The organism is Burkholderia sp. IO2 (assembly GCF_029522185.1).
GTDB lineage: Bacteria > Pseudomonadota > Gammaproteobacteria > Burkholderiales > Burkholderiaceae > Burkholderia > Burkholderia cenocepacia.
On the sequence record NZ_JAKWFH010000007.1, the window covers coordinates 111,745 to 166,805 of the forward strand.

The 55,061-nt window shown below is 69.5% G+C and carries 55 protein-coding genes (2 of these 55 only partly in view); 30 read left to right on the forward strand and 25 right to left on the reverse strand.

All coding sequences use genetic code 11. From position 1 onward, the window contains the following. Positions 1–62 carry the 3' portion of a citrate/2-methylcitrate synthase gene (locus MMB92_RS06465; RefSeq protein WP_043205384.1) on the forward strand. The gene continues 1,171 nt to the left of window position 1, outside the view, so 62 of the gene's 1,233 nt are visible here — the last part of the coding sequence; its start codon lies beyond the left edge, outside the window; it ends in the stop codon at positions 60–62. Here the strand turns inward: MMB92_RS06465 and MMB92_RS06470 are convergent. Then, the gene (locus MMB92_RS06470; RefSeq protein WP_006491803.1) at positions 35–358 is read right to left on the reverse strand and encodes a DUF2917 domain-containing protein; all 324 of its coding nucleotides are present in this window, start codon (positions 356–358) and stop codon (positions 35–37) included. The genes MMB92_RS06465 and MMB92_RS06470 overlap by 28 nt on opposite strands. Before the next feature lie 254 nt (positions 359–612). Here MMB92_RS06470 and mdtD point away from each other — a divergent pair, with 254 nt between their 5' ends. Both mdtD and MMB92_RS06480 read left to right on the forward strand, forming a co-directional pair. Continuing rightward, positions 613–2,049, forward strand: a complete 1,437-nt coding sequence (mdtD, locus tag MMB92_RS06475; RefSeq protein WP_006490788.1) for a multidrug transporter subunit MdtD — start codon at positions 613–615, stop codon at positions 2,047–2,049. Between the two features lie 166 nt (positions 2,050–2,215). Then, a complete protein-coding gene (locus MMB92_RS06480; protein ID WP_006496463.1) occupies positions 2,216–3,490 on the forward strand; it encodes an EAL domain-containing protein in 1,275 nt (424 codons plus the stop codon). A 19-nt stretch (positions 3,491–3,509) separates the two neighbouring features. On the opposite strand, the gene MMB92_RS06485 is transcribed toward MMB92_RS06480, so the two are convergent. The 3 genes from MMB92_RS06485 to MMB92_RS06495 all read right to left on the reverse strand — a co-directional run bounded on the left by MMB92_RS06485 (position 3,510) and on the right by MMB92_RS06495 (position 5,787). Continuing rightward, a complete protein-coding gene (locus MMB92_RS06485) occupies positions 3,510–4,115 on the reverse strand; it encodes a methyltransferase domain-containing protein (RefSeq protein WP_006496464.1) in 606 nt (201 codons plus the stop codon). A gap of 99 nt (positions 4,116–4,214) precedes the next feature. Further along, the gene (locus MMB92_RS06490; protein WP_124633741.1) at positions 4,215–5,270 is read right to left on the reverse strand and encodes a 2-dehydropantoate 2-reductase; all 1,056 of its coding nucleotides are present in this window, start codon (positions 5,268–5,270) and stop codon (positions 4,215–4,217) included. Beyond that, positions 5,263–5,787 (reverse strand): Mpo1-like protein, encoded by a 525-nt coding sequence (locus tag MMB92_RS06495; protein ID WP_006496466.1) that lies wholly within the window; start codon positions 5,785–5,787, stop codon positions 5,263–5,265. Before MMB92_RS06495 ends, MMB92_RS06490 begins: the two co-directional genes overlap by 8 nt. 81 nt (positions 5,788–5,868) lie before the next feature. Between MMB92_RS06495 and MMB92_RS06500 the strand changes: the two genes are divergently transcribed. Together MMB92_RS06500 and chrA are read left to right on the forward strand one after the other, a co-directional pair. Beyond that, complete coding sequence (locus tag MMB92_RS06500) at positions 5,869–6,576, forward strand: Crp/Fnr family transcriptional regulator (RefSeq protein ID WP_006491070.1); 708 nt, start codon at positions 5,869–5,871, stop codon at positions 6,574–6,576. A 97-nt stretch (positions 6,577–6,673) separates the two neighbouring features. Further along, positions 6,674–7,885 (forward strand): chromate efflux transporter, encoded by a 1,212-nt coding sequence (chrA, locus tag MMB92_RS06505; RefSeq protein ID WP_277562605.1) that lies wholly within the window; start codon positions 6,674–6,676, stop codon positions 7,883–7,885. Positions 7,886–7,991: 106 nt separating this feature from the next. On the opposite strand, the gene sodB is transcribed toward chrA, so the two are convergent. Together sodB and xseA are read right to left on the reverse strand one after the other, a co-directional pair. Further along, complete coding sequence (gene sodB / locus MMB92_RS06510; RefSeq protein ID WP_006489396.1) at positions 7,992–8,570, reverse strand: superoxide dismutase [Fe]; 579 nt, start codon at positions 8,568–8,570, stop codon at positions 7,992–7,994. Positions 8,571–8,799: 229 nt separating this feature from the next. Next, positions 8,800–10,182 (reverse strand): exodeoxyribonuclease VII large subunit, encoded by a 1,383-nt coding sequence (gene xseA / locus MMB92_RS06515; protein ID WP_058901755.1) that lies wholly within the window; start codon positions 10,180–10,182, stop codon positions 8,800–8,802. A gap of 449 nt (positions 10,183–10,631) precedes the next feature. Here xseA and lpxK point away from each other — a divergent pair, with 449 nt between their 5' ends. The 4 genes from lpxK to adk all read left to right on the forward strand — a co-directional run bounded on the left by lpxK (position 10,632) and on the right by adk (position 13,621). Next, positions 10,632–11,660, forward strand: coding sequence for a tetraacyldisaccharide 4'-kinase (lpxK, locus tag MMB92_RS06520; RefSeq protein WP_277562606.1), 1,029 nt, complete (start codon positions 10,632–10,634; stop codon positions 11,658–11,660). Then, complete coding sequence (locus MMB92_RS06525; protein WP_006482216.1) at positions 11,641–11,835, forward strand: Trm112 family protein; 195 nt, start codon at positions 11,641–11,643, stop codon at positions 11,833–11,835. Before lpxK ends, MMB92_RS06525 begins: the two co-directional genes overlap by 20 nt. A gap of 123 nt (positions 11,836–11,958) precedes the next feature. Next, positions 11,959–12,750, forward strand: coding sequence for a 3-deoxy-manno-octulosonate cytidylyltransferase (gene kdsB, locus MMB92_RS06530; RefSeq protein ID WP_006482208.1), 792 nt, complete (start codon positions 11,959–11,961; stop codon positions 12,748–12,750). 208 nt (positions 12,751–12,958) lie between these two features. Continuing rightward, complete coding sequence (adk, locus tag MMB92_RS06535; RefSeq protein WP_006482212.1) at positions 12,959–13,621, forward strand: adenylate kinase; 663 nt, start codon at positions 12,959–12,961, stop codon at positions 13,619–13,621. A gap of 252 nt (positions 13,622–13,873) precedes the next feature. Here adk and MMB92_RS06540 read toward each other — a convergent pair whose 3' ends face one another. Together MMB92_RS06540 and murJ are read right to left on the reverse strand one after the other, a co-directional pair. Beyond that, positions 13,874–14,716, reverse strand: coding sequence for a tetratricopeptide repeat protein (locus MMB92_RS06540; protein ID WP_012492832.1), 843 nt, complete (start codon positions 14,714–14,716; stop codon positions 13,874–13,876). A gap of 8 nt (positions 14,717–14,724) precedes the next feature. Continuing rightward, positions 14,725–16,275 (reverse strand): murein biosynthesis integral membrane protein MurJ, encoded by a 1,551-nt coding sequence (murJ, locus tag MMB92_RS06545; RefSeq protein WP_006482209.1) that lies wholly within the window; start codon positions 16,273–16,275, stop codon positions 14,725–14,727. 303 nt (positions 16,276–16,578) lie between these two features. On the opposite strand from murJ, the gene rpsT reads away from it, so the two are divergent. Beyond that, positions 16,579–16,851 (forward strand): 30S ribosomal protein S20, encoded by a 273-nt coding sequence (gene rpsT / locus MMB92_RS06550; protein ID WP_006482211.1) that lies wholly within the window; start codon positions 16,579–16,581, stop codon positions 16,849–16,851. Between the two features lie 146 nt (positions 16,852–16,997). Here rpsT and MMB92_RS06555 read toward each other — a convergent pair whose 3' ends face one another. Beyond that, positions 16,998–17,318 carry a DUF3579 domain-containing protein gene (locus tag MMB92_RS06555; protein WP_006482210.1) on the reverse strand — a complete coding sequence of 107 codons (321 nt, stop codon included), beginning with the start codon at positions 17,316–17,318 and terminating at the stop codon, positions 16,998–17,000. A gap of 412 nt (positions 17,319–17,730) precedes the next feature. Between MMB92_RS06555 and argF the strand changes: the two genes are divergently transcribed. Continuing rightward, positions 17,731–18,660: an ornithine carbamoyltransferase gene (gene argF / locus MMB92_RS06560; protein WP_006482207.1), complete on the forward strand. Its 930-nt coding sequence runs from the start codon at positions 17,731–17,733 to the stop codon at positions 18,658–18,660. A gap of 85 nt (positions 18,661–18,745) precedes the next feature. Here argF and murB read toward each other — a convergent pair whose 3' ends face one another. Continuing rightward, positions 18,746–19,795 carry a UDP-N-acetylmuramate dehydrogenase gene (gene murB, locus MMB92_RS06565; protein ID WP_060264791.1) on the reverse strand — a complete coding sequence of 350 codons (1,050 nt, stop codon included), beginning with the start codon at positions 19,793–19,795 and terminating at the stop codon, positions 18,746–18,748. A 136-nt stretch (positions 19,796–19,931) separates the two neighbouring features. Here murB and MMB92_RS06570 point away from each other — a divergent pair, with 136 nt between their 5' ends. Then, positions 19,932–20,417 (forward strand): YajQ family cyclic di-GMP-binding protein, encoded by a 486-nt coding sequence (locus MMB92_RS06570; RefSeq protein WP_006482217.1) that lies wholly within the window; start codon positions 19,932–19,934, stop codon positions 20,415–20,417. 79 nt (positions 20,418–20,496) lie between these two features. Here MMB92_RS06570 and plsY read toward each other — a convergent pair whose 3' ends face one another. Then, positions 20,497–21,123, reverse strand: a complete 627-nt coding sequence (gene plsY, locus MMB92_RS06575; RefSeq protein WP_048988975.1) for a glycerol-3-phosphate 1-O-acyltransferase PlsY — start codon at positions 21,121–21,123, stop codon at positions 20,497–20,499. Between the two features lie 116 nt (positions 21,124–21,239). After that, a complete protein-coding gene (gene ybaK, locus MMB92_RS06580; RefSeq protein ID WP_043205388.1) occupies positions 21,240–21,731 on the reverse strand; it encodes a Cys-tRNA(Pro) deacylase in 492 nt (163 codons plus the stop codon). A gap of 236 nt (positions 21,732–21,967) precedes the next feature. Here ybaK and MMB92_RS06585 point away from each other — a divergent pair, with 236 nt between their 5' ends. Next, complete coding sequence (locus MMB92_RS06585) at positions 21,968–23,530, forward strand: AMP-binding protein (RefSeq protein WP_048988974.1); 1,563 nt, start codon at positions 21,968–21,970, stop codon at positions 23,528–23,530. A gap of 76 nt (positions 23,531–23,606) precedes the next feature. Here the strand turns inward: MMB92_RS06585 and xerD are convergent, their stop codons facing one another. The 3 genes from xerD to queG form a co-directional block, all read right to left on the reverse strand. After that, positions 23,607–24,557: a site-specific tyrosine recombinase XerD gene (xerD, locus tag MMB92_RS06590; protein ID WP_059721404.1), complete on the reverse strand. Its 951-nt coding sequence runs from the start codon at positions 24,555–24,557 to the stop codon at positions 23,607–23,609. Next, positions 24,554–25,024, reverse strand: a complete 471-nt coding sequence (locus MMB92_RS06595) for a methylated-DNA--[protein]-cysteine S-methyltransferase (RefSeq protein WP_006496476.1) — start codon at positions 25,022–25,024, stop codon at positions 24,554–24,556. Before MMB92_RS06595 ends, xerD begins: the two co-directional genes overlap by 4 nt. Positions 25,025–25,089: 65 nt before the next feature. Continuing rightward, positions 25,090–26,325, reverse strand: coding sequence for a tRNA epoxyqueuosine(34) reductase QueG (gene queG, locus MMB92_RS06600; RefSeq protein ID WP_277562607.1), 1,236 nt, complete (start codon positions 26,323–26,325; stop codon positions 25,090–25,092). 17 nt (positions 26,326–26,342) lie between these two features. Here queG and MMB92_RS06605 point away from each other — a divergent pair, with 17 nt between their 5' ends. Together MMB92_RS06605 and MMB92_RS06610 are read left to right on the forward strand one after the other, a co-directional pair. Further along, the gene (locus MMB92_RS06605) at positions 26,343–26,897 is read left to right on the forward strand and encodes a bifunctional tRNA (adenosine(37)-N6)-threonylcarbamoyltransferase complex ATPase subunit type 1 TsaE/phosphotransferase (protein WP_012492836.1); all 555 of its coding nucleotides are present in this window, start codon (positions 26,343–26,345) and stop codon (positions 26,895–26,897) included. Then, the gene (locus MMB92_RS06610; RefSeq protein WP_006496479.1) at positions 26,879–28,405 is read left to right on the forward strand and encodes an N-acetylmuramoyl-L-alanine amidase; all 1,527 of its coding nucleotides are present in this window, start codon (positions 26,879–26,881) and stop codon (positions 28,403–28,405) included. The genes MMB92_RS06605 and MMB92_RS06610 overlap by 19 nt, the downstream gene beginning before the upstream one ends. A gap of 43 nt (positions 28,406–28,448) precedes the next feature. Here the strand turns inward: MMB92_RS06610 and MMB92_RS06615 are convergent, their stop codons facing one another. Further along, positions 28,449–29,327: an EamA family transporter gene (locus MMB92_RS06615; protein ID WP_171984013.1), complete on the reverse strand. Its 879-nt coding sequence runs from the start codon at positions 29,325–29,327 to the stop codon at positions 28,449–28,451. A 272-nt stretch (positions 29,328–29,599) separates the two neighbouring features. Here MMB92_RS06615 and MMB92_RS06620 point away from each other — a divergent pair, with 272 nt between their 5' ends. Then, a complete protein-coding gene (locus tag MMB92_RS06620; protein WP_006482482.1) occupies positions 29,600–30,481 on the forward strand; it encodes a pirin family protein in 882 nt (293 codons plus the stop codon). Positions 30,482–30,533: 52 nt separating this feature from the next. After that, positions 30,534–31,382 (forward strand): thioredoxin, encoded by an 849-nt coding sequence (trxA, locus tag MMB92_RS06625; RefSeq protein ID WP_048988971.1) that lies wholly within the window; start codon positions 30,534–30,536, stop codon positions 31,380–31,382. Between the two features lie 103 nt (positions 31,383–31,485). Here trxA and tcdA read toward each other — a convergent pair whose 3' ends face one another. Next, positions 31,486–32,343, reverse strand: a complete 858-nt coding sequence (tcdA, locus tag MMB92_RS06630) for a tRNA cyclic N6-threonylcarbamoyladenosine(37) synthase TcdA (RefSeq protein ID WP_277562608.1) — start codon at positions 32,341–32,343, stop codon at positions 31,486–31,488. Positions 32,344–32,471: 128 nt separating this feature from the next. Between tcdA and pdxH the strand changes: the two genes are divergently transcribed. The 3 genes from pdxH (at position 32,472) to MMB92_RS06645 (ending at position 35,777) form a co-directional block, all read left to right on the forward strand. Then, a complete protein-coding gene (gene pdxH / locus MMB92_RS06635) occupies positions 32,472–33,116 on the forward strand; it encodes a pyridoxamine 5'-phosphate oxidase (protein ID WP_060264799.1) in 645 nt (214 codons plus the stop codon). A 121-nt stretch (positions 33,117–33,237) separates the two neighbouring features. Then, positions 33,238–34,458, forward strand: a complete 1,221-nt coding sequence (locus tag MMB92_RS06640; RefSeq protein WP_048988969.1) for a cyclopropane-fatty-acyl-phospholipid synthase family protein — start codon at positions 33,238–33,240, stop codon at positions 34,456–34,458. A 23-nt stretch (positions 34,459–34,481) separates the two neighbouring features. Continuing rightward, entirely contained in the window at positions 34,482–35,777 is a 1,296-nt protein-coding gene (locus MMB92_RS06645) for a DUF72 domain-containing protein (RefSeq protein WP_006482483.1), read from the forward strand. 22 nt (positions 35,778–35,799) lie between these two features. Here MMB92_RS06645 and msrA read toward each other — a convergent pair whose 3' ends face one another. Together msrA and MMB92_RS06655 are read right to left on the reverse strand one after the other, a co-directional pair. Continuing rightward, positions 35,800–36,360 (reverse strand): peptide-methionine (S)-S-oxide reductase MsrA, encoded by a 561-nt coding sequence (gene msrA / locus MMB92_RS06650; RefSeq protein ID WP_048988968.1) that lies wholly within the window; start codon positions 36,358–36,360, stop codon positions 35,800–35,802. 111 nt (positions 36,361–36,471) lie between these two features. Further along, positions 36,472–36,888 (reverse strand): hypothetical protein, encoded by a 417-nt coding sequence (locus MMB92_RS06655; protein WP_226245078.1) that lies wholly within the window; start codon positions 36,886–36,888, stop codon positions 36,472–36,474. Here MMB92_RS06655 and MMB92_RS06660 point away from each other — a divergent pair. From MMB92_RS06660 to MMB92_RS06670, 3 genes are all read left to right on the forward strand, one after another. Then, the gene (locus MMB92_RS06660) at positions 36,881–38,287 is read left to right on the forward strand and encodes a selenium-binding protein SBP56-related protein (protein WP_006482492.1); all 1,407 of its coding nucleotides are present in this window, start codon (positions 36,881–36,883) and stop codon (positions 38,285–38,287) included. The genes MMB92_RS06655 and MMB92_RS06660 overlap by 8 nt on opposite strands. Further along, positions 38,284–38,949 (forward strand): hypothetical protein, encoded by a 666-nt coding sequence (locus MMB92_RS06665; RefSeq protein WP_006482477.1) that lies wholly within the window; start codon positions 38,284–38,286, stop codon positions 38,947–38,949. Before MMB92_RS06660 ends, MMB92_RS06665 begins: the two co-directional genes overlap by 4 nt. Positions 38,950–39,229: 280 nt before the next feature. Continuing rightward, positions 39,230–39,739 (forward strand): flavin reductase family protein, encoded by a 510-nt coding sequence (locus tag MMB92_RS06670; protein ID WP_006482487.1) that lies wholly within the window; start codon positions 39,230–39,232, stop codon positions 39,737–39,739. Here the strand turns inward: MMB92_RS06670 and MMB92_RS06675 are convergent. Continuing rightward, on the reverse strand, positions 39,726–40,226 hold the full coding sequence (locus tag MMB92_RS06675; RefSeq protein ID WP_006477992.1) for an Lrp/AsnC family transcriptional regulator: 501 nt from the start codon (positions 40,224–40,226) through the stop codon (positions 39,726–39,728). The genes MMB92_RS06670 and MMB92_RS06675 overlap by 14 nt on opposite strands. A gap of 129 nt (positions 40,227–40,355) precedes the next feature. On the opposite strand from MMB92_RS06675, the gene kynB reads away from it, so the two are divergent. The 3 genes from kynB to kynA all read left to right on the forward strand — a co-directional run bounded on the left by kynB (position 40,356) and on the right by kynA (position 43,304). Then, positions 40,356–40,997 carry an arylformamidase gene (gene kynB / locus MMB92_RS06680; protein ID WP_062884352.1) on the forward strand — a complete coding sequence of 214 codons (642 nt, stop codon included), beginning with the start codon at positions 40,356–40,358 and terminating at the stop codon, positions 40,995–40,997. A 30-nt stretch (positions 40,998–41,027) separates the two neighbouring features. Beyond that, positions 41,028–42,278: a kynureninase gene (kynU, locus tag MMB92_RS06685; RefSeq protein ID WP_277562610.1), complete on the forward strand. Its 1,251-nt coding sequence runs from the start codon at positions 41,028–41,030 to the stop codon at positions 42,276–42,278. Positions 42,279–42,368: 90 nt separating this feature from the next. Then, complete coding sequence (gene kynA / locus MMB92_RS06690) at positions 42,369–43,304, forward strand: tryptophan 2,3-dioxygenase (protein ID WP_006482479.1); 936 nt, start codon at positions 42,369–42,371, stop codon at positions 43,302–43,304. 20 nt (positions 43,305–43,324) lie between these two features. On the opposite strand, the gene MMB92_RS06695 is transcribed toward kynA, so the two are convergent. From MMB92_RS06695 to mdlC, 4 genes are all read right to left on the reverse strand, one after another. Then, positions 43,325–44,731, reverse strand: a complete 1,407-nt coding sequence (locus MMB92_RS06695; RefSeq protein ID WP_034201905.1) for an MFS transporter — start codon at positions 44,729–44,731, stop codon at positions 43,325–43,327. 257 nt (positions 44,732–44,988) lie between these two features. Next, the gene (locus MMB92_RS06700; RefSeq protein ID WP_062884350.1) at positions 44,989–45,933 is read right to left on the reverse strand and encodes a 2-dehydropantoate 2-reductase; all 945 of its coding nucleotides are present in this window, start codon (positions 45,931–45,933) and stop codon (positions 44,989–44,991) included. 14 nt (positions 45,934–45,947) lie between these two features. Further along, the gene (locus MMB92_RS06705; RefSeq protein ID WP_062884349.1) at positions 45,948–47,399 is read right to left on the reverse strand and encodes an aldehyde dehydrogenase; all 1,452 of its coding nucleotides are present in this window, start codon (positions 47,397–47,399) and stop codon (positions 45,948–45,950) included. A 29-nt stretch (positions 47,400–47,428) separates the two neighbouring features. Beyond that, positions 47,429–49,033: a benzoylformate decarboxylase gene (gene mdlC / locus MMB92_RS06710; RefSeq protein WP_062884348.1), complete on the reverse strand. Its 1,605-nt coding sequence runs from the start codon at positions 49,031–49,033 to the stop codon at positions 47,429–47,431. A gap of 99 nt (positions 49,034–49,132) precedes the next feature. Between mdlC and MMB92_RS06715 the strand changes: the two genes are divergently transcribed. The 4 genes from MMB92_RS06715 to MMB92_RS06730 all read left to right on the forward strand — a co-directional run bounded on the left by MMB92_RS06715 (position 49,133) and on the right by MMB92_RS06730 (position 54,274). Then, positions 49,133–50,044: a LysR family transcriptional regulator gene (locus MMB92_RS06715; protein ID WP_006485519.1), complete on the forward strand. Its 912-nt coding sequence runs from the start codon at positions 49,133–49,135 to the stop codon at positions 50,042–50,044. Between the two features lie 172 nt (positions 50,045–50,216). After that, positions 50,217–51,611, forward strand: coding sequence for a D-arabinitol 4-dehydrogenase (gene dalD / locus MMB92_RS06720; protein WP_058901765.1), 1,395 nt, complete (start codon positions 50,217–50,219; stop codon positions 51,609–51,611). A 104-nt stretch (positions 51,612–51,715) separates the two neighbouring features. Next, positions 51,716–53,197, forward strand: coding sequence for a xylulokinase (gene xylB, locus MMB92_RS06725; protein ID WP_006485856.1), 1,482 nt, complete (start codon positions 51,716–51,718; stop codon positions 53,195–53,197). A 63-nt stretch (positions 53,198–53,260) separates the two neighbouring features. Continuing rightward, positions 53,261–54,274 carry a sugar-binding transcriptional regulator gene (locus tag MMB92_RS06730; RefSeq protein ID WP_077019627.1) on the forward strand — a complete coding sequence of 338 codons (1,014 nt, stop codon included), beginning with the start codon at positions 53,261–53,263 and terminating at the stop codon, positions 54,272–54,274. A 28-nt stretch (positions 54,275–54,302) separates the two neighbouring features. On the opposite strand, the gene MMB92_RS06735 is transcribed toward MMB92_RS06730, so the two are convergent. Next, a protein-coding gene (locus MMB92_RS06735; protein WP_205672325.1) for an MFS transporter crosses the window boundary here: on the reverse strand, positions 54,303–55,061 show its 3' portion. 465 nt of this gene lie beyond the right edge of the window; the window shows 759 of its 1,224 coding nt (coding positions 466–1,224); the start codon falls outside the window, past its right edge; its stop codon occupies positions 54,303–54,305.

Genomic DNA, 55,061 nt, shown 5'->3' on the forward strand with positions numbered 1-55,061 from the left:
ACGCGGACGGAAAGCTGATCCGACCGCGGGCCCGCTACGTCGGCAGCGATGCGGCCGGGTGACGCCGGCCGTCGCGCCACGCGGCGAACGGGCGCCACCATGCAGGCGCGGTGCGCACGGCCGACACCGCGAGCGGGCCGAACGCGAACGTCGCGCCGCGCGGCCCGGCGCTGACCCACGCATGGGTGCCGGGCAGCAAGGTCAGCGACGCACCGGCGCCCAGCCAGTGATCGTCTGGCCGGCCCTCGACGGTCACCCACACGTCGCCTTCGGCCACCTCGAGCAGCGTGCGGTCGACGATCCGCCACCGTCCGGCCGGTTCGTCGCCGTCCATCACGTAAAGTCGCAGTTCGCGCATGGCAGCCTCCTGGTCGCACGGGTTCGATCACACCAGTATTTCGGACGGCGGCGGTACGCGGACAGATACGGCCGCAGACGCTTTTGACCGAACTGTACTGGCCGCCCGACGAGGACAGGCCTCCGGCGGCCGGGCCGGCCGAGGTCGCGCCGAATCGGGTCGGGTCGTCGAGGCCACATGAGTGCCGCCCGAACCTGCACGGCGCGGCGGCTTTCCCTACAATGTCGGCTGTCCCGCGCCACCGCCCCGCCGTCATGTTCCAACGCCCGCCTGCCGCCGCTCCCGGCGAAAAGAACCTCACCGTGATGCTCTGGCTCGTTGCGACGGGCTTCTTCATGCAGACGCTCGACGCGACGATCGTCAACACGGCGCTGCCGTCGATGGCCGCGAGCCTCGGCGAATCGCCGTTGCGGATGCAATCGGTCGTGATCGCGTACTCGCTGACGATGGCGGTGATGATCCCCGTGTCGGGCTGGCTCGCCGATACGTTCGGCACGCGGCGGGTGTTCTTCAGCGCGATCCTGGTGTTCTCGCTCGGCTCGCTGCTGTGCGCGAACGCCCATACGCTGACGCAACTGGTCGCCTTCCGCATCGTGCAGGGCGTCGGCGGCGCGATGCTGCTGCCGGTCGGGCGGCTCGCGGTGCTGCGCACGTTCCCGGCCGAACGCTACCTGCCCGCACTGTCGTTCGTCGCGATTCCGGGCCTGATCGGCCCGCTGATCGGGCCGACGCTCGGCGGCTGGCTCGTGAAGATCGCGTCGTGGCACTGGATCTTCCTGATCAACGTGCCGGTCGGCGTCGCGGGCTGCATCGCGACCTTCTATTCGATGCCCGATTCGCGCAACCCGGCCGCCGGCCGCTTCGACCTGAAAGGCTATCTGCTGCTGACGATCGGCATGGTCGCGATTTCGCTGTCGCTCGACGGGCTCGCCGATCTCGGCATGCAGCACGCAGCCGTGCTCGTGCTGCTGATCCTGAGCCTCGCGTGCTTCGTCGCGTACGGACTGTACGCGGTGCGCGCGCCGCAGCCGATCTTCTCGCTCGAGCTGTTCAAGATCCACACGTTCAGCGTCGGGCTGCTCGGCAACCTGTTCGCGCGGATCGGCAGCGGCGCGATGCCGTACCTGATCCCGCTGCTGCTGCAGGTGAGCCTCGGCTACTCGGCGTTCGAGGCCGGGCTGATGATGCTGCCGGTCGCGGCGGCCGGCATGTTCTCGAAGCGGATCATCACGCGCCTGATCACGCGGCACGGCTACCGCAAGGTGCTGCTCGCGAACACGATCATGGTCGGCGTGATGATGGCGAGCTTCGCGCTGATGCGCGACACGGTGCCGGTGTGGGTGAAGGTCGTGCATCTCGCGCTGTTCGGCGGGTTCAACTCAATGCAGTTCACCGCGATGAACACGCTGACGCTGAAGGATCTCGGCACCGGCGGCGCGAGCAGCGGCAACAGCCTGTTCTCGCTCGTGCAGATGCTGTCGATGAGCCTCGGCGTCACGGTCGCCGGCGCGCTGCTCGCGACGTTCACCGGCATGCTGCGCACCGTGACGCCGAGCAACACGCTGCCGGCGTTCCATGCGACGTTCGTCTGCGTCGGGATCATCACGGCCGCGTCCGCGTGGATCTTCGCGCAGCTCGCCCCCGAGATCCGCAGCACCGCGCGCAAGACCGATCCGTCCGAGCGCGCGTGAGCGCGGCGCGCGCCGAATCGGGCCGGCGCGCACCATCGCGGTGCAACGCGACCCGGCCCCGTGCGCGTGCCAAGCGCGACGGGCGGCCGCACGCAGCGCGCAGCCGTGCATGCTTCTTGCTCGCCTATTCTGTAGGTAAACTGGCAGTCTCCCTTCGGCCGACATCATGAGCATGATCGAAATCGATCCCCCCGGCTTTCAGCCGCCCCGCCCCGTCGCCGGCGACGACGGGAACCGGCGCACCGTGCTGTACGGCGGCTACACCGTGTTCAGCGTGTTCCAGCCCGTGTTCTCGGTGTCGCACCGGCGCGCGATCGGCTATCACGCGTCGCTGCGCGCGCACGACGAGGAAAGCCGCCAGGTGGCGTCGCACGAGGTGTTCACGCAGGCGGCGCGGCGCGGCGACCTGCTCGAGCTCGGCCGGCTCGCCGAATCGTTGCATCTCGGCAACTTCCACGCGTTCGACAGCCACGACGAATGGCTCTTCCTGAGCCTGCATCCGGCCGCGCTGATGGACACCATCTACGGCGACGCGCTGCTCGCGAACCTGAAGGCGCTCGGGCTGCCGCCGCACCGCGTGGTGCTCGAGGTGCCCGAACAGGCCGGCGGCGAGACGCCGCGCTATGCGGCGATCATCGACGGGCTGCGCAAGGCCGGCTTCCTGATCGCGCTCGTCGGGTTCGGCGCGAAGCATTCGAACGTCGATCGCGTGTGGCACCTGCATCCGGACATCGTCACGCTCGACCGCGGCATCCTCGCGCAGGCGAGCGAGCACTCGCATCTCGAACGCGTGCTGCCGGGGCTCGTGTCGCTGCTGCACGAATCCGGCCAGCTCGTGCTGATGGGCGGGCTCGCGACCGAACGCGACGCGCTGATCGCGCTCGAATGCGACGTCGATTTCGTGCAGGGCCAGTACTTCGCGGGGCCGAGCGTCGATCCCGTGCAGCCGCAGGCCGCCGCGGGCTGCATGGACACGCTGTCGGCCGCGCTGCGGCTGCGCGTCGCGCAGCGCGAGCGCACGCAGGCGGAACGGCTCGCGCCGTACGTCGCCGCGCTCGAGGAAGCGAGCCGCCGGCTCGGCGCGGGCGAGTCGCTCGTCGATGCGGCCGCCGCCGTGCTCGGGCTGCCCGAGACCGCGCGCTGCTTCCTGCTCGACGCATCGGGCCGCCAGATCGGCGACAACGTGCTCGCGCGCGGCAGCGTATCGCAACGCGCGAAGCGTTTCCGGCCGCTGCTGCATTCCGAAGGCGCGAGCTGGGAACGCCGCCCGTACTTCATCGATGCGATGCGCGCGCCGGGCGGCGTGCATCTGACGGCGCCCTACCTGTCGATCAACGAGGCCCACCTGTGCGTGACCGCGTCGATCGCCGCACCGGCCGCGACGGGCATGCAGGTGCTCTGCGTCGACATCAACTGGGAAGCGGCCCTCAGCCGCGAGTAACTGCGCCGGCGCGGCGCGCTCACGCGTCGCCGCCCGCCTTGCGCACGATCAGCCGGTGCACGCGCTTGCCGGACGACGCACTGACCACCTCGTGTTCGTCGATCACGTGCACGCCGGCGCCCAGCGCCGCATGCATCCGCGCCGAATCGAGCGGCGTATAGAGGCGGCCGCGCTCGTCGCGCAACATGCCGCTTCCGGCCACCCGCCAGCTCAGGTACAACGTGCCGCCCGGCATCAGCAGATCGGCGAGCCGCGCGGCGGCGGCCGCGGCGTCCGCCTGTTCGAGATGCATGACGACGGTTTCGCACAGCACGTTGCGAAACGCGCCGGACGGTACGCCGGCCAGCGCCGGCAGCGCGGCCAGTTCGAACGTCAGACCGCGATGGCGTCGCCGCGCCTCGTCGAGCAGCGCGGCGCTCGCGTCGTAGCCACGCACGTCGAAGCCGCGCGACGCGAGCCAGGCCGTGTCGCGCCCCGCGCCGCATCCGACGTCGGCGGTCAGCCCCGGCGAGAAATGCTGTTCGAGCAGCGCATACATGTCGTCGGGCGCGGCCTGGTCGAGCCAGTCCTGCGCGTATTGCGCGGCATGCGCGTCGTAGGCATCGAGGGTCGGGCGATCCACCATGGCGATTGCTCCGCAAAGGCGTCGGATGACGCACTCCGCATCTTAGTCGTTGCGCACGGCCCGCGCCGCCGCGTGGTCGACGCCGGGAGCACCGCCAGCCTACGCGGCCGGCACGTGGCCCGCATGCGGCGCCTGCGCGGCGAGGTCGGCCCACAGCGCATCGCCGCGCCACGCCGGACGCACCGCCGCGCGTTCCGCGTCGTGGACGAGCGCGCACAGCCGCGCATTGACCGGCGCCGGCGCACCGAAGCGCCCGGCCAGCCGCACGATTTCGCCGTTGATCCACTCGACTTCCGTCGCGCGGTGCGCGGCGAGATCGTCGGACATCGACGACCGCGCCAGCGGATCGATCGCGAGCATGCGGCCGCCGACCACGCGAAACGCCGCATCCGGCAGGTCGAGCACGGCCGGGATCCACGCGGCCGGCAGCGGCGTCAACCGCGCGGGCCGGATCGCGGCCCGCGCCAGCCAGTGCAGCGCCTCGCGCTGGGCCAAGGCGACGCAGCGCCGGTACGTGCGTTGGGCAAGTTCGGCGCGCAGCGGCACATTCGCGAGCGCATTGACCGCGTTGTTCAGGTTGAGCAGGAGCTTCGCCCACTGCACGGCACGCATGTCGCGATGCAGCACGAGCGGCAGCCCGGCGCGCGCGAACGGGCCAATGAACGGCTGCAGCGCGGCCGACGCGTCGGTCGCCAATCTGCCGGCCGAACCCTGGTGAAACGCGCCGGGACCGCGCTCGATCACGTTGAACGGCACCATGCCGGCCAGCACCGTCGCTTGCGGGAGCGCGTCGCGCAGCACGTCTGCGTTGTGCAGGCCGTTCTGGAAGCTGATCACGATCGTGCCGGGCCGCAGCACGCCGGCCAGTTGCGCGGCGGCCTCGCGCGTGGCCGCCGACTTCACCGCGACGAATACGAGCCGTGCGTCGGCCGCGGCGGCCGGCTCGGTGGCGAATCCGACATCGGCCGGCGCAAGCGCGGCGCGATAACCGCGCCGATCGGTCAACGTGAGCCCGTGCAGCTGAATCGCGTCGCCGATCCGCGCGCGGCCGACGAGCGTCACGTGCGCGCCGGCCGCCGCGAGACGGCCGCCGAGATAGCAGCCGACCGCGCCCGCGCCGAACACGCAGACCGGCCCGGCCGGCGCATCAGACATGCGAATGCGCGCCGCCATGCACCGGGCCCGCGCGCCGCTCGACTTCGCGGCGCACGTCGGCGCGCAGCCCCGCGAAAAACGCGACCTCGGCGACGACGAACAGCGGCCCGACGATCAGGCCGACCAGATCGTCGACGAACGCGGGCTTGCGGCCTTCGAACCAGTGCCCGACGAACTGCACGATCCAGCCGACGACGAACGCGCCGCTGCCGATCGCGAGCCATTGCGCGGTCGGCAGCGGCGCCAGCGACTGCGCGGCCCACAGGCCGAGCGCGAGCAGCACGGTCATCACGATCCCGAACCGCAGGTCGAGACGCAGGTAGAACAGCGCCGACACGACGGCGAGCAGCAGCGCCGGCGACAGCGCGATGTCGGCCAGCATCCCGAGCGCCGGCCGCGACAGCAGCACCTCGACCGCGAACACGATCATCGGGATGCCGACCAGATGCGTCGCGATGTTGCGCGCGTCGCGATGGTAGGCCGCATACTGGGAAAGATGGTCTTCGAGGGTCTTCATGGCGTCTCCTGATCGGTCATCGAGCGCTATGATGCGCGTCACGCCCGAGAACCTCTGTCAGCTACCCGACATCGCGTGCCCATGCCTTCTTCGCTCGCCCCGTACCTGCCGCAGATCGAAGCGAACCCGTGGTTCGCCGGGCTGCCGCCCGCGCTGCGCGCCGACCTGATCGCCCGCGCGACGCTGCGCCGCCTGCCGTCCGGCCATGCGCTGTTCCGGCGCGGCGACCCGCCGTGCGGGCTGTACGCGGTACTGGCCGGTTCACTCACGATAGGCGCGGTCGATCCGCACGGCAAGGAAGCGCTGCTGACGGTGGCGGAGCCCGTCACGTGGTTCGGCGAGATCGCGTTGTTCGACGGCCAGCCGCGCACGCACGACGCCGTCGCGCTCGACGACACGCTGCTGCTGCACGTGCCGCAGGCTGCACTGCTCGCGATCCTCGATGCGACGCCGCAATACTGGCGGCAGTTCGCGCTGCTGATGGCGCAAAAGCTGCGCCTGAGCTTCCTGACGGTCGAATCGATGAGCGTGATGCCGGCCGCGCAGCGGCTCGCCGCGCGGCTGTTGATGATCGCCGAGGGCTACGGCGGCATCAGCGCCGGGCGCACGCACATCCGGCTGTCGCAGGAAACGCTCGCGTCGATGCTGTCGCTGACGCGGCAGACCACCAACCAGTTGCTGAAGGCGCTGCAGGCCGACGGCGTCGTGCGGCTGCACGTCGGCGAGATCGAGCTCGTCGACATCGATGCGTTGCGGCGCGCGAGCGGGCTCGGCGACGGCCCGTACTGAACCCCGCACAACGGCCCCGACCGGCCGCTACGCGCTGCCCCGCGGCCGCCGAGTTGCGCTATCGTGGCGGCTCGTTCCGTCCGCCGCGCGCACCGCCTTGAACACGTCGACCCTCCCCGCCCCCGCCCGTCATCCGTGGCCCGTCTTCATCGCGTTCCTGCGGCTCGGTCTCACGTCGTTCGGCGGGCCGGTCGCGCATCTCGGCTACTTTCGCGCGGAATTCGTCACGCGGCGCGGCTGGTTCACGGAGCGCACCTATGCCGATCTGGTCGGGCTGTGCCAGTTCCTGCCGGGGCCGGCGAGCAGCCAGGTCGGGATGGCGATCGGGCTCGCGCGCGCCGGCTACGCCGGCATGTTCGCCGCGTGGCTCGGTTTCACGCTGCCGTCGGCGCTGCTGATGATGCTGTTCGCGCTCGGCGTTCACGCGACGGGCGCACCGATCGAAGCCGGCGCGCTGCACGGGCTGCGCATCGTGTCGGTCGCGGTGATCGCGCAAGCCGTGTGGGGCATGGCGCGCACGCTGTGCCCGGATGCGCGGCGCGTCACGCTGATGGCCGCGGCCGCGTGCGTCGCGCTGCTCGCGCCGGCCGCGTGGACGCAGATCGCGGTGATCGTCGTGGCTGGCGCGGCCGGTCTCGTGCTGCTGCCGCAACCGGCGCGCGACGCGCACGAACCGTTGCCGCTGCACGTGTCGCCCCGCGCGGGCGTGCTGTGGCTTGCGCTGTTCGCGGCGCTGCTCGTCGCGCTGCCGTTCGCGGCCCGCGCGCTGCGCTCCGATACGCTCGCCGTCGTCGATGCGTTCTTCCGCACGGGCGCGCTCGTGTTCGGCGGCGGCCATGTGGTGCTGCCGCTGCTGCAGGCGGCCGTGGTCGCGCCCGGCTGGGTCGGCGATTCGGCTTTCCTGGCCGGGTATGGGGTCGCGCAGGCCGTGCCGGGGCCGCTGTTCACGTTCTCGGCGTTCCTCGGTGCGTCGCTGCGCGATGCGCCGAACGGCTGGCTCGGCGGCACGATCGCGCTCGTGTCGATCTTCGCGCCGTCGTTCCTGCTGATCGCCGGCACCGCGCCATTCTGGGAACGCCTGCGCCGCAGCGCGCACATGCAGGCCGCGCTCGCCGGCGTGAACGCGGCCGTCGTCGGGCTGCTGCTCGCCGCGCTCTATCACCCGGTCTGGACCGACACGATCGTCGCGCCGCGCGACCTGGCCGCCGCGCTGGTCGCGTTCGTCGCACTGGTGTTCTGGCGCGTGCCGCCATGGGCCGTGGTGATCGCGAGCGCCACGTTCGGCTGGGTGCTGGGCATGGCCGGCTGATCCGGCCGATTCGACGCGTTCAGGGCGAGACACAAAAAACAAAAAGCCCTCGAAACGAGGGCTTTTTCTCGATGCCGCGCGCCGTGGCGGCGCGCAGGCGGCGGACTTACGCGAAGTTCTTCGCTGCGAAGTCCCAGTTCACGATGTTCCAGAACGCCTCGACGAACTTCGGACGGGCGTTGCGGTAGTCGATGTAGTACGCGTGTTCCCACACGTCGATCGTCAGCAGTGCCTTGTCGGCGGTCGTCAGCGGCGTGGCGGCGTTGCTCGTCGACACGATGTCGAGCGAACCGTCGGCCTTCTTCACGAGCCATGCCCAGCCCGAACCGAACGTGCCGACCGCGGCCTTCGTGAACGCTTCCTTGAATGCGTCGTACGAACCCCACTTCGCGTTGATCGCGTCGCCCAGCGCGCCCGTCGGTGCGCCGCCGCCGTTCGGCGACAGGCTGTTCCAGAAGAACGTGTGGTTCCAGATTTGCGCGGCGTTGTTGAAGATGCCGCCCGACGACTTCTTCACGATCTCTTCCAGCGGCAGGTTTTCGAATTCCGTGCCCGGGATCAGATTGTTCAGGTTCGTCACATAAGCCTGATGGTGCTTGCCGTAGTGGTACTCGATCGTCTCTTTCGAGATGGTCGGCGCGAGTGCGTCTTCAGCGTACGGGAGCGGCGGGAGCGTATGAGCCATGGCGATTCCTTCGTTGAGTATGTAGGGAGGCTGTGTTGGATGCTGCCGAGCGTCCGATTGTAGGCGAGGACGAATAACCCCGCAAACTCACGGGCCATTTATCCGCGGTATGCGGAAAAGCGATGCTGGCGCAACGTCCGGCAGGACGAACCCGACGATGCGCAGCATCCGTGCCCGCCCGCGTCGCGTTCGTTGCGACGATCGCCGCGTGTCGCTCGCGCCGGTTACGTCAGATCGTATCGGTCAGCCGCGGCTGCACGTCGGCGAGCGACACGTCGGCCGAGCCTTCGGCGAGATGCACGGTCAGGCGCCGCTGCGGCTTCAGCGCGTTCGGCGCGCGCACCGCGCGGCCCGTCTGCGCATCGATCAGCGCCGCATAGCCGCGCTCGAGCGTGCGCTGCGGGCTCAGCACCTCGAGCCGCGCCGCACAGGCCGACACACGCGCCGTGTCGCGTTCGTGACGGCGCTGCAACGCACTAGCCAGACGTTGCGACAGCCCCGCGAGCGCATGGCGCGCCTGTGACGCATCGGGCCGCGCGCGCTGCCAGCGCAGTTGCGCGAGCGCGAAACGCGCGCGTGCATCGCGCACCGGCCGCGACGCCGCCGACGCCAGCCGCGCCGCGAGCTGCTCGACGTGCGTGCGTTGCCGCTGCAGCCGCTCGGCCGGGCTCACGAGCCGGCGTGCAAGCCAGTCGAGCTGCTGCGCGCGCTGTTCGAGTCGGCGCGCCATGCCGCGCGCGAGCGCACGCTGGCGCTCGTCGACCTCGCGCAGCAGCAGCGCGCGTTGCGGGCTCGCGAGTTCGGCCGCGCCGGTCGGCGTCGGCGCGCGCAGGTCGGCCGCGAAGTCCGCGATCGTGAAATCGGTTTCGTGGCCGACACCGCTGACGACCGGCAGCTCGCTCGCCGCGATCGCGCGCGCCAGCGCTTCGTCGTTGAACGACCACAGATCCTCGATCGAGCCGCCGCCGCGACACACCAGCAGCACGTCGACCTCGCGCCGCGCATTCGCGGTCGCGACGGCCGCGACGAGCTTCTCGGCGGAACCGGCGCCCTGCACGGGGGCCGGATAGACGATCACCGGAATGTGCGGCGCGCGCCGGGCGAGCGTGGTGAGCACGTCGCGCAGCGCGGCGGCCTGCAGCGACGTGACGATGCCGATCGCGCGCGGGTGGGGCGGCAACGGCCGCTTGCGCTCGGGGGCGAACAGACCCTCGGCTTCGAGCTGCGCCTTCAGCCGCAGGAACGCCTCGTACAGGCGCCCCTGCCCGGTGCGTCGCACGGCTTCGACGTTGAGCTGCACTTCGCCGCGCGGCTCGTACATCGTGACGACCGCGCGCACTTCGATGCGGTCGCCTTCGCGCGGCGTGAATTCGGCGTATTGCGCGCGGCCGCGGAACATCACGCAGCGCATCTGCGCCTGCTGGTCCTTGATCGAGAAATACCAGTGGCCGCTCGCGGCGCGCGTGAAATTCGATACTTCGCCCGAAATCCACAGCAGCGGAAACGAGCGCTCGAGCATCGTCGAAATCGCGCGATTGAGCGCCGAAACGGGAATCACTTCGTCGCCGCCGCGCGTGGCGCCGGGCGCGGAAAAAGGAGAGTCGGAAAGCATGGACGGTCGGATGAATGCTGGCGGCGTCACGATAGTCCGACACGCGTGCGGCGTCCAGCGCCGCCGCATTCGCCGCCACGCGCGGAAAGTGTCCACACTCTGGCATTCGTCCGCGTAAAACGCGCGGAAACCGCTAAAAAAACCAGACAATTCTTCGTAACACCTTGATTTTTATAGTTTTTTAAACCTTTCAAAATAATTCACATCCGATTCGATGCCCGCCGGGCGGGCGTTTGAGGCAATCGACCGGGGAGTTTTTCACAGAGTTATCCACAGGGCGCCACGATCCGGCCCCGGGCGCTGCGGCGGCCGGTCGCGCTTGCCGCGCCGGCGTGCGGCGCGCTAGAGTGCCGCCTTCCACGGACCCTGCGGCATGCGCCGCCCAACGGAGAATCCGCCTTGACGAATCCGTCCCTCGCCGCGGCGCACGACGCGCCGCGCCCGGCCCGATGAGCGCGCCCGGCGGCCCGCTCGCGCGACTCGAAGCGCGCCTGACACGCGAATGGCAGCGCCGCGGCGCGCTCGCGTGGGCGCTCACGCCGTTCGCCTGCGTGTTCGGCCTGTGCGCGGCGCTGCGGCGCACCGCTTACGCGCAAGGCTGGAAGCAGCCGGTCGACGTCGGCGTGCCGGTCGTCGTGGTCGGCAACGTGACCGTCGGCGGCACCGGCAAGACGCCGACCGTGATCGCGCTCGTCGACGCGCTGCGCGCGGCCGGCTTCACGCCCGGCGTCGTGTCGCGCGGCTATGGCGCGAACGTGAAGGCGCCGACCGCCGTCACGCCGGCGTCGCGCGCGGGCGCGGCCGGCGACGAACCGCTGCTGATCGCGCGCCGCACCGGCGCGCCCGTGTGGGTGTGCCCCGATCGCGTCGCGGCCGCGCAGGCGCTGCGCGCCGCGCATCCGGACGTCGACGTGATCGTCAGCGACGACGGCCTGCAGCACTACCGCCTCGCGCGCACCGTCGAGCTCGTCGTATTCGACCACCGGCTCGGCGGCAACGGTTTCCTGCTGCCGGCCGGCCCGCTGCGCGAGCCGCTGTCGCGGCACCGCGACGCGACGCTCGTCAACGACCCGTACAGCGGCGCGCTGCCGCCCTGGCCCGACACCTACGCGCTCGCGCTGACGCCGGGCGCCGCGTGGCACCTCGACCAGCCCACGCTGCGCCGCCCGCTGTCGCAGTTCGCGAACGAACGCGTGCTCGCCGCAGCCGGCATCGGCGCGCCGGAGCGCTTCTTCGCGACGCTGCGCGCGGCCGGTCTCGCGCCGGCGACCCGCGCGCTGCCGGACCATTACGCGTTCGCGGACAATCCGTTCGTCGACGATGCCGTCGATGCGATCCTGATCACCGAGAAGGATGCAGTAAAATTGGGCGCTTCCTGGCGCGACGCCCGACTGTGGGTGGTCCCCGTCGAAGCCGCGCTCGACCCTCGCCTCATTGCCCTCGTTGTGGAGAAACTCCGTGGACGCTCGCCTGCTTGAAATCATTGTGTGCCCTATCTGCAAAGGCCCGCTCCACTACGACCGTGCCGCGCAGGAGCTGATCTGCAACGCGGACAAGCTCGCCTACCCGATCCGCGACGGCATCCCCGTGATGCTGGTCGACGAAGCGCGCCAGACCGTCGAAGGCACGCCGGTCGACCCGGCCGGCCGCTGAACCGCCGCGCCGCTCGCCCGGCGCACCGATTCGACACAGGCGGCCCGGCCCCGGCCGGGTCGCCGCACTCGCCGGGCGACCGGCTTCCGGCGTCGCCCGCCCCGTCCTTCTCAACGCTCCCCGATGACTCACCCGCAACCCTTCATCGCCGTCATTCCCGCCCGGCTCGCGTCGACGCGGCTCCCGAACAAGCCGCTCGCCGATCTCGGCGGCAAGCCGATGGTCGTGCGTGTCGCCGAGCGCGCGCGCGAAGCGGGCGCGCAACAGGTGCTCGTCGCATCCGACGCGCAGAGCGTGCTCGACGCGGCGCGCGATCACGGCTTCGAGGCGGTGCTCACGCGCGCCGATCATCCGTCCGGCACCGACCGGCTCGCGGAAGTCGCGGCGGCCTTCGGCTGGCGCGACGACACCGTGGTCGTCAACGTGCAGGGCGACGAGCCGCTGATCGACCCCGTGCTCGTGCGCGACGTAGCGTCGCACCTCGCCGCGCATCCGGCGTGCGCGATCGCGACCGCGGCCCATCCGATCCACGACGCGGCCGACGTGTTCAACCCGAACGTCGTGAAGGTCGCGCTCGACGCGCAGAGCGTCGCGCTGTACTTCTCGCGCGCGCCGATTCCGTGGAGCCGCGATGCATACCAGCCGCACTGGCCCGACGTCGCGGCCATGCCGGCGCCGGCCTTCCCGGTCTACCGGCACATCGGCCTCTATGCGTATCGCGCGCGTTTCCTGCGCACCTATCCGTCGCTCGCGCAGGCGCCGATCGAACAGGCCGAGCAGCTCGAACAGCTGCGCGCGCTGTGGCACGGCGAGCGCATCGCGGTGCTGATCACCGAGTCCGCGCCCGAAGCCGGTATCGACACGCCGGCCGATCTCGCGCGCGTGCAGGCCCTTTTTCAGCCGGGTTCAAAATAACCCGTGGCATAATCAGGCGATTGTGCGAGCCGTCCGCGACCAGCGCGTCCTCGCTTGACCCCGCCCGTGGCCCTGCCGGCAGCCGCGCGTCGCCCAAGCCGACGCGTCGCATCAGACCGGTCCGCCGCGCGCCGGGCAAGCCCCGCGCCCGCCGTCGCCGACGCCTTTGTGTCTCGCCACACGAATCTACATACTTGGAGATATCACCATGCGTTTGATCCTGTTGGGCGCGCCCGGCGCGGGAAAGGGCACCCAGGCAAACTTCATCAAGGAAAAATTCGGCATCCCGCAAATCTCGACGGGCGACATGCTGCGCGCGGCCGTGAAGGCCGGCACGCCGCTCGGCGTCGAGGCGAAGGGCTACATGGATGCCGGCAAGCTCGTGCCGGACGCGCTGATCATCGGCCTCGTCAAGGAGCGCCTGAAGGAATCCGACTGCGCGAACGGCTATCTGTTCGACGGTTTCCCGCGCACGATCGCGCAGGCTGACGCGATGAAGGAAGCCGGCGTCGCGATCGACTACGTGCTCGAGATCGACGTCCCGTTCTCGGAAATCATCGAGCGCATGAGCGGCCGTCGCACGCACCCGGCATCGGGCCGTACGTACCACGTCAAGTTCAACCCGCCGAAGGTCGAAGGTCACGACGACGTGACGGGCGAACCGCTGATCCAGCGCGACGACGACAAGGAAGAAACTGTCAAAAAGCGTCTCGAAGTATACGAAGCGCAGACCAAGCCGCTGATCACGTACTACGGCGACTGGGCGCAGCGTGGCGAGGAAAACGGTCTGAAGGCGCCGCAGTATCGCAAGATCTCGGGCCTCGGCACCGTCGACGAAATCCGCGAGCGCGCGTTCGACGCACTGAAGTAAGCAGCGCGTCGCGCACCCGCAAGCCGCCCGTTCCGGGCGGCTTTTTTTTGCCTGCCGCGATTGGCACGATCGCGCGCGGGTCGCCGCCGCGCGGCGGCGCCCCGTACAATCGGTCGAACGCGTGGGTCGTGCGAGCGGCGCACCGGAGTTTCAGCCGATCGCTCGGGGTCGGGCACGCGCACGCGCAAGAAAAAACGCCCGCGATGCGGGCGTTTTTTTCGTGTGCCGGTGGACGTGCGCCGATGGCTCGGCTCACTCCTCGCCGTCGCGCTGCATCCGTTGCCGCAGTTCGCTCACCTGCGATTCGACGACGGTCGCATCGTCCGCATCCGGTCGCTCGCCGAGATACTGCTCGAGATCCTCGAGCGCGGGGCGCAGGTAGTCGAGCCGCGCATACGCGAAGCCGCGGTCGCGCACCTCGTCGAGCTGCTCGGGCAGCAGGATCACGAGCCGCTGCTGCACCGCGAGCAGCCGCTGCCAGCGTTCCGTCTGCAAATAGATCGTCTTCAGATTGCGCAGCATCCGCGCGATGATCTCGCGGCTCGTCGCCGGCTGCAGCAGCGCGCGCAACGCGCTGTCGACCGCGCCGGCCGCACGCGCGACGTACGGCTCGAGCATCTCGACCATCTCGGCTTCGGACAGCGAATGGCCGTTGGTCGGATCGATGATCAGGTCACCGTCCGGCAGCGTCACGCGCAGCAGGAAATGGCCAGGGAACGATACGCCGCGCGCCGGTACGCCGATCTGCTCGGCGAGTTCCAGGTACAGCACCGACAGCGAGATCGGGATCCCGCGCCGCCGTTTCAGCACGGCGTTCAGGTGGCTGTTATCGGGGTCGTAGTAATCGTTGTGATTGCACGCGAAACCGAGCTCGCGGAAGAAGAAGTCGTTCAGCGCGGCGACGCGGCCCTTCAGGTCCGCATCGTCGGCGAGCCGCCGGCGCAGCCGCGCCGCCAGCATGTCGAGTTCGGCCAGCGTGCCCTGCAGGTCGAGGTCGGGATACGCGTCCTGCGCCAGCGACAGCGCGGCTTCCGTGACGGGCAGACTGTCGTCGTCCGCCACGAGCGTGCTGAAGTAGTCGAGGACGCGGGTCATTGCGGTCGTCACTTGGCGCGCCTTCTGAAGTAAGCGTATTTGAAGCCCATCACCCACAACATACCGAAATATAGTGCAGCAAACAGCACGAGGCACGCGGCCATCAGCGCAATGCGATCGAGCGGCTGCGCGCGCATCCCGGTCCAGTCGAAATTGATCGCGCACCAGTGCATCAGGCCCGCGAGCACGAGCGCCGCGCCGACGAGCTGCACGAAAAAGCGCAGCCAGCCCGGCGACGGCTGGTAGATGCCGCGCTTGCGCAACCCGAGGAACAGCAGCAGCGAATTCAGGCACGCACCGACGCCGATGCTCAGCGTGAGCCCCGCGTGGCCGATCAGCGGCACGAACACGTAGTTCGAGAGCTGCGTGACGATCAGCACGCCGATCGCGATCTTCACCGGCGTCTTGATGTCCTGCTTCGCATAGAAGCCCGGCGCGAGGATCTTGATCAGGATGATGCCGACGAGGCCGATTCCGTACGTCGCGAGCGCGCGCGCGACCATCGTGACGGTATGCGCGTCGAACTTGCCGTAGTTGAACAGCGTCGCGGTGAGCGGCGTCGCGAAGAAGAACAGCGCGAGCGCGCTCGGCGCCGCGAGCAGGAACGTGACGCGCAGCCCCCAGTCGAGCAGCGCCGAATATTCGTGCGAGTCGGCGTCGACGTGCGCCTTCGACAGGCTCGGCAGCAGGATCGTGCCGAGCGCGACGCCGAGCAGCGCCGTCGGGAACTCCATCAGGCGGTCGGCGTAATTGATCCACGACACCGCGCCCTGCCCGAGCCGCGACGCGATGTTGGTGTTGATGATCAGCGACAGTTGCGCGACGGACACCGCGAACGTCGCCGGCACCATCTTCGCGAGCACGCGCTTCACGCCCGGATGACGCAGCGCGCGCAGCGGATTCAGGCCGATCAGCGGCACCATGTCGACCTTCTTCAGGCCCGGCAGCTGCACGAGAAACTGCAGCACGCCGCCGACGATGACGGCCCACGCGAGCGCGTAGACCGGCACCTTCAGGTGCGGCGCGACGAACACGGCCGCGGCGATGAACGCGACGTTGAGCAGCACCGGCGCGAACGCGGGCAGCGAGAAGCTCTTGTACGTGTTCAGCACGCCCGACGCGAGCGTGGTCAGCGAAATGAACACGATGTACGGGAACATGATCCGCGTCATCGTGACCGCGAGCGGGAACGCCTGGCCGTCGCTGTGCAGGCCGGACGCGACCGCGAACACGACCCACGACGCGCCGGCGATCCCGACGACCGACAGCACGGCCAGCGCCCACGCGAGCACGGTGGACATCGCGTCGACGAGCGCCTTCGTCGCATCGTGCCCCTGCTGGTTCTTGAACTCGGCGAGGATCGGCACGAACGCCTGCGAGAACGCGCCTTCGGCAGACAGGCGGCGCAGCAGGTTCGGAATGCGGAAGGCGACGTAGAACGCGTCGGTGTATTGACTGGCGCCGAACGCACGGGCGATCAGCGTCTCGCGGGCCAGTCCGGTCACGCGCGACAGCAGCGTGAAGCCGCTGACCGTCAGCAGGGCTCGGAATAGATTCATGGGGCGCTTATTATACGGACGTTGCGCGACCCGGCCACCGGCCGATACCGAAAAGCGCGGCCGCCGCCGGCGCCCCGCCCGGCGGGCGTTAAGTCGAACTTGCCACTCGCTTGATTTTGTTGCTATAATCGCCGGTTTCTGGGCTCGTACATGCACGGCAACTGCCGTTTTCATGTCCCGGCCTCGGTTAAAATCACCGTTTTTTATGCGCCCCTGGGCAATCGTTCTCAGGGGACGGATCGAAAAGCAGCGCTTGGCCGTCAGGCTCCAAGCTCTGGAAACAGGACAGGATAAGGAACCGTCATGGCTAACTCCGCACAAGCACGCAAGCGCGCCCGCCAGGCCGCGAAGGCAAACTCGCACAACTCGGCGCTGCGCTCGAAATTCCGTACCGCGATCAAGTCGGTTCGCAAGGCTGTTGAAGCCGGCGACCAGGCAAAGGCTGCCGAGCTGTTCAAGGCTGCCGTGAAGACGATCGACACGATCGCCGACAAGAAGATCGTTCACAAGAACAAGGCCGCTCGCAGCAAGAGCCGCCTGGCCGCAGCCGTCAAGGGTCTGCAGGCAGCAGCGTAAATCCGGTGCGCCCGCTCGCGCGGGCGTTCCTGTTTCCTGCGATCACGAAAAAGCCCGCCTAGGCGGGCTTTTTCGTTGCCGGTCGCTCGCGCATCACGCGCGGCGGCGACCTGTACGCGGGCGGGCACGGCACGCGCCCGCCGGCATCACTTCTTCGCGTTGTAGTCCGGCAGCTCGCACGCCTCGGTCACGACGAGGTTGTTGTCCTTCGCGAAATTCAGCACGAAATCGAAAGCCATCGGCTCGATGTCGCGCAACCGCGAATCGAGGATCACGCATTTCAGGTCGCCGAGCATCGTCGGACGCACGTACAGCGAATACTTGAGACGTGCATTCGGCCCGCTCGCCCCCGGCCCGAAGCAGGCCATCACACCGGCCAGACGTTCCGACCAGTCGCTCGGGCGAAACTTTTTCCCGTCTTTCGTGATGCCCTGGATGAAAAATTCGGTCGGAGGGGTTTCAGCCATGTGGTTACCCAAGTGACGGCCCGGCGATGTCCAGGCAACGGCGCCTGGATACGCGAACACAAAGCTGGAGGGTCGGCGGCACAAGCTCATCGATATCCCGAAAACGGGGCGTCGAGGCGCGCCGCCGGTGGACTGCACCGGATGTGTGCAGCGCACGGCTTGTGTCCGGCAGAGCGCGAAAAGCCTTGCCTGCCGGGCTGGAGAAAACTTTCGAATTATACCGCAGCGCGCCATCGCGCGTCGTCCCGACGCCCGTCTTCCCGCACTGCGGATCGCGCGCGGCGATCCTGCCCCGCGTCGCTCCACGGCTCGTCAAAGCACAGAAAATCCTTTATGCTGCTTTGAGTTATCCACACCCGACGGCGGCGCCGTCCGGCCTCGCTGCCGGGTGAGACCCGCCGTATTTCGTTTCATGACCGCCAAAACCATTCGTCACTACCTGCAGTTCAAGGATTTCTCGCTGGAAGACTACGAGTACGTGCTCGAACGCACGGGTATCCTGAAGCGCAAGTTCAAGAACTACGAGACCTATCACCCGCTGCACGACCGCACGCTCGCGATGATCTTCGAGAAGAGCTCGACGCGCACGCGCCTGTCGTTCGAGGCCGGGATCTTCCAGCTCGGCGGTCACGCCGTCTTCATGAGCACGCGCGACACGCAGCTCGGCCGCGGCGAGCCCGTCGAGGATTCCGCGCAGGTCATCTCGCGAATGGTCGACATCATCATGATCCGCACGTTCGAGCAGGACGTGATCACGCGCTTCGCGCAGAACTCGCGCGTGCCGGTGATCAACGGCCTGACGAACGAATACCACCCGTGCCAGGTGCTCGCCGACATCTTCACGTACTACGAGCACCGCGGCCCGATCGCCGGCAAGACCGTCGCGTGGGTCGGCGACGCGAACAACATGCTCTACACGTGGATCGAAGCCGCGCAGATCCTCGGCTTCAAGCTGCGCCTGTCGACGCCGCCCGGCTACGCACTCGACATGAAGCTCGTGTCGCCCGACAGCGCGCCGTTCTACGAGGTGTTCGACGATCCGAACGAAGCGTGCAAGGGCGCCGATCTCGTGACGACCGACGTGTGGACGAGCATGGGCTTCGAGGCCGAGAACGAGGCGCGCAAGCAGGCATTCGCCGACTGGTGCGTCGACGAGGAAATGATGGGCCATGCGAATCCGGACGCCCTCTTCATGCACTGCCTGCCCGCGCACCGCGGCGAGGAAGTGACGGCCGGCGTGATCGACGGCCCGCAGAGCGTCGTGTGGGACGAAGCGGAAAACCGCCTGCACGTGCAGAAGGCGCTGATGGAGTTCCTGCTGCTCGGCCGCCTCAAGCACTGACGCGCCGCAACGCACACGCGTAAAAAAGCGCCGATCGACGATCGGCGCTTTTTGTTTGGGCGCGCCAAAACCGGCGCGCACTGCGTTACAGGCAGACCGGTTCCGCCTCCAGCTCGACACCGAACTGCGCGCGCACGTCGGCCTGGATCGCCCGCGCCAGCGCCAGCACATCGGCACCGGTGGCGCCGCCGCGATTGACGAGCACGAGCGCCTGGCGGTCATGCACGGCCGCCGCCCCGAGCGCGCGCCCCTTCCAGCCGCAGCGGTCGATCAGCCAGCCGGCCGCGAGCTTCACGTGCCCGTCCGGCTGCGGATACGACACGACCTCCGGCACGCGGGCGCGCAGCGCATCGAACTGCGCGGCGTCGATCACCGGATTCTTGAAGAAACTGCCCGCATTGCCGAGCACCAGCGGATCGGGCAGCTTCGCGCGGCGGATCGCGACGACCGCATCGAACACGTCGCGCGGCGTCGCCGCCTCGGGCGTGATGCCGCGCGCGTCGAGCTCGCGTGTGACGTCCGCGTAGCCGAGCCGCGGCGTCCATTGCTTCGGCAGCCGGAACGTCACCGCGACGATCGCGAACCGGCCGCGCCCTTCCCGCTTGAAGAAGCTGTCGCGGTAGCCGAATGCGCAGCGCGCGGCGTCGAAGCGCTCGCGGCGCCCCGTCGCCAGCTCGACCGCGACCAGCGAATCGAAATACGCCTTCATCTCGAGGCCGTACGCGCCGATGTTCTGGATCGGCGCGGCGCCGACGGTGCCCGGGATCAGCGCGAGATTCTCGAGGCCCGGCATCCCGTGCTCGAGCGTCCACGCGACGAACGCGTGCCAGTTCTCGCCGCCGCCGGCCTCGACGTACCACGCGTCGTCGTCCTCGCGCAGGATGCGGCGGCCCGCGATCTCGTCGAGCAGCACGACGCCGTCGAAATCGCGCGTGAACACGATATTGCTGCCGCCGCCGAGCACGAGTTGCGGCAGGGTCGCGACCCGCGGGTCGCGATGCAGCGCCTCGAACTGCGCCGCCTGCGTGATGCGCGCGGCGAAGCGCGCGCGCGCGGCGATGCCGAACGTGTTGTGCGCGGCGAGCGGATGGTCGGGAAGCAGCGACAGGGCGGAATCGTCAGGGGGCATCGGCATTCGCGGTCACGTCCGCCCGGGCGGCGCATGGCCGGCCTTGGGCAAACGGAGGGGCATCGGTAAAATGGCAAACAGTCCGCAATTATAGCGAGTGCCCGCGCGCGAGCCGGGTGCCCGCATCTCAAGGGAGAATGCCATGCCATCGTTCGACGTCGTTTCCGAAGCGAACATGATCGAAGTGAAGAACGCCATCGAGCAGTCGAACAAGGAAATCTCGACGCGCTTCGACTTCAAGGGCTCCGACGCACGCGTCGAGCAGAAGGAACGCGAGCTGACGCTGTTCGCCGACGACGATTTCAAGCTCGGCCAGGTCAAGGACGTGCTGATCGGCAAGCTGGCCAAGCGCAACGTCGACGTGCGCTTCCTCGACTACGGCAAGGTCGAGAAGATCGGCGGCGACAAGGTCAAGCAGATCGTCACCGTGAAGAAAGGCGTGACGGGCGACCTCGCGAAAAAGATCGTGCGCCTCGTGAAGGACAGCAAGATCAAGGTGCAGGCGAGCATCCAGGGCGACGCGGTGCGCATCTCGGGCACGAAGCGCGACGACCTGCAGAGCACGATCGCGATGCTGCGCAAGGACGTGACCGACACGCCGCTCGACTTCAACAACTTCCGCGACTGAGCGGCCGCCGGCCCGTCGCGTCATCCGGCCGGGCCCCGCACACGCGGCGCGCCCGGCGCGCGGCCAGCGCCGCGCGTTCTCAGGCCTTCCCGCCGTCCGCGGCCGCCTTCTTCTTGTCGCCGATCCGGCTCTCCTGCCCCGCGAGCAGCTTCGAAATGTTGCCGCGGTGACGCCACACGAGCAGCACGCTCATCGCGAGCACGGCCCACGCGACCGGGTTATGGCCCGGCGTGCCGAACAGGAACACGTCGAACACCGGCGCGAACACGGCCGCCACCAGCGCCGCGAGCGACGAATAGCGGAAGAAGAACGCGACGATCAGCCAGGTCAGCGCGGTCGCGAGCCCGAGCACCGGGTGCACGGCGAGCAGCACGCCGGCCGCGGTCGCCACGCCCTTGCCGCCCTGGAAGCGGAAGAACACCGGGTACAGGTGGCCGAGGAACACGGCGATCGCGACCCACGCGACCGCGACGTCGGGCAGGCCGAAGTGACGGGCGAGCCAGACGGCGATCCAGCCCTTGAACGCGTCGCCGACGAGCGTCAGGATCGCGGCCTTCTTGTTGCCGCTGCGCAGCACGTTGGTCGCGCCGGGATTCTTGGATCCGTACGAACGCGGGTCGGCCAGGCCCATCACGGAACTGACGACGACGGCGAACGACACCGAACCGATCAGGTAGGCAACGAGGGCGGCGAGCAGGATCTGCATGCGGAGGACTCTTCTTTCAACGTATCGGGAAAGGGATGGCCGTGCGCGGCAAGCCGGCAGGCCGAAACGGCGCCCATTCTACCGAACGGGCGCGGCGTGCCACGAAGGTGAAACCCTCAGTCGACGCTCGCGCACTGCACGGGCCGCGCGCCGAGCAGCGACGTGAGCACCGCCGGCGCGAGGCTGACCAGGTAGCCGCGCCGGCCGCCGTTCAGGTAGATCGTCGGCAGGTCGAGGATCGTCGCCTCGACGTAGACGGGCATCGTCTTGCGCGTGCCGAACGGCGACGTGCCGCCGACGAGATAGCCCGAATGGCGATTCGCGACCTCGGGCTTGCACGGCTCGACCCGCTTCGCGCCGATCTGCCGCGCGAGATTCTTGGTCGACACCGTGCGGTCGCCGTGCATCAGCACGATCAGCGGCTTCGCGTGTTCGTCTTCCATCACGAGCGTCTTCACGACGCTGTGCTCGTCGACGCCGAGCTGGCGCGCCGATTCGCCGGTACCGCCGTGCTCGACGTATTCGTACGGATGCTCGCCGAATGCGACGCCATGACGGCGCAGCAGTTGGGTCGCGGGGGTTTCGGACACGTGTCTGGATTTGCTCATGGCGGCATTTTAATGGCGAACGATCGACGCTCGCGCAATCGCGTGCCGGCGCCGACGGTATACTCGCGGCCCGTTTTCCGCCGGCCCGCCGCATCGCGGTCACGATCATGCCCATCATCATTGCAGACATCGTGAAGCGCTATTGCCCGATTGGCCAATTGTGGCGCGCGCGCCGTCATGGCACGATCGTTCGCAAATATCGTCGGCCCGCCGCCGGCCCCTCATCTGGAGACGCCATGTCCTCGCCCGTCCGTTCATCCGAATCGCTCGATGTCGATGCGCTGCTCGCCGCGCTGCCGCGTCGCATCGCCGACGTGCCCGCGCGCCGGGCCGCGCAGTCGCCCGCGCAGCCGGCGCTGATCGAGGATGCGCGCCGCCTGTCGTACGGCGATCTGGCGCAGGCCGTCGATGCGGCGGCCGCGCGGCTGGCGAGCCTCGGCGTGCAAGGCGGCGACCGCGTGATGATCGTCGCGGAAAACTGCGTCGCGCAGATCGTGCTGCTGTTCGCGGCCGCCCGCCTCGACGCGTGGGCGCTCGTGTCGAACGCACGGCTGTCGGCCGCCGAACTCGATGCGATCGCCGCGCATGCACGCCCTAAGCTGACCGCGTTCACGACGGACGCCTCACCCGACGCCCGCGCCCACGCCGAGCGGATCGGCGCAATGCCGGCCGGCGCGCTGCCGGTCGACATCGGCGCGTGGTCGTATCGCGTCGACGCGAGCGCGCCCGCCGAACCGGTGGCCGCCGACGGCGCCGCCCAATGCGCGGCGCTGATCTACACGACCGGTACGACCGGCACGCCGAAAGGCGTGATGCTGTCGCACCGCAACCTGCTGTTCATCGCGGCGACGTCGAGCGCGCTGCGCCGCGTGTCGCCGGATGACGTCGTCTACACGGTGCTGCCCGTGTCGCACGTGTACGGGCTCGCATCGGTGTGCCTGGGCAGCCTGTATGCAGGCGCGACGCTGCGGCTCGCGCCGCGCTTCTCGCCGGAAGCCGTCCGCGTCGCGCTCGCCGACGAAGGCGTGACGATCTTCCAGGGCGTGCCCGCGATGCACGCGAAGCTGCTCGAACACCTGCACACGCACGGCCACGCATGGCGCGCGCCGCGGCTGCGCTTCGCATATTCGGGCGGCTCGCCGCTCGATGCGAACCTGAAGGCGCGCGTCGAGCGCCTGTACGGCGTGCCGCTGCACAACGGCTACGGGATGACCGAAAGCAGCCCGACGATCACGCAGACGCCGCTCGACGCGCCGCGCACGGACAGTTCGGTCGGCGTGCCGATTCCGGGCGTCGACGTGCGGATCGTCGCGCCGGACGGCACCGACGTGCCGCCGGGCGAAGTCGGCGAGATCCGCGTGCGCGGGCCGAACGTGATGCTCGGCTACTACCGCAACGCGGATGCGACGCGCGCGGCCGTGTCGCCGGACGGCTGGCTGAGCACCGGCGATCTCGCGCGGCAGGACGCGGACGGCGCGGTGACGATCGCGGGCCGCAGCAAGGAGCTGATCATCCGCTCGGGCTTCAACGTGTATCCGGTCGAGGTCGAGCAGGTGCTGAACGCGCATCCGGACGTCGTGCAGGCGGCCGTGATCGGCCGCGCGATCGACGGCAACGAGGAAGTGCTCGCGTTCGTCGAGCGCGTGCCGGGCGCGGCGGTCGACGAGGCGGCATTGCACGCATGGTGCGCGGACCGGCTCACCGCTTACAAACGCCCTGCGCACATCCGCGTGCTCGATGCGTTGCCGGCCGCATCGACCGGCAAGGTGCTCAAGCACCGGCTGCGCGAGCTCGTCTGACGCGCCCTGCGATGCGCGGCGCAGTCCGCATCGGCGCCCCGCCCCACCACGCTGCGTCGAACGCCCGCGTCGCGCGTCAGCCGCGCGGGTGATGCTGCGCGTGCAGCGTCTTGAGCCGCTCGCGCGCGACGTGCGTATAGATCTGCGTGGTCGAGATGTCGCTGTGGCCAAGCAGCAACTGCACGACGCGCAGGTCGGCGCCGTGGTTCAGCAGGTGCGTCGCGAACGCGTGCCGCAGCGTGTGCGGCGACAGGTGCGCGCGCACGTCGGCCTGCTGCGCGTGACGCTTGATGATGTTCCAGAACTGCTGGCGCGTCATCCCGTCGCCGCGCGCGGTCACGAACAGCGCATCGGCCGCGCGTGCGCCGAGCAGCGCGGGCCGCGCGTCGCGCAGGTAGCGTTCGATCCAGCCGTGCGCGACTTCGCCGAACGGCACGAGCCGCTCCTTCGAACCCTTGCCCATCACGCGCACGACGCCTTCGTTGAGGCCGACTTCGACGGTCTTCAGCGTCACGAGCTCGCTCACGCGCAGCCCGCTCGCGTACATCAGCTCGAGCATCGTGCGATCGCGCAGGCCGAGCGGCGTGCCGATGTCCGGCGCGCCCAGCAGCGCCTCGACCTGCGCCTCCGACAATGTCGACGGGAACCGGGCCGCCTGTTTCGCGGACGTGATCCGCAGCGTCGGGTCGGCGCTCGCGCGATGCTCGCGCACGGCCCAGCCGTAATAGCGACGGAACACGGACAGTCGCCGGTTCGACGACGTCGCCTTGCCGTCGCTGCGCGCGGCGATGTAGCCGGTCACCATCGCCTCGTCGGCGCCGTCGAGCGGCGCGGCATGCGTCGCGGCCAGCCATTGGGAAAACAGCACCAGATCGCGCCGGTACGCATCGAGCGTGTTGCGCGCGAGGCCGTGTTCGAGCCACAACGCATCGCAGAACACGTCGATCGATGCGCGGCTCGCGAGCAGCGCGGGCGATGCCGCGACGGCATCGTCGTCGGTTTCGGGGATCGTCACAGGTTCGCTCATCGGTACGGCACACCCTCGTGCGTCAGCAGCCAGCGCTTCACTTGCTGGTAATAGCCGTTGTCGTCGTGGTTCGCGAACCCGCCGAGGCCACCCGCCGCGACGACGCGATGGCACGGGATCACGAGCGGGAAGTAGTTCGCGCCGCACGCCTGGCCAACCGCGCGCGGCGCGCTGCCGATCCGCTTCGCGACCTGGCCGTAGGTGAGCACCGTGCCGGGCGGGATATCGCTGATCACGTCCCACACGCGATGCTGGAATGCGCTGCCGACATCGGCGAGCGGCAGGTCGAAGCGTGCGGACGCGCGCTCGAAATAACGTTCGATCTGCTTGACCGCGCGCTTCGCGAGCGCCGAATCCGGATCGACCGACTTCATCGATTCGGGCAGATAGACGATCTCGCGCACCACCGCGGCATCCGTACGGATGCCGACCTTGCCGAACGGCGCGTCGATGACTGCGTTGAACATTGCCTTCTCCTGACCGGGGGATGCGCGCGGCCCTGCCCGCGCGCCGACGACACTTTACGCCGCCTTCACGCGGCTCGCAGCGCCCATTCGACATGCTCGCGCACGAGCGGCGACGGATCGTCGGCCCGGGCGCGCAGCGCGGCGACGATCGCGTCGCGCGCCGCCGGCGAGAGCCGGTCCGCACCCGCGCGCAGCGCATTGCCGAGCCCGACCGCGAGATTGCGCAGCCAGCTTTCGTAGCCGATGCGCCGGATCGCACTGCCCTGCATCCGCGTGTCGAACGTGTCGGCATCCCACGCGAACAGCTCGACGAGCGTCGCGCGATCGAGACCGTGCCGCACGTCGAAATCGGCGACGGGCGCGGCCTGCGCGAACTTGTTCCACGGGCACACGAGCTGACAGTCGTCGCAGCCGTACACGCGATTGCCGATCATCGGCCGCAGCGGCTCGGGAATGCTGCCTTTCAGCTCGATCGTCAGGTACGAGATGCAGCGGCGCGCATCGATGCGGTACGGCTCGACAATCGCGCCGGTCGGGCACGCGTCGATGCAGCGCGTGCAGTTGCCGCAATGCGCGCCGGGCGTCTCCGGCGCGCGGTCGGGCGCCGTATGCGCGTCGGTCGGCAGCGGCAGGTCGACGTATATCTCGCCGAGAAAGAACAGCGAGCCGGCATCGCGCTGCAACAGCAGCGTATGCTTGCCGCGCCAGCCGACCCCGGCCTTCTGCGCGAGCTCGACCTCGAGCACCGGCGCCGAATCGGTGAACACGCGGTAGCCGAACCCGCCGATCTCGTGCTCGATACGCTCCGCGAGCATCTGCAGCCGGTTGCGCAGCAACTTGTGATAGTCGCGGCCGCGTGCATAGATCGACACGACGGCCGCCTGCGGATCGTCGAGCCGTGCCCGTTCGCGGGCGCGCCAGTCGTGCGGCACGAGCGCGCCGGGCTCGCCGCCGGGCGCGCCGTCAGCGAGCGTTTGGGCCGGCAAATAAGCGAGCCGCACGGAAATCACGCGTCGCGTACCGGCCACAAGTTCGGCCGGCCGCGCGCGTTTCATCCCATGTTTCGCCATATAATCCATTTCGCCGTGGTATCCGGCTTCCAGCCAGGCGGCGAGGCCCGCTTCGGCATCCGAGAGATCGGTATCGCTGATGCCGATCGCCCCGAAACCCAATTCGCGCCCCCACGCCCTGATGCGAGCGGCGAGCGCAGTCAACGCCGCATCGTCGAGCGCGCACGGCGCCGCGCCTTCGTCACGAGTCGAAGGCCTGTCGGATGCGGCGCGTTCCGGTAGTCGGTTCATCGCACTATTTTACGAGAATGCCAGCCACGCCCAGCCAACCGCCTCACGACGCCACGTTGCCCGCCCCGCTCGCGGAGCGCGTGATCGCGCTCGCCGACGAAGCGGCAACCGAGGCCTTCGGCACCCGCTTCGCGCACGCGCTCGATGCGGCGCGCCTCGAACTCGACCGCGCGCATGTGTTCGACGGGCTGCAGATCCAGCTGGTCGGCGATCTCGGCGCGGGCAAGACGACCCTCGTGCGCGCGATCCTGCGCGGCCTCGGCCACCAGGGCCGCGTGCGCAGCCCGACCTATACGCTCGTCGAGCCGTACGCGCTCGAACGCAGCGATGGGGAACTCGAGGTCTATCACTTCGATCTGTATCGATTCAACGATCCGGCCGAATGGTCCGATGCAGGCTTTCGCGAATATTTCAATTCCAGCGCGATCTGCCTCGTCGAATGGCCGCAACAGGCGGGCGCCCTGCTCGGCGTGCCCGATCTGGTTTTCTCGCTCGACGTGGATGGCGACGGCCGTGCCCTCACCGTCCGGGCGTACAGCGCTTCAGGAAAGGCATGTCTCGAAAGATGTTGATCAAACCGTTCCGCTCGATCGAATCGGCGGCCACCGCGACGCACAACTGGCGGCGCCGCCAGATCCTGTGCGCGGGCGCGTCGACGCTGGTGCTCGGCCTCGTCGCGCCGCGGCTCGCGCACGCGTCGTCGGTGCTCGGCGTGCGCGTGTGGCCCGCACGCGATTACACGCGCGTCACGATCGAATCCGACCAGCCGCTGCAGAATAGCCAACAACTGCTGCAGGGTCCCGACCGTCTCGTCGTCGACCTGAGCGGTCTCGACCTCGACCAGGCACTGCGCGACCTCGTCTCGAAGATCGCGCCGAACGATCCGCAGATCCAGTCGGTGCGCGTCGGCCAGTATCAGCCGCACGTCGTGCGGATGGTGTTCGATCTGAAAGGCTCGGTGAAGCCGCAGGTGTTCACGCTGCCGCCCGTCGGCACGTACAAGTACCGGCTGGTGTTCGACCTGTATCCGGCCGTCGCGCCCGATCCGCTGTCCGACCTGATCGCGCAGACGGAACGCAAGGAACAGGCGCTCAACGACACCGCGCGCGCGCAGCAGATGCAGCCGCCGTCCACGCTGGCGGGCCCCGGCACCCCGCCGCCCGGCGCGGGCGACAACAGCGACGCATTCTTCCAGCGTTTCGCGCAGAACACGCCAACCACGCCGCACACGCCGCCGGCGGCCGGCACGCCGTCGACGCCCGCGAAGCCGGCCGTCAAGCCGCCGCCCGTCATCGCGCGCCGCGACGACAGCGACGACGACGGCGACACCTACAAGTTCACCGCGCCGAAATCCGGCAAGGGCGGCACCGTGCGTCTGCTGACGGTCGCGATCGACCCGGGCCACGGCGGCGAGGATCCGGGCGCGATCGGCGGCAACGGCACGTACGAGAAGCACATCGCGCTCGACATCGCGAAGAAGCTGCGCGCGAAGATCGACGCCGCGCCGAACATGCGCGCGATGATGACGCGCGACGCCGACTTCTTCGTGCCGCTGAACGTGCGCGTGCAGAAGGCGCGCCGCGTCGGCGCGGATCTCTTCGTGTCGATCCACGCGGATGCGTTCACGACGCCGTCCGCGCGCGGCTCGTCGGTGTTCGCGCTGTCCGACCACGGCGCGACGAGCGCCGCGGCGCGCTGGATGGCGAACAAGGAGAATTCGTCGGACCTGATCGGCGGCATCAACATCAAGACGGCGGACGCGGCGGTGAACCGCGCGCTGTTCGACATGTCGACGACCGCGCAGATCCGCGACTCGCTGCGCTACGGCAACTACGTGCTGAAGGAAGTGGGCGGCATCAACAAGCTGCACAAGGGCTCGGTCGAGCAGGCCGGGTTCGCGGTGCTGAAGGCGCCCGACATTCCGTCGATCCTCGTCGAGACCGCATTCATCAGCAACCCGGACGAAGAGCGCCGGCTCAACGACGACAGCTATCGCGACGAGATGGCCGACGCGATCTTCCGCGGCATCAAGCGTTATTTCGCCGCGAATCCGCCGCTCGCGAAGAGCCGGATGGCCTGAGCGCCACCGCTCCCCCCGCCGGCACGCAGCGCGTGCCGGCGCGTCACGACGCCGCGAAGCGGCTCAGCAGTTTCCCGCCGAACACGTTCACCGCGAGCCCGCCCATCACGAGTGCGGCGCCGATCAGTTGCGTTTGCGTCAGATGCTCGTCGAGCAGCAGCGCCGACGACGCGAGCCCGACGATCGGCACCAGCAGCGAGAACTGCGCGACCTGCGCGGCCGGGTAGCGCGACAGCAGGCGGCTCCACAGCCCGTAGCCGAGCAGCGTCGCGACGAATGCGAGATAGACGACCGCGAAGATCGACGCGCCGTTCAGTCCGGCGAGCGCGGTCGCGATCCGCTGCGGCCCCTCGAACCACAGCGACAGCAGAAAGAACGGCACCGGCGGCACGAGGCTCGCCCATACGACGAGCGACACGAGGTTCGCACGCCCGACCTTCTTCGTGACGATATTGCCGAAGGCCCACATCGCGGCCGAGCAGATCGTCAGCAGGAAACCCGCGAGCGTCATCGCGCGGCCGCCTTGCGCGGCGATCACGACGAGCCCGCCCGCGGCGATCGCGAGCCCGATCAAGTTCTGCACGCGCAGCCGCTCGCCGAGGAACAGCATCGCGAACACCAGCGTGAAGAACGCCTGCGACTGCAGCACGAGCGACGCGAGGCCGGCGGGCATGCCGACGTACATGCCGGTGAACAGGAACACGAACTGGCCGAGCTGGATCGTCGCGCCGTACAGCACCAGCAGCCGCCACGAAATCTGCGGCCGGCGCACGAGGAACACCGCGGGCACGGCCGCGAGCGTAAAGCGCAGCGCACCGAGCAGCATCGGCGGCATGCCGTGCAGGCCGACCTTGATCACGACGAAGTTCACGCCCCACGCCAGGATCACGACCAGCGCGAGCAGCAAGTCCTTCGGGGCCATCATCGGTGTCTCCCTCGATTGTCGAATCATTGTTGTGAAGCCGGCCAGTCTACCGGGTTTCGCCGGCCGGCCCGATACCCGCACGGCGCGCATGGAATCGGCGGCGCGCGCAGCGGCTTGCGCCACGCCGCGGATGCCGCACGACGCATGCCTGCCGCGGCCGCAGCGCGCGCATTTCGTGGTCCCCGCGCTCCGCGTCACGCGCGCGCGCGCGCGCCGCCGCACCGCCAGTACAATGACCGGCAATCCAGCCGTTCCCCACGAGGCCCGCCATGACCGACTCGATCAAAGCCCTGCTGAAGCCGCACGTCCGCGACATCGGCAACCTGCAGGTACGCCGCACGCTGCCCGCGCTCGCCGCACGCCTCGTCGGCCCGTTCATCTTCTTCGATCACATGGGGCCCGCGACGCTGCCTGCCGGCACGGGGCTCGACGTGCGCCCGCATCCGCACATCGGACTCGCGACGGTTACCTACCTGTTCGACGGCGCGATCCTGCACCGCGACAGCCTCGGCTCGCTGCAGGAAATCGTGCCCGGCGACGTGAACTGGATGACGGCCGGCCGCGGCATCGTCCACTCCGAGCGCACGCCGGACGCGCAACGCGCCAGCGGCCACACCGTGCACGGTATCCAGACCTGGGTCGCGCTGCCGCAGGCGCACGAGACGACCGAACCGTCGTTCGAGCACCATGCGGCCGACACGCTGCCCAAGCGCGACGCAGACGGCGTGGCGCTGACGGTGATCGCCGGCGACGCGTTCGGGCTGCATTCGCCCGTGACGACGTTCTCGCGCACGCTGTACGTCGCGGCCGAATTCGCGGCCGGCGGCCGGCTCGAACTCGATGCATCGCACGAGGAGCGCGCGGTCTACGTGGTCGACGGCGAGCTCGCGATCGACGGCACGCCGGTGCCGGCCGAACAGATGGCCGTACTCGTGCCGGGCGCGACGGTCACGCTGACGAGCGCCAGCGGCGCGCGCGCGATGCTGCTCGGCGGCGACCGGATCGACGGCGAACGCTACATCGAGTGGAATTTCGTCGCGAGCAGTCGCGAGGCGATCGAGCGGGCCAAAGCGGCCTGGACGCGCCAGGAAATGGGCAAGGTGCCCGGCGAGACCGAATGGATTCCGCTGCCCGAAGCGAAACCGCGTTGAAAAAGCCGCGCGCCGCCCCCATCCTGACGATATTCGAACGGAAGAGAACGCCATGGACACCACGCTTGCCACATTCGAGAAAGACGTCATCGAGGCGTCGCTGGACACGCCCGTGCTGGTCGACTTCTGGGCGCCGTGGTGCGGCCCCTGCAAGACGCTCGGCCCGCTGCTGGAAAAGCTCGAAGCCGATTACGCAGGCCGCTGGAAGCTCGTGAAGGTCAACGTCGACGAGAACCAGGAACTCGCCGCGCACTTCCAGACGCGCAGCATCCCGCACGTGATCGCGTTCGCCGACGGGCGCCCGGTCGACCAGTTCGTCGGCGTGCTGCCCGAAGGCCAGTTGCGCGCGTTCCTCGACCGGCTGCTGCCGGCCCCCGAGGAAGCCGAGCGCCGCGCCGCGCAGTATGCGATGGCCGAACAGCGCTTCGACGAGGCGCTCGCGCACCTCGAAGCGGCGCTCGCGCTGAACCCCGGCTACGACGACGCGCGCCTCGACCTGATCGAACTGCTGCTGGCGCGCAACGAAGTCGACGCCGCGCGTGCCGAGACCGAGCGCCTGTCGCCGCAAACCGTGCAGAACGGCGACCCGCGCTACCAAGCGATCAAGACCCGTTTCGACGCACTCGAAGCCACGGCCGACCTGCCGCCAACCGATGCGCTCGAAGCGCGCATCGCGGCAAACCCGGCCGATCTCGACGCACGCTTCGACCTTGCGCAGAGCCTGATCGCGCGGCGCGCGTACGAAGGCGCGCTGGAACAGTTGCTGGAAATCGTGATGCGCGATCGCACGTACGGCGATGATCTCGGCCGCCGCACGATGATCTCGGTGTTCGAGCTGGCCGGCGATCGCCCCGACCTCGTCGCCGGGTGGCGACGCAAGCTGAGCATGGCGCTCAACTGATGCACGACGCGCCGGGCCGCGCTGGCCCGGCCGACTTGCCGTATCGCTCGCGGCGCGTTACCCGCGCCGCGGCATCCGTCTTTCCTGCCCGCGCGTCGCGCGCTCAGCCGGCCGCCTGCGCCGCGATCGCACGCAGCGCATGCGCGGCCGCCGCGAACCCGAAGCTCGCGGTCACGCACACGCTCGAACCGAAGCCCGCACAGTTGAGCCCCGCGACGTGCGCGGCCGTGGACGGCTCGGCGCCGTCCTCGATGTCGCAGGCCGCCGCTTCCGGATAGATCAGCGGCTCGTCCGAATACACGGCGCTGACCTTGAAGCGCGCCTTCGGCCCGCGCGGAAAACCATGCTGCTTGCGCAACTGCGCACGCACCTTCGACAGCAGCGGATCCTGGATCGTCAGTGCGAGATCGTCGATGCGGATGCGCGTCGGGTCGAGCTGGCCGCCCGCGCCGCCGACCACGATCAACGGCTGCCGTTTCGCGACGCACCATGCGATCAGCGCGACCTTCGTGCGCACGCTGTCGATCGCGTCGATCACGTAGTCGAAGCCGCAGCCGAGCAGCGCGTCGAAGTTGTCGGGCTCGACGAAATCCTCGATCCGGTTCACGCGGCACGCGGGATCGATCAGCGCGATCCGCTCGGCCATCGCGTCGACCTTCGGCTTGCCGAAATTGCCGTCGAGCGCATGGATCTGCCGGTTCGTGTTGCTTTCCGCGACGTTGTCGAGATCGATCAGCGTCAGCGTGCCGATCGCGTTGCGCGCGAGCGCCTCGGCCACCCACGACCCGACGCCGCCGATCCCGATCACCGCGACGTGCGCCCGCTCGAACGCGGCGGCGGCCGGCGCGCCATACAGGCGCGCGACGCCGCCGAAACGCCGCGCGCGATCCACGTCAAGCTGGATTTCCGGTGTCGGGGTAAGATCAGAAGAACTGGGCGGGGCAGCGTCGGCGGAGGACATGGCAGCAAGGAAAACGTAAGTCGTGCAGCCCTCTATTTTGCCTGAACTCCCCGTCCGCACGCGCCACTGTGCACGCACGATTCTCGCGCGTTCGCTATACTGGCCCCAGATTGAAGCGTTTGCATAACATGACGACTCTCGCCGATCTCCGCATCAACTATTCACGTGCTTCGCTCGACGAAGCCGATGCCGCCCCCGACCCCTTCGCCCAGTTCGATCGCTGGTTCAAGGAGGCGCTCGCCGCCAAGCTGCCCGAGCCGAACACGATGACACTCGCGACCGTCGGCGCCGACGGTCGGCCGTCGGCCCGGATCGTGCTCATCAAGGGCGTCGACGAACGCGGGTTCGTCTTCTTCACCAATTACGAAAGCCGCAAGGGTCACGATCTCGCCGTGCATCCGCAAGCCGCGCTGCTGTTCTACTGGATCGAGCTCGAGCGCCAGGTGCGCATCGAAGGCCGGATCGAGAAAACCAACGCGGAAGAAAGCGACCGCTATTTCGCTTCGCGCCCGCTCGGCTCGCGCATCGGCGCGTGGGCGTCGGAGCAGAGCACCGTGATCGACAGCCGCGCGACGCTCGAAGCGCGCGAAAAGGCCGTCAGCGAACGCTACGGCGACAACCCGCCGCGCCCGCCGCACTGGGGCGGCTACCGCCTCGTGCCCGACTCGATCGAGTTCTGGCAGGGGCGCCCGTCGCGGCTGCACGACCGCCTGCTCTACACGCGCGACGCCGCGGCGTCGCCGGGCTGGACGATCTCGCGCCTGTCGCCGTAAGCGCGGCGCCGGCGCACGCCGGTCGTGTCTCGTGTTGCATCCGGGTGCCCGCGCCGCAAGCGGCGGGCGCCGGTCAGGATACTTGGCTGTATTCGATTCAACGAACAAACGGAGAATCCAAATGTTCTGGGAAAAGAAGCTGGCACAGTGGGCGGATGAAGTACGGGCAAAAGCGAACATACCGGCGCGCCTCGTGCTGTGGAACGGCGATCAACTCGATTTCGGCACCTTCAGCGCACCGCAGGTCACGCTGAAGGTGAACAGCGCGTCGGCATTGCCGCTGCTGCTCGAACCGAGCCTCGACAATCTCGGCGAGGCGTACGTGAAAGGCAAGATCGACATCGAAGGCAAGCTGTCGGACATCATCAACATCGGCTACTCGCTCGCGCGCAGCACCGTGACCAGCGCAAGCAAGCTCGCCCGCGTGAAGCGCTACTTCAATCACACGAAGAGCACCGACAAGAAGGCGATCCAGTACCACTACGACGTCTCGAACGAGTTCTACCAGCTGTGGCTCGACGAGAACATGGTGTACTCGTGCGCGTACTTCGAGAACGGCGACGAGGATCTCGCCACCGCGCAGATCAAGAAGATCGACCACATCCTGACGAAGATCCAGCTGCAGCCCGGCCAGCGCCTGCTCGACATCGGCTGCGGCTGGGGCGCGCTCGTGCTGCGCGCCGCACAGAAGTTCGGCGCGACGTGTCTCGGCGTGACGCTGTCGCAGAACCAGTTCGACCTCGCGACCGCCCGCGTGAAGGCCGCGGGGCTCGAAGACAGGATCGAGATTCGTCTGCAGGATTATCGCGAGATCGAAGGCCAGTTCGACCGCATCACGAGCGTCGGGATGTTCGAGCACGTCGGCCGCAAGAACCTGCCGCTCTATTTCTCGCGCATCCGCGAGCTGCTGACCGACGACGGCATCGCGATGAATCACGGGATCACGTCGACCGACGCGGAAAGCGGCGAAACGGCGCTCGGCGGCGGCGAATTCATCGATCGCTACGTGTTTCCGGACGGCGAGCTGCCGCACATCAGCCTCGCGCTCGAAGCGGCGCAGCGCGGCGGACTCGAGGCGGTTGACGTCGAAAGCCTGCGCCGGCACTATGCGCGCACGCTCGATATCTGGACGGAAAACTTCGAAGCGAAAGCCGACGAGGCGCGAAAGCTCGTCGACGACGAAAAATTCCGCATCTGGCGCGTGTATCTGGCCGGCTGCGCGTATGCGTTCGAGCACGACGACGTGTCGATCTTCCAGATCGTGTGCCGCAAGGCCGGACGCAGCGCGAAAACGCTGCCGTGGTCGCGGCGCTACATGTACGAACACGCGCTGCCGCGCTAGGCGGCGCCTTACGCTGGGCATGCATGGGTGACGGCAGGACGCGGCGCAAGGCGCCGCCGCAACGACAGCAGCACGACGACGCCAACGAGTCGCACGCCGACGGACAGTTCGACCTGTTCGGCGTGCCGACGGACGCCGCACGCGCGTCGCCCGCGCACGACGACAGCGCCGATGAATCCGTGACGCCGGACGCACCGGACCACGCACGACCGCCCCCGCCCGCCCGTTCGACCTCCCGCCCCGCCGCCGCCGACGACGACGCGCCTGCCCCGTCGTCCGGTTTGCTGTGGGACGAACCGTCCCCGCCGGCCGCCGCGCCGAAAAAAGGCCGCCGCAAGCGCGGCGTGCTGCCTGCGCCGATCTCGGCCGACGTGGCCGCCGCCGCGGCCGGCCTGCCGCCGAACGTGCGGCTCGGCACGTCGTCGTGGTATTTCCCCGGCTGGAACGGCATCGTCTTCGACGGCGATTTCGCGCAGACGAAGCTGTCGCGCGAAGGACTGCAAGCGTACGGCGCGCATCCGCTGCTGAGGAGCGTCAGCCTCGACCGCTCGTTCTACGGCCCGCTGTCGGTGGCCGACTACCTGCGCTACGCGCAGCAGGTGCCCGACGATTTCCGCTTCGTCGTGAAGGCGCCGGCCGCGGTGACCGACGCGGTGATCCGCGGCCGGCGCGGCGAGCCGTCCGGGCCGAACCCGACCTTCCTCGACGCACCGCTCGCGACCCGCGAATTCGTCCAGCCGTGCCTCGACGGGCTCGGCCGGAAAGCCGGCGTGCTCGTGTTCCAGTTCTCGCCGCTGCCCGATCAACTGCTCGCGGCGCCGGCCGCGCTGATCGACCGGCTCGCGGCGTTCTTCGCGGCGCTGCCGCCGCTGCCGCCGGATGCCGACGGCCCGCGTTACGCGATCGAGATCCGCGACGCGAGCCTGCTCACGCCGCGCTTCATCCGCGCACTGGCCGCGCTCGGCGTGCGCTACTGCGTCGGCCTGCACGCGCGGATGCCCGACCCGCTGCGCCAGGCCGCCGCGCTCGCACTGCTCGACGGCGACGCGCCGGGCCCGCTGATCGTGCGCTGGAGCCTGCACGGCGGGTTCAAGTACGAGCAGGCGAAAGCGAAATACGAGCCGTTCGACAAGCTCGTCGACGAGGATCCCGCCACCCGCTCGGCGCTCGCCGAACTGGCCGCGCGCTACGCACTGGCCGGGCAGCCGGTGATCATCACGATCAACAACAAGGCGGAAGGCTCCGCGCCGCTGTCGTGCATCGCGCTCGCGCGCGAAATCGCCGCCGCGTGCGCGCAGTGGCGCAACGAGGCGGCGTGATCGCGGCTTGCGCCGTCGACGCTCACGCGCCGCGCAGCGACTTCAGCCGGTGCGCGAACTTCTGCCGGAATTTCGCGAGCTTCGGCCCGATCACGACCGAGCAGTAGCCCTGCCCCGGATTGCGCGCGTAATAGTTCTGATGATAGTCCTCGGCCGGCCAGTAATTGCCGTCGAGCGGCACGACCTGCGTGACGATCGGCTGGCCGAACACCTGCTCGCGCTCGAGCTCGCGGATCATGTCGAGCGCGGTATCGCGCTGCGCATCCGAATGCGTGAACACGACCGACCGGTACTGCGTGCCGACGTCGTTGCCCTGCCGGTTCAGCGTGGTCGGATCGTGCGTCGCGAAGAAGATCTCGAGGATCTCGCGATAGCCGATGCGCGCCGGATCGAACGTCACGTTGACGACTTCCGCGTGGCCCGTGTCGCCTTCGCAGATGTCGCGATAGCCGGGATTGCGCGTATGGCCGCCCGCGTAACCCGACTGCACGGCCGTCACGCCGTCGACGTCGAGAAACACGGCCTCCGTGCACCAGAAACACCCGCCTCCGAGCGTCGCGGTTTCAAGCATCTCGTTCCCCATGAAATCAGTCCCTCGTGGATGACGGCAGCCGGCACGCCCGTGCCGGCGCCATCGTTTCGCGTCGCCGTTGCCCGCCCGCGAGGGGGAGGCAGCGGCACTTCGTCAAGTATCTCACTCGCGCGCGCAACTGGCAGATCGGACAGGGCGCCGCACGCGCCCCGCCGCGTGTTTCTCGTCTACACTTAGGCACGCGCAAGCGACGGCCAACCCGTCGCGCCCGCCCAGCGTCCGATGCATGCCCGACCCCGATGCCACCATCATCTGCCGGAACATCGATATGCACGCCTTAACAGACATCGCCTGCGTCGCGGGCCCGGTCGCCGCTCCGTCGATCGCACCATCGCAGTGGCACGTGCCGGTTTCGCGGAGCGCGCCGCGCGGCACCCCCTCGCCTTTTCCCGCTTTCACGACCTGATGCACGGCATCGCGCGCGTCGCCGACGCGCGCGGCCACCGCAGTCCGCACGTCCGCAACGAACGGCCGTGCGTCCACGATCCGACACCATCCGGAGGACATCACCATGAGCATGCGGCCCGACCCGACGTTTCACGCTTCGCCCGAACTTGCGATGCAGGCGCCGGCGGAGGAGTTTGCCTATACGTTGTTGCTGAGCCCCGATTTTTCCAGACCCGACGCGCTTGCCGTGATCGACGTGAAGCCCGGTTCGTCGACGTACGGCAAGATCGTGCACACGGTGACGATGCCGAACACCGGCGACGAGTTTCACCACTTCGGCTGGAATGCGTGCTCGTCGTCGCTGTCGCCGCTGACCGGCCATGCGTTCCTCGAGCGCCGCTTCCTGATCATTCCCGGCCTGCGCTCGTCGCGCATCTACGTGATCGACACGAAGCCGCATCCGACGCAGGCGCGCATCCACAAGATCATCGAGCCCGACGAAATCTTCGCGAAGACCGGCTATTCGCGGCCGCACACCGTGCATTGCGGACCCGAGGGCATCTACGTGAGCACGCTGGGCGGCGCGGGCAAGGACGGCACCGACGGCGCGCCTGGCATCTTCATCATGGATTGCGAGACCTTCGACGTGCTCGGCCGCTGGGAGATCGACCGCGGCCCGCAGGACAAGCATTACGACTTCTGGTGGAACCTGCCGCGCGACTACATGGTGTCGAGCGAATGGGCGCTGCCGCCGCAATTCGAGAACGGGATCGTCCCGGAGGATCTGCTCGCGAACAAGTACGGGCACCGGCTGCATTTCTGGGACCTGCGCGCGCGGCGCAACGTGCAGACGATCGATCTCGGCGCGCAGCACCAGATGGCGCTCGAGGTGCGGCCCGCGCACGACCCGGTGCGCGAATACGGATTCGTCGGCGTCGTGGTCGATACGACCAATCTCGAAGGCTCGATCTGGACCTGGTGGCGCGAAGGCGGCAAGTTCCATGCGAAGAAAACCGCGACGATCCCGGCCGAACCGGCCGCGGCCGACGAGCTGCCGCCGCTGCTGCAAGGATTCGGCGCGGTGCCGCCGCTCGTGACCGACATCGACCTGTCGCTCGACGATCGCTTCCTGTACGTGTCGTGCTGGGGCACCGGCGAGATGCGCCAGTATGACGTGTCGGACCCGCACCACCCGGTGCTCGCGGGGTCGGTGCGCATCGGCGGCATCGCGCGCCGTGCGCCGCACTCGAACGGCCGCACGTTCGCGGGCGGCCCGCAGATGGTCGAGATCAGTCGCGACGGCCGGCGCGTGTACTGGACCAACTCGCTCTATTCGACGTGGGACGACCAGTTCTATCCGGACGGCGTGCCGGCCGCGCAGGTGCTCGCGCACGCGGGGCCGGACGGCGGGCTGACGCTCGCCGACGACTACTGGGTCGAGTTCCCCGACGGCTACCGCGCGCACCAGATCCGGCTCGAAGGCGGCGACTGCTCGACCGACTCGTTCTGCTATCCGTCGGTCAAGCGTTGAGCACCGGCCTTCACGCGTCGTTCGCGCTGTGGGCGGCCGTGCTCGCGAGCGGCGTCTATCACGGACTCAACCCGGCGATGGGCTGGCCGCTCGCGGTGTCGAACGCGCTGATGACGCGCCGCGGCGGCGCGCTCGTCGCGGCGCTCGGCTATCTCGCGCTCGGTCATGCGCTGGCCGTTTTCGCGGTGATGCTGCCATTCGGGCTGCTCGCCGCGCTGCTCGCGTGGCAGTCGGCGATCCGGATCGGCGCGAGCGCGCTCGTGATCGGCTTCGGCGCGGTACTGCTGATCCGGCGCCGGCATCCGCGGGCGCTCGCACGGATTCCGCCGGCGCGGCTCGGCCTGTGGTCGTTCGCGGTCGCGCTCGCGCACGGCGCGGGGCTGATGCTCGTGCCGATCTACCTCGGCCTGTGCGGGCTCGACCGGGATGCCGGCCACCGCGCGGCGGCGCTGCTCGTCGATGCGCACCTCGGCATGGCGCTCGTCGTCGCCGCCGTGCATGCGGCCGCGATGATCGCCGCCGGCGGCGGGCTCGCGTGGCTCGTGTACCGTTATCTCGGGCTGAAGTTCGTGTCGCGGAGCTGGTTCAATCTGGATGCGGTGTGGGCGTCGAGCCTGATCGTGACGGGAGCGTTGTCGCTCGGGCTAGCGGCGGCGCGATAGCGCGGGCAGCGATGGCTCGCTGGCGCAGCGAGGTGCCGGGCGCAACGGCCGCACCGTTAAAAAACGTGACGGAACGGCGCTGCCGGCCGCGCGCCGCAGTGTTCGCTACGCCACCCTGCCGTCGCGATGCGCCGCCCGACCGGGTCCGGCGACTTCGATTCCGTTAAAATCGGGCCATGCGCACCCCTTTCCAATCGACCGCCTCGTCGTCTTTCGTCCGCCGCGCCCGTCACGCCCGTGCCGTGTCGCGCCCGCCCGTCCCGTTCCGGATGGCTGCCCGATGAGCCACGCCAATCCGCCGGATTTCGACTCGGCCGCCTTCCGGCAGGCGCTCGGCCAGTTCGCGACGGGCGTGACGGTGATCACGACGCGCGCGCCGTCCGGCCAGCTGATCGGCATCACCGCCAGTTCGTTCAATTCGGTGTCGCTCGATCCGCCGCTCGTGCTGTGGAGCCTCGCGCACAAATCGGCGTCGACGCCGGTGTTCCGCGGCAACAGCCATTACGTGGTGAACGTGCTCGCGGCGTCGCAGTTGGACCTGTGCAAGCGCTTCTCGACCTACAAGGGCGACCGCTTCGAAGGGATCGCGCATGCGGCCGGCAACTCGGGGATGCCCGTGCTCGACGGCGCGCTCGCATGGTTCGAATGCCACAACCGCAGCCGCTACGACGAAGGCGACCACGTGATCTTCGTCGGCGAAGTGGAACGCTGCGGCGTGCGCGCCGTAACGGAAACGGCGCCGCCGCTCGTGTTCCACGGCGGCGGCTTCCACGGCCTCACACCGCTTTGATCGCCCCCGTGCGCGCCAGCCCGACCGGCGCGCCGGCTTCGTCCTTCAGCGTCTGCAGCACGATGTTCGACCGGATGTCCATCACGCCCGGCGCCTTGTAGAGGCGGTTCAGCACGAAATCCGAATAGTGCTTGAGGTTGTGCGCGAGCACGCGCAGCAGATAGTGGCTCTCGCCCGTCACGACGAACGCGCCGACCACCTCCGGCCATTCGCGCAGCGCTTCCGCGAAGCGCTCGTGCCATTGATTCTCTTCGTTGCGCATCGACACCTGCACGAACGCCTCGAGCTCGAAGCCGAGCTTCTCGCGGCTCAGGCACGCGCGATAGTGCTCGATCACGCCCTGCTCCTCGAGCAGGCGCATGCGGCGCAGGCAGGCGGATGGCGAAAGCGAGATGCGTTCGGCCAGGTCGAGATTGCTGATTCTGCCCTCCTCCTGCAGTACCGCCAGAATCCGGCAGTCGGTGGCATCGAGCGTGATCGCGTGCATTTTTGGTCCCCGTTTTCCCTCTGAGTCGAATTATCTGCCAATCCGGCGGATTGTCCATGTTTATTTCGCAAGCACTTTCTGCGAGCGTCCACCTATCATTCGAAGGATCGACTCACGCTTCGTCATGCCATGGACACACTCTGGGACATCTCGCCGCCCGTCAGCCCCGCCACCCCCGTGTGGCCGGGCGATACGCCGGTTGCCATCGAACGCGTATGGCGGATGGAGGCCGGTTCGCCGGTCAACGTCGCGCGCCTGACGCTGTCGCCGCACACGGGCGCGCACTGCGACGCGCCGCTGCACTACGATGCCGACGGCGCGCCGATCGGCGCGGTGCCGCTCGATACCTATCTCGGCCCGTGCCGCGTGATTCATTGCATCGGCGCATCGCCGGTCGTGCGGCCGGCCGACGTGGAAGCCGCGCTCGACGGCGTACCGCCGCGCGTGCTGCTGCGCACGTATGCGCGCGCCGCGGTCGAGCAATGGGACAGCAATTTCTGCGCGGTCGCGCCCGACACCGTCGACCTGCTCGCGGCGCACGGCGTGAAGCTGATCGGCATCGATACGCCGTCGCTCGACCCGCAGGAATCGAAGACGATGGATGCGCATCGCCGCGTGCGCGCGCACCGGATGGCGATCCTCGAAGGCATCGTGCTCGACGACGTGCCGCCCGGCGACTACGAACTGATCGCACTGCCGCTCAAATTCGCGACGCTCGACGCGAGCCCCGTGCGTGCGGTGCTGCGCGCGCTGCCCGCGCACGCTTCCTGATTACCCGACCTACGACCTCACATCATGATGATCAAGACCCGTGAAGACGCGCTCGCGCTCGACCGCGACGACCCGCTGGCCCCGCTGCGCGACCAGTTCTCGCTGCCCGACGGCGTGATCTATCTCGACGGCAACTCGCTCGGCGCGCAGCCGCGTGCATCGGCCGCCCGCGCGCAGCAGGTGATCGGCGCCGAATGGGGCGAAGGCCTGATCCGCAGCTGGAACACGGCCGGCTGGTTCGCGCTGCCGCGCCGCCTCGGCGACAAGCTCGCGACGCTGATCGGCGGCGCGCCCGGCGAGACGGTCGTCACCGACACCATCTCGATCAACCTGTTCAAGCTGCTGTCGGCGATGCTGCGCCACCAGGCCGAGCGTGCGCCCGAGCGCCGGGTGATCGTGTCGGAGCGCTCGAACTTCCCGACCGACCTGTACATCGCGCAGGGGCTGATCGACCAGCTCGGCGGCGGCTACACGCTGCGCCTGATCGACGATCCGGCCGACCTGCCCGGCGCGCTCGGCGCGGACACGGCCGTCGCGATGATCACGCACGTGAACTACCGCACCGGCTACATGCATGACATGCCGGCCGTCACACAGCTGGTGCATGACGCCGGCGCGCTGATGCTGTGGGATCTCGCGCACTCGGCCGGCGCAGTGCCAGTCGACCTGAACGGCGCGCGCGCGGACGGCGCGGTCGGCTGCACGTACAAGTACCTGAACGGCGGCCCCGGCTCGCCCGCGTTCGTGTGGGTGCCGCAACGCCATCTCGCGCATTTCTCGCAGCCGCTGTCCGGCTGGTGGGGCCACCGCGCGCCGTTCGCGATGCAGCCGGGCTTCGCGCCCGATCCGGGCATCGCGCGCTTCCTGTGCGGCACGCAGCCGATCGTGTCGATGTCGATGGTCGAATGCGGGCTCGACGTGTTCCTGCAGACCGACATGGACGCGATCCGCCGCAAGTCGCTCGCGTTGACCGATGCCTTCATCGCGCTCGTCGAAGCGCGCTGCGCGGGCCTGTCGCTGAAGCTCGTCACGCCGCGTGCGCATCACCAGCGCGGCTCGCAGGCGAGCTTCGAGCATCCGCACGGCTACGAAGTGATGCAGGCGCTGATCGCGCGCGGCGTGATCGGCGACTACCGCGAGCCGTACGTGCTGCGCTTCGGCTTCACGCCGCTCTATACGCGCTTCGCCGACGTGTGGGATGCGGTCGAGACGCTGCGCGGCATCCTCGCCACCGACGCGTGGAAGGCGCCCGAGTTCGCCGAACGCGGCGCGGTGACCTGACCGGTTCTGCGCGGCGCGCGCACCGCATGCAACGGCGGCGCGCCGCGCATTCATCATTCAAATCTGGAGAAAGTCGTGAATTCTGGTCATATGCAGCCCCCCGGCGGCGACGCGCCGGCAGGCTGCCCGTTCTCGGGCGCACGCGCCGCACAACCGGCGCAAGCCGCGCACGAAGCCCCGCACGTGCCGGGCGAGGCCGACGCTCAAGCCGGCTGGCACAACGCGCAGCTCGATTTCTCGAAGTCGATGAGCTATGGCGACTACCTGTCGCTGAATTCGATCCTCGACGCGCAGCATCCGCTGTCGCCCGATCACAACGAGATGCTGTTCATCATTCAGCATCAGACGAGCGAGCTGTGGATGAAGCTTGCGCTGTTCGAATTGCGCGGCGCGCTCGATGCAGTGCGCACGGACGCGCTGCCGCCCGCGTTCAAGATGCTCGCGCGCGTGTCGCGCATCCTCGAGCAGCTGGTACAGGCGTGGAACGTGCTGTCGACGATGACGCCGTCCGAGTATTCGGCGATGCGGCCGTATCTCGGCCAGTCGTCGGGCTTCCAGTCGTACCAGTATCGCCAGCTCGAATTCCTGCTCGGCAACAAGAACGCGCAGATGCTGCAGCCGCATGCGCACCGGCCCGACATCCTCGAACAGGTGCGCGCGACGCTCGAGGCGCCGTCGTTCTACGACGAGGTCGTACGCCTGCTCGCGCGGCGCGGGTTCCCGATCGCGCCCGAGCGGCTCGAGCGCGACTGGACGCAGCCGATGCGGCACGACGAGACGGTCGAAGCCGCGTGGCTCGAGGTCTATCGTCATCCGCAGCAGCACTGGGAGCTGTACGAGATGGCCGAGGAACTGGTCGATCTCGAGGATGCGTTCCGTCAGTGGCGCTTCCGTCACGTGACGACGGTCGAACGCATCATCGGCTTCAAGCAGGGCACCGGCGGCACGAGCGGCGCGCCGTACCTGCGCAAGATGCTCGACGTCGTGCTGTTCCCCGAGCTCTGGCACGTGCGCACCACGCTGTAACGCACGTCACGCGCCCGCCGTCACGACGACGGGCGGGCGAGTTCCTCCCCTTCGCGCGGCGGCGCGGGCACGCGCGACAGCCGCGGAATGTGCCGCCGCACCGCGAGCAGCGCGACGCACACCACGCCCATCGCCACGGCCAGCATCGTCAGATACGCGCCCGCGCCGCCCGCCGTGATCACGATCGCGCCCGCGAATGCGCTGAGAATCGCGCCGAGCCGGCCGAACGCGAGCGCACTCGCGGTGCCCGTCGCACGCACGGCCGTCGGATAGATGTACGCGCACAGCGCATACATCGTCGACTGCACCGCGTTGACGAATAGCCCGTGCAGGCCGAGCCCGACGATCAGCCAACCCGTATGGCGGCTCGCATCGACACCCATCAGCCACACCGCGCTCGCCGCGCCGCCGATGCTGCACAGCGCGAGCGGCCAGCGCGAGCCCGCATGCGCGATCGCCCATGCGCACAACAACGCGCCGATCACGCCGCCGAGGTTGTACGCGGTGAGCCCCGAGCCCGCGACCGACACGCTCAACCCGCTCGCCGCGAGCATCGTCGGCAGCCAGCTGAACGCCGCGTACACGGCGAGCAGGCACATGAAGAACGCGCACCACAGCGCGATCGTGTCGCGCGCCTGGCCGCTCGCGAACAGCGCGCCGAAGCCGCCGCGGCTGCCCGGCGCGCGGGCGTCCTTCGTATCGGTGAACACGGTGCCCGGCGCGACCGGCCGCTGCATCCGCGCGAGCAGCGCGCCGAGTTCCGGCCAGCGTGCGGGGCGTCGCGCGAGATAGCGCGGCGACTCGGGCAACGCGCGCACCAGCACGAAGCCGAGCACGAGCGGCAACGCGCCACCCGCGAAGAACAGCCCGCGCCAGCCGTAGCGCGGCAGCACCTCGTGCGCGAACAGGCCGGCCAGCATCCCGCCGAGCGGCACGCAGACGATCGTCGCGGTCACCATCATCGTGCGGCGCCGCGCGGGCGTGTATTCGGCGGTCATCGTCGTGGCCGTCGGCAACGCGCCGCCGATCCCGAGCCCGGCGCAAAAGCGCAGCATCGCGATCGTCGCGACGTCGGGCGCGAACCCGATCGCGCAGGTCGCGAGGCCGAACAGGAACACGCTGCCGATCACGGCCTGGCGGCGGCCGAAGCGGTCCGCGACGAGCCCCGCGCACGCGCTGCCGATGCCCATCCCGACCAGCCCCGCCGCGACGGCCGGCGCGAACGCGCCGCGCGTGATACCCCATTCGCGGATCAGCACGGGAATCGCGAAGCCGATCAGCTGGCCGTCGAACCCGTCGAGCACGATCGCGAGCGCGGCGAGCAGCACCACGCAGCGCTGCATCAGCGTAAACGGCCCGTCGTCGAGCGTCGTGCCGATGTCGATCGACGGCGGCCGCCGGCCATCCAGTGCGTCGTGCGTGCTCATGCGGCCTCCCGGGCGCCGCACGTCGGCGGCAACGTGCGCGAACGGCGCGCGGCAAGACAACGGCATTCGATGGTTTTCATGGCGTCTCCGGTTGTCCGGGCTGGCGCGCATGCGTGCCCGGATCTCGTGCTGTGCATCGACCGGCGCCCGTGCATCGGCGTCGGCGTCTTGTTCCACCCTTCACGACCCGGCGCCGTCGCCCCACGGGCGCGGCCTCCGTATCGTCATGCGGCGCGAGCCGGCCGCCGGCCTGTGGCTCAGTTCGTCCGTGCGTCGATCAACCGGACGAGCGCGAGCAGCGTCTCGGCATGCGGCACCGCGACGCCCGCTTCGCGCGCGGCCGCGACGACCTTGCCGCTGATCGCGTCGATTTCGGTGCGGCGGCCCGCGAGCACGTCCTGCAGCATCGACGGGCGATGGCCGCGATGGTCGCGGATCGCATGCTCGACGTTGCGTGCGACGCGCTCGCCGTCGACCGCAATGCCCTTCGCGCGCGCGACGGCGGCCGTCTCGGCCGCGATCGCCAGCGCGAGCCGCGGCCCGTCCTGATGATGGCCGAGCTGATCGACGGTGCAACCCGTCGTCGCGCACAGCGTGTTGAGCGCCGCGTTGAACGCGACCTTCTCCCAGATCGCGGCCCACACGTCGGCATCGAGCGTGCAGGCGAGCCCCGCGCGCGACAGCGTGTCGGCCACGACCGTCGCGAACGGGCGTGCCGCGCCGTCGGCCGTCATCATGCGGATCGTGCCGGCGCCGTGCGAGCGCACGTGCGCGGGCCCGGCCGCATCGGCCGGCCACGTCGTCACGCCGACCAGGATGCGCTCGAGCGGCACGAACGCATTCAGCGTCTCGACGTTGCCGAGCCCGTTCTGCAACGTCAGCACGAACGTGTCCGGCGTCAGCAGCGCGCGCACGCCGTCTAGCGCGGCGCGCGTGTGCAGCGATTTGGTGAAAACGATCAGCAGATCGAACGGTGTGTCGGGCGCGGCGGCCGCGGCCGCATTCGCGGCGTCCGGCCGCACGGCCTGCAGCGTGCGAATGCGCCGTTCGCCGCGGTCGTCGTCGATATGCAGCCCGTCGCGGCGGATCGCATCGAGATGCGCATCGTTCACGTCGATCAGCGTGACGGCTTCGCCGCTTTCGGCCAGTCGCGCGCCGAACAGCGAACCCATCGCGCCGGCGCCCAGAATTGCAATTCTCATCGTCGGCGGCCTCGTCAGAACGGATAGTGGCGCGGCGCCGTCTGCACGGTGATCCAGCGCAGGTCGGTGAACGCGGCGATGCCGGCCGTGCCGCCGAAGTGGCCGAAGCCGCTGTCCTTCACGCCGCCGAACGGCATCTGCGCCTCGTCGTGCACGGTCGGGCCGTTCACGTGACAGATGCCCGATTCGATGCGCGCCGCGACGCGCAGCGCCCGCGCGACGTCGCGGCTGAACACGGCCGACGCCAGCCCGAACGCGTTGTCGTTCGCGCAACGGATCGCGGCCTCCTCGCCGTCGACGCGCACGATGCCCTTCACCGGGCCGAACGATTCTTCCGCGTAGATGCGCATCGCCGGCGTCACATGGTCGAGCAGCGTCGCCGGGAACAACGTGGTGTCGGCCTTGCCGCCGCACAGCAGCGTCGCGCCGTGCGCGAGCGCATCGTCGATTAGCGCGTTGCAGCGCTCGACCGCCTTCGTGTCGATCAGCGAACCGAGCACGACGGGCCCGTTGCGCGGATCGCCGAGCGGCAGCGACGCGGCCTTGTCGGCGAGCTTCGCGACGAACGCATCGGCGATCGCCGCGTCGACGACGATGCGCTCGGTCGACATGCAGATCTGCCCGGAATTCGCGAATGCGCCGAATGCGGCCGCGGCGACCGCCGCGTCGAGATCGGCATCGTCGAGCACGACGAACGGCGCCTTGCCGCCGAGTTCCAGCACCGACGGCTTCAGGTGACGCGCGCACGCTTGCGCGACGATCCGCCCGACCCGCGTCGAGCCGGTGAAATTCACGCGGCGCACGGCCGGATGCGCGATCAGCGCATCGACGACGGCGCCCGCATCGTCGGGCGCGTTCGTCACGAAGTTGACGACGCCCGGCGGCAGTCCGGCCTCCTGCAGCGCCTCGACGATCAGCCCGTGCGTGACGGGACACAGCTCCGAGCCCTTCAGCACGACCGTGTTGCCGCACGCGAGCGGCAGCGCGAGCGCGCGCGTCGCGAGGATCACCGGCGCGTTCCACGGCGCGATGCCGAGCACGACGCCTGCCGGTTGCCGCACGCCCATCGCGAGCGAGCCCGGCACGTCCGACGGAATCAGCTCGCCGCCGACCTGCGTGGTGAGCGATGCGGCCTCGACGAGCCCGCTCGCCGCGAGGTGAACGTTGAAGCCAGCCCACAGCGCGGACGCCCCCGTCTCGGCCGCCATCGCCGCAACGAACTGGTCGTGCTTCGCTTCGAGCGCGGCGGCCGCCTTCAGCAGCAAGGCGCGCCGCGCGCCGGGCCCGAGCGCGGCCCAGTCAGGAAATGCACGGGCAGCCGCATCGGCCGCCGCGCGCGCATCGTCGACGGTGCATGCGGGCGCTTCGGACGCGACTTGGCCGTCGAGCGGGTTGCGGCGCACGAAGGTCGCGCCGCCGGACGAGTGGCGGCGTTCGCCGCCGATCAGCATCGCTACGGTTTGCATGGCATCTCCGGAAGGACGCGCGCGGCGCGTCACGCAATCTCGACTTCGACGACGACCGGCGTCGCGGCACGCAGCGCGTCGGTCAGCGTGTCGCGCAGCTTCGCCGCTTCGGCGACGCGCACGCCGCGGCAGCCCATCCCTTGCGCGAGCGCGACGAAATCCAGGTCGGGCAGCTCGGTGCCCTGCACCGGGTCGCCCGGACCAAAGCCGAACACGGGCGCGAAATCCTGCAGCGCCGCGTAACGCCGGTTGTTCAGGATCACGAACGTGATCGGCAGTTTCAGCTGCGCGGCGCTCCACAACGCCTGGATCGAATACAGGCTCGAGCCGTCGCCGATCAGCCCGATCACGCGCCGGCCCGGCTGCGCGAGCGCGACGCCGACCGCGGCCGGCATCCCGTAGCCGAGCCCGCCGCTGTCCATCGTGTAGAACGTGCCGCTGCGCGTGAACGGCAGATGCTCCTGCATCACCGGCCGCGCGCTCGGCGCCTCCTCGACGACGATGTCGGACGCGTCGCGCACGTCGGCGAGCGTCTGCAGCGCGAACGCGACCGACATGCGCTCGCCGGCGGCGGGCGCGTCGACGCGTACCCGCGGCGCGCGCGCCGCGGGCATCGGCCGCTCGGGCGGCGCCGGTCGCGCGAGCAGGTCGCGCGCGGCGAGCCGCAAATTGCCGACGACCGCATCGCCCGACGGCGTCCACGCGGCGACGCCCGGATCGTCGACGAGCTGCACGAGCGTCGCGCCCGGCGGCACGTGCGGGCCGAAGCCTTCGATGTGATAGGTGAACGCGGGCGCGCCGAACGCGAACACGAGATCGTGCCCGTCGAGCCGCGCGACGATCTTCTCGCGAATCGCGGGCAGGAAGCCGGCGAACAGCGGATGGTCTTCCGGAAAGCTGCAGCGCCCCGACATCGGCGCGACGTACACGCGCGCCCGGTGCCGCTCGGCGAGGCGCACGACGTCGTCCCATGCTCCCGCGCGATCGACGGCCGCGCCGACCACGAACGCCGGGCGCCGCGCGGCGTCGAGCGCGTCGCCGAGCCGCGCGAGCGCGTCGGGATCGGGCCGCACGATGCTGCTGACGTAGCGCCGCGGCAGCCGTTCGGCCGGCTGGTCCCAGTCGTCGACCGGGATCGACACGAACACGGGGCCGCGCGGCTCCTGCATCGCGATGCGGTACGCGCGCGCGATCGCGGCCGGCACGTCCTGCGCCCGCGCCGGCTCGATGCTCCATTTCACGTACGGCTTCGGCAGCTCGGCGGCCTGCGTCGCGCCGAGGAACGGATCGAACGGCAGAATCGCGCGCGCCTGCTGGCCCGCGGTGACGATCAGCGGGGTGCGGTTCTTGAACGCGGTAAACAGATTGCCCATCGCGTTGCCGACACCCGCCGCCGAATGCAGGTTGACGACCGCCGCATTGCCGGTGGCCTGTGCATGGCCGTCGGCCATCCCGACCACGACGGCTTCGTGCAGGCCGAGCACGTAGCGGAAATCGTCGGGGAAGTCGCGGAACATCGGCAGCTCGGTCGAACCGGGATTGCCGAACACGCGGTCGATGCCGAACTGACGGAGCAGGTCGACGACCGCGTCGCGGACGGTGATCGATGCGGAAGGGGGCGGATGGCCGGACATGCTCGGGTGTCTCCTCGATGACTGGGCGGTTTCCACAGTATCGAAGTGCAAGCCATTCTCGGATACTGTATTTTCTGCAAAAAGCCATTACGATCCGGCATGACTTTCGATCTCCGACAATTACGCGCGTTCACGACGATCGTCGCGTCCGGCAGCCTCGGCCGCGCGGCCGACGCGCTGCACGTCACGCAGCCGGCGTTGAGCCGGATCCTGAAGCGGCTGGAGGAACAGGTCGGCGCGCCGCTGTTCGAGCGCCATTCGAAGGGCGTGCAGCTCACCGCGTTCGGCGAGGCGCTGCTGCCGCATGCGACGCTGCTGCAGCACGAGGCCGAGCATGCGCGCGAGGAGCTCGACGCGATGCGCGGGTTCGCGAAGGGCACGATCAAGGTCGGCGCGGTGGGCAGCATCGCGAGCCTCGTGCTGCCGATCGCAGTCGGCCGCGTGCTCGACCGCTGGCCGAACCTGCGCGTCGAGATCATCGAAGGCGTGTGGGACCGGCTCGCGGAAGGGCTGATCAAGCACGAGATCGACCTCGCGCTGTCCGCGCACGGGCCCGATACCGACGAGATCGTCGCGATTCCCGAGTGCCGCTGGGAAGACCGCAGCCATATCGTTGCGGCGCCGCACCATCCGCTGCGCGCGCTCGGCCGCCCGCCGACGCTCGCCGATACGCTGCACGCGCGCTGGGCGATTCCGCCGCGCGGCACCGCGCCGTTCGACCACATGCGCGCGACCTTCGACGCGCACGGGCTGCCGCTGCCCGACATCGCGGTCGAGACGCGCTCGGTCACGACGCTCAAAAGCCTGGTCGCGCACGCCGGTTTCCTGAGCTGGATGGCCGAGCCGATGGTCGGCGCCGAGCAGCGCGCCGGCACGATCGACACGCTGCCCGTGCGCGAAGTGGTCGCGGTGCGCACGCTCACCGCGTTCCGGCGCCGCCACGGCATCCTGCCGGGGCCGGCCGGCAAGCTGCTCGACGAACTCGTCGCCCTCACGCGCGAAGGACGCTGACGTTCGTTTCCTGCCGGCTCCGCGTCCGCCCGGCCCGCGCGCCGCCGCAGCGCACCATCGAAATGCCGCGTCCCCGCCTTGACTTTCGTTCGCCCGAATACGATCATTCGCTCACATAAAGAGCAAATGATCGTATTCGACAGGACAGACAGGCAGGAAAAGGAGACACCGGATGAGCGAATCGCCCTCCGCCCACGCGCCCGTGCTGCTGCACATCGGCGCCGGCTCGTTTCACCGCGCGCATCAGGCGTGGTATCTGCACCGCGTGAACGCCGCCGTGCCGGCCGACGAGCGCTGGTCGCTGACCGTCGGCAACATCCGCGACGACATGCGCGCGACGATGGACGCGCTCGCCGCGCAGCACGGCGCGTACACGCTCGAAACCGTCACCCCGCAGGGCGAGCGCGCGTACGAGACGATCCGCGCGATCACGTGCGTGCTGCCGTGGTCGATCGACCTTGCCGCGCTGATCGACGCCGGCGCCGATCCGGCCTGCCGGATCGTGTCGTTCACCGTCACCGAAGGCGGCTACTACCTCGACGAACACAACCGGCTCGACGTCGCCAATGCCGATCTCGCCGCCGACCTGCAGGGCGCGCGCACGACGCTGTACGGCGCGCTCGCGGCGCTGCTCGCCGAACGCGTGAAGCGCGGCGCGGGCCCGCTCACGCTGCAAAGCTGCGACAACCTGCGCAACAACGGCGCACGCTTTCGCGCCGGCATGCGCGAATTCCTCGAACGGCGCGGCGAAGGCGGCCTGCTCGCGTGGTTCGATGCGCACGTCGCGACGCCCAGCGCGATGGTCGACCGCATCACGCCGCGCCCGACCGCCGACGTGCGCGAGCGCGTCCTCGCGGCCACCGGCGTCGACGATGCGTGCCCGGTGATGGGCGAATCGTTCATCCAGTGGGTGATCGAGGACCGTTTCGCGGCCGGCCGGCCACGCTGGGAGCTGGCCGGCGCCGAACTCGTCGACGACGTGCATCCGTACGAGGAAGCGAAGATCCGCATCCTCAACGCGACGCACAGCTGCATCGCATGGGCCGGCACGCTCGCGGGCCATACCTACATCCACGAAGGCACGCACGACCCGGCGATCCGCCGCTTCGCGCACGACTACGTGACGCAGGACGTGATCCCGTGCCTCACGCCGAGCCCGCTCGATCTCGCGCGCTACCGCGACGTCGTGCTGGAGCGCTTCGGCAATCCGTACGTGCTCGACACGAACCAGCGCGTCGCGGCCGACGGTTTCTCGAAGATCCCCGGTTTCATCGCGCCGACGCTCGTCGAATCGTTCGCGCGCGGCGCGGCACCCATCGCCACCGCCGTGCTGCCCGCACTGTTCCTGCGCTTTCTCGAACGCTGGGCGCGCGGCACGCTGCCGTATGCGTACCAGGACGGCGTGATGGACGACAGCAGCGCCCGCGCGATCGTCGGAGCCTCAGACCCCGTTGTCGCGCTCGGCGCGAACCGCGCGCTGTGGGGCTCGCTCGCCGGCAACGCGGCGCTGTTCGACGCGCTGCGCGCCGGGCTCGCGCGCGTCGACGCATGGCTCGCCGCACGCTGATGACCCGCGCGCGGCGCCCGGCCGCGCCACCGGGCGAACCCGCTTGGCACATGCCGTGCGGCACGGCTAAAGTAGCGGCTCCTCTCTGACGGAACGGATCGCTCATGTATCTCGGCATCGACCTCGGCACCTCGGAAGTGAAGGTGCTGCTGCTCGCCCCGGACGGCGCGGTCGTCGGCACCGCCGGCTCGCCGTTCAGCGTGTCGCGACCGCATCCGCGCTGGGCCGAACAGCATCCGGACGACTGGTGGCGAGGCACGCTCGCCGCGCTCGCCGCGCTGCGCGAACGGCACCCGCAGGCGTTCGCGCAGGTACGCGGCATCGGCCTGTCGGGCCAGATGCACGGCGCCGTGCTGCTCGGCCGCGACGATCGCGTGCTGCGCCCCGCGATCCTGTGGAACGACATGCGCAGCGCCGACGAATGCGCGCTGCTCACCGAACGCGCGCCCGATCTCCACGCACTGGCCGGCAACCTTGCGATGCCCGGCTTCACCGCGCCGAAACTGCTGTGGGTCGCGAAGCACGAGCCCGACGTGTTCGCGGCGACCGCGTGCGTGCTGATGCCGAAGGACTACCTGCGATTCCGGCTGACCGGCGCGAAAGTGTCCGATCCGTCGGACGCGGCCGGCACGCTGTGGCTCGACGTCGCGCGCCGCGACTGGTCCGATGCGCTGCTCGACGCGTGCCGGATGACGCGCGGGCAGATGCCGCGCATCGTCGAAGGCAACGCGCCGTCCGGCACGTTGCGCGCGGACGTCGCACGCGAACTGGGGTTGTCCGAGGCCGTCGTGGTCGCGGGCGGCGGCGGCGACAACGCGACGAGCGCGCTCGGCATCGGCGCGATCCACGCGGGCGACGGCTTCGTGTCGCTCGGTACGTCCGGCGTGCTGAGCGTGGTCGGCGACCGCTTCATGCCGAATCCCGCGTCGGCCGTGCATGCGTTCTGTCATGCGATTCCCGACCGCTGGCAACTGATGAGCGTCGTGCTGTCGGCCGCGAGTTGCCTGCGCTGGGTCTGCAAGCTGACCGGCACCGACGAGCCCGCGCTGCTCGCCGAAGTCGAGGCGCTCGACGCCGACGCACTCGCGGCGGCGCCGCTGTTCCTGCCCTACCTGTCGGGCGAGCGCACGCCGCACAACGATCCGTACGCGCAAGGCGCGTTCTTCGGCATGACGCACGCAACCGACCGCGCGCACCTCGGCTACGCGGTGCTCGAAGGCGTGACGCTCGGCCTCGCCGACGGTCTCGACGCGCTGCACGCGGCCGGCGTCGAGACCGACCAGTTGTCGCTGATCGGCGGCGGCGCGCGCAGCGCGTTCTGGGCGCAACTGATCGCGGACGCGCTGAACGTGCGCACGCGTCAGCACGGCGGCGGCGAAACCGGCGCGGCGCTCGGCGCGGCACGGCTCGGCTGGCTGGCCGTCGGCGGCGATCCGCATACGGTGCTGACCAAGCCGCCGGTACGCGCCGAATACGCGCCGGACGCCGCCCGCCATGCGCGGCTGCGCGAACGCCTCGACGCGTTCCGCACGCTGTACCGCCACGTGCGGCCGCTGTACGAACCGTCGCGCGCACGACTCGCGTAGGCGCCGCGCTCGCGCGACCGGCCGCCGGCCGCGCGCGCGACATGCGGTACAGTGGATGCCGTCATGCGGCCCGCCGGCCGGTCCGCGGGGCGGCCCCCAGATCCGAACCGAATCGCTATCGTGTCCAAGTCCTCAGAAAAACTCGATCTCGCCACGCGCGCCGCGTGGCTCTATTACGTCGCGGGCGACACGCAGAACGAAATCGCCGAAAAGCTGCAGGTGTCGCGCCCCGTCGCACAGCGCCTCGTCGCGTTCGCGGTCGAGAAGAACCTGATCCGTGTGCGCGTCGACCATCGGCTCGCCGACTGTCTCGATCTCGGCGCGCAACTGTCGAAACGCTACGGCCTCGCGATGTGCGAAGTCGTGCCGGTCGACGCCGATGCGCCCGACGCGATCGACCGCAAGCTCGCGGTCGCCGGCGCGCAGGTGATGGAGCGCTACCTGAACGAAACGCGGCCGATGGTGATCGCGGTCAGCAGCGGCCGGACGCTGAAGGCCGCGGTCGCGCAGATCGCGCAAATCGACCGCCCGCAGCACCGGCTCGTATCGATGGTCGGCGCGATCGCGGCCGACGGCTCGTCGAACCGCTACGACGTCGCGCAGTACATCTCCGAGAAAACCGGCAGCAAGCACTTCCTGCTGCCTGCGCCGCTGTTCGCGGACAGCGACGCCGAACGCGCGCAGTGGTGCAATCACCGGCTGTACCGGATCGTCGAGGCGCTGTCGGGCAAGGCCGACGTCGCGTTCGTCGGGATCGGCAACATCGGCCCGCACTGCCCGCTCTACGAAGACGGCTTCATCACCGAACAGGAGCGCGACGAGATGACCGCGCTCGGCGCGGTGGCCGAACTGCTCGGCGTGCCGATCGACGCGCAGGGCACGCAGATCACCGTGTCGACCAGCGCGCGCGTGACGAGCGTCGCGCTCGCCACGCCGCCGAAGCTGCCGACGATCGCGTTCGCCGGCGGCCCGAAGAAACACGACGCGGTGATTGCCGCGCTGCGCGGCGGCTGGCTGTCGGGGCTCGTCACCGACGAAACCTGCGCGCGCGCCGCGCTCGCCGCGAAGGCGGCCTGACGCCGACGTCGCCATCGCGCACGCCGGCTCAGGCCGCGCGCGGTGCCGGAAATGCATGGCGGCGGGCGCGCCACGCGCCGACCCACGCCAGCGCCAGCAGCACGACGAGCACCCACGGAATCGCGCCGGCGCCCGTCGCGCCGAGCAGCATCCCGCCTGCGATGCCGCCACCGGCGATCGCGAGATTCCAGACCGTCACGAGCATCGACTGCGCGACGTCGGCCGATTCCCCCGCCGCGTTCGCGGTGGCCGTCTGGAACAGCGTCGGCGCGCCGCCGAACGCGAGCCCCCACAGCACGACGCCCGCATAGACGACCGTCATCCCTGAGCCGGCGCCGAGCATCGCCGCCGCCAGCGCGAACAGCGCGATGCTGGCGAGCGTCAGGCGTCGCTGCGCGGCGCCGATCCACGCGCCCGTCAGCGCGATGCCGACCAGCGACGCGACGCCGAACACGAACAGCACCACGTCGACCTGCGCGCCCATCCGCACGCCCGCGAGGAACGGCGCGACGTACGTGTACAGCAGGTTGTGCGCGAGCACGTACGCGAACATCACCGCCAGCACCGGCCGCACGCCGGGCAGCGTCATCACGCCGAGCACCGGCTCGCGCGCGCCGGCCGCCTGCCCCGGATAGTCGGGCACACGCAGCCGGATCCAGCCGATCAGCACGAGCGCCGCGAGCGTGATGCCCGCGAACGCGATGCGCCAGCCGAACATCGCGCCGAGCGCGGTGCCCGCCGGAATGCCGATCGACATCGCCGCCGGTATGCCGAGCATCGCGATCGC

What these genes read in the sequence shown, in the direction of transcription:
- rpsT (WP_006482211.1), top strand. Translation starts at nt 16,579, where the DNA reads ATGGCTAACTCCGCACAAGCACGCAAGCGCGCCCGCCAGGCCGCGAAG.
- murJ (WP_006482209.1), bottom strand. Translation starts at nt 16,275, where the DNA reads ATGAATCTATTCCGAGCCCTGCTGACGGTCAGCGGCTTCACGCTGCTG.
- trxA (WP_048988971.1), top strand. Translation starts at nt 30,534, where the DNA reads ATGGACACCACGCTTGCCACATTCGAGAAAGACGTCATCGAGGCGTCG.
- dalD (WP_058901765.1), top strand. Translation starts at nt 50,217, where the DNA reads ATGAGCGAATCGCCCTCCGCCCACGCGCCCGTGCTGCTGCACATCGGC.
- MMB92_RS06700 (WP_062884350.1), bottom strand. Translation starts at nt 45,933, where the DNA reads ATGAGAATTGCAATTCTGGGCGCCGGCGCGATGGGTTCGCTGTTCGGC.
- argF (WP_006482207.1), top strand. Translation starts at nt 17,731, where the DNA reads ATGACCGCCAAAACCATTCGTCACTACCTGCAGTTCAAGGATTTCTCG.
- MMB92_RS06670 (WP_006482487.1), top strand. Translation starts at nt 39,230, where the DNA reads ATGAGCCACGCCAATCCGCCGGATTTCGACTCGGCCGCCTTCCGGCAG.
- MMB92_RS06480 (WP_006496463.1), top strand. Translation starts at nt 2,216, where the DNA reads ATGAGCATGATCGAAATCGATCCCCCCGGCTTTCAGCCGCCCCGCCCC.
- sodB (WP_006489396.1), bottom strand. Translation starts at nt 8,570, where the DNA reads ATGGCTCATACGCTCCCGCCGCTCCCGTACGCTGAAGACGCACTCGCG.
- MMB92_RS06540 (WP_012492832.1), bottom strand. Translation starts at nt 14,716, where the DNA reads ATGACCCGCGTCCTCGACTACTTCAGCACGCTCGTGGCGGACGACGAC.
- MMB92_RS06495 (WP_006496466.1), bottom strand. Translation starts at nt 5,787, where the DNA reads ATGAAGACCCTCGAAGACCATCTTTCCCAGTATGCGGCCTACCATCGC.
- MMB92_RS06730 (WP_077019627.1), top strand. Translation starts at nt 53,261, where the DNA reads ATGCGGCCCGCCGGCCGGTCCGCGGGGCGGCCCCCAGATCCGAACCGA.
- MMB92_RS06675 (WP_006477992.1), bottom strand. Translation starts at nt 40,226, where the DNA reads ATGCACGCGATCACGCTCGATGCCACCGACTGCCGGATTCTGGCGGTA.
- MMB92_RS06470 (WP_006491803.1), bottom strand. Translation starts at nt 358, where the DNA reads ATGCGCGAACTGCGACTTTACGTGATGGACGGCGACGAACCGGCCGGA.
- xseA (WP_058901755.1), bottom strand. Translation starts at nt 10,182, where the DNA reads ATGCTTTCCGACTCTCCTTTTTCCGCGCCCGGCGCCACGCGCGGCGGC.
- xylB (WP_006485856.1), top strand. Translation starts at nt 51,716, where the DNA reads ATGTATCTCGGCATCGACCTCGGCACCTCGGAAGTGAAGGTGCTGCTG.
- MMB92_RS06695 (WP_034201905.1), bottom strand. Translation starts at nt 44,731, where the DNA reads ATGAGCACGCACGACGCACTGGATGGCCGGCGGCCGCCGTCGATCGAC.
- adk (WP_006482212.1), top strand. Translation starts at nt 12,959, where the DNA reads ATGCGTTTGATCCTGTTGGGCGCGCCCGGCGCGGGAAAGGGCACCCAG.
- MMB92_RS06555 (WP_006482210.1), bottom strand. Translation starts at nt 17,318, where the DNA reads ATGGCTGAAACCCCTCCGACCGAATTTTTCATCCAGGGCATCACGAAA.
- kynB (WP_062884352.1), top strand. Translation starts at nt 40,356, where the DNA reads ATGGACACACTCTGGGACATCTCGCCGCCCGTCAGCCCCGCCACCCCC.
- MMB92_RS06610 (WP_006496479.1), top strand. Translation starts at nt 26,879, where the DNA reads ATGTCTCGAAAGATGTTGATCAAACCGTTCCGCTCGATCGAATCGGCG.
- msrA (WP_048988968.1), bottom strand. Translation starts at nt 36,360, where the DNA reads ATGGGGAACGAGATGCTTGAAACCGCGACGCTCGGAGGCGGGTGTTTC.
- tcdA (WP_277562608.1), bottom strand. Translation starts at nt 32,343, where the DNA reads ATGTCCTCCGCCGACGCTGCCCCGCCCAGTTCTTCTGATCTTACCCCG.
- MMB92_RS06620 (WP_006482482.1), top strand. Translation starts at nt 29,600, where the DNA reads ATGACCGACTCGATCAAAGCCCTGCTGAAGCCGCACGTCCGCGACATC.
- MMB92_RS06490 (WP_124633741.1), bottom strand. Translation starts at nt 5,270, where the DNA reads ATGTCTGATGCGCCGGCCGGGCCGGTCTGCGTGTTCGGCGCGGGCGCG.
- MMB92_RS06645 (WP_006482483.1), top strand. Translation starts at nt 34,482, where the DNA reads ATGGGTGACGGCAGGACGCGGCGCAAGGCGCCGCCGCAACGACAGCAG.
- mdtD (WP_006490788.1), top strand. Translation starts at nt 613, where the DNA reads ATGTTCCAACGCCCGCCTGCCGCCGCTCCCGGCGAAAAGAACCTCACC.
- mdlC (WP_062884348.1), bottom strand. Translation starts at nt 49,033, where the DNA reads ATGTCCGGCCATCCGCCCCCTTCCGCATCGATCACCGTCCGCGACGCG.
- plsY (WP_048988975.1), bottom strand. Translation starts at nt 21,123, where the DNA reads ATGCAGATCCTGCTCGCCGCCCTCGTTGCCTACCTGATCGGTTCGGTG.
- MMB92_RS06485 (WP_006496464.1), bottom strand. Translation starts at nt 4,115, where the DNA reads ATGGTGGATCGCCCGACCCTCGATGCCTACGACGCGCATGCCGCGCAA.
- MMB92_RS06660 (WP_006482492.1), top strand. Translation starts at nt 36,881, where the DNA reads ATGAGCATGCGGCCCGACCCGACGTTTCACGCTTCGCCCGAACTTGCG.
- MMB92_RS06705 (WP_062884349.1), bottom strand. Translation starts at nt 47,399, where the DNA reads ATGCAAACCGTAGCGATGCTGATCGGCGGCGAACGCCGCCACTCGTCC.
- pdxH (WP_060264799.1), top strand. Translation starts at nt 32,472, where the DNA reads ATGACGACTCTCGCCGATCTCCGCATCAACTATTCACGTGCTTCGCTC.
- MMB92_RS06570 (WP_006482217.1), top strand. Translation starts at nt 19,932, where the DNA reads ATGCCATCGTTCGACGTCGTTTCCGAAGCGAACATGATCGAAGTGAAG.
- xerD (WP_059721404.1), bottom strand. Translation starts at nt 24,557, where the DNA reads ATGAGCGAACCTGTGACGATCCCCGAAACCGACGACGATGCCGTCGCG.
- MMB92_RS06595 (WP_006496476.1), bottom strand. Translation starts at nt 25,024, where the DNA reads ATGTTCAACGCAGTCATCGACGCGCCGTTCGGCAAGGTCGGCATCCGT.
- ybaK (WP_043205388.1), bottom strand. Translation starts at nt 21,731, where the DNA reads ATGAGCAAATCCAGACACGTGTCCGAAACCCCCGCGACCCAACTGCTG.
- kynA (WP_006482479.1), top strand. Translation starts at nt 42,369, where the DNA reads ATGCAGCCCCCCGGCGGCGACGCGCCGGCAGGCTGCCCGTTCTCGGGC.
- MMB92_RS06640 (WP_048988969.1), top strand. Translation starts at nt 33,238, where the DNA reads ATGTTCTGGGAAAAGAAGCTGGCACAGTGGGCGGATGAAGTACGGGCA.
- MMB92_RS06615 (WP_171984013.1), bottom strand. Translation starts at nt 29,327, where the DNA reads ATGGCCCCGAAGGACTTGCTGCTCGCGCTGGTCGTGATCCTGGCGTGG.
- kdsB (WP_006482208.1), top strand. Translation starts at nt 11,959, where the DNA reads ATGACTCACCCGCAACCCTTCATCGCCGTCATTCCCGCCCGGCTCGCG.
- MMB92_RS06605 (WP_012492836.1), top strand. Translation starts at nt 26,343, where the DNA reads ATGCCAGCCACGCCCAGCCAACCGCCTCACGACGCCACGTTGCCCGCC.
- lpxK (WP_277562606.1), top strand. Translation starts at nt 10,632, where the DNA reads ATGAGCGCGCCCGGCGGCCCGCTCGCGCGACTCGAAGCGCGCCTGACA.
- MMB92_RS06655 (WP_226245078.1), bottom strand. Translation starts at nt 36,888, where the DNA reads ATGCTCATGGTGATGTCCTCCGGATGGTGTCGGATCGTGGACGCACGG.
- murB (WP_060264791.1), bottom strand. Translation starts at nt 19,795, where the DNA reads ATGCCGATGCCCCCTGACGATTCCGCCCTGTCGCTGCTTCCCGACCAT.
- MMB92_RS06500 (WP_006491070.1), top strand. Translation starts at nt 5,869, where the DNA reads ATGCCTTCTTCGCTCGCCCCGTACCTGCCGCAGATCGAAGCGAACCCG.
- MMB92_RS06585 (WP_048988974.1), top strand. Translation starts at nt 21,968, where the DNA reads ATGTCCTCGCCCGTCCGTTCATCCGAATCGCTCGATGTCGATGCGCTG.
- queG (WP_277562607.1), bottom strand. Translation starts at nt 26,325, where the DNA reads ATGAACCGACTACCGGAACGCGCCGCATCCGACAGGCCTTCGACTCGT.
- MMB92_RS06715 (WP_006485519.1), top strand. Translation starts at nt 49,133, where the DNA reads ATGACTTTCGATCTCCGACAATTACGCGCGTTCACGACGATCGTCGCG.